The organism is Flavobacterium beibuense (assembly GCF_004151245.1).
Classification (GTDB): domain Bacteria; phylum Bacteroidota; class Bacteroidia; order Flavobacteriales; family Flavobacteriaceae; genus Flavobacterium; species Flavobacterium beibuense_A.
This window is the reverse complement of sequence record NZ_JUIW01000007.1, coordinates 230685-275940: the sequence shown is the minus strand read 5'-3', so window position 1 is coordinate 275940 and position 45256 is coordinate 230685. Positions and strand designations below refer to the sequence as shown.

Here is a 45256-nt window from a genome sequence, read left to right as displayed (position 1 = left end):
ACAAATGTACAGAGGAAGAGCACGCTAAAAACAGACGCTCGGAATTTGTAATCGTGAAGAAATAGAGGACTTAACAAACCACCAATAGAAAGCAGCCCAATGGGCTGCTTTTTTCATTTTATTTATTTGTAAATTAGTAGGATAAAAAATCATATTATGCTATCAGGAAAACAATTAAGGAAAGTAGCAATAGTAGGCTATAACAGAATTCCTTTTGCAAGACAAAACACAACTTATGCTAATGCCGGAAATAAGGACATGATGACAGCGGCATTAGGCGGGTTAATTGACAAATACAACCTTGCAGGAAAGCAGTTAGGTGAAGTTGCCGGAGGTGCTGTTATAAAACATAGTTGGGAAATAAACCTAATGCGTGAATGTGTATTGGCCTCATCTCTTGATCCAAAAACTCCTGCGTGTGATATAGAACAGGCTTGTAATACCGGTATAGAATCGGCAGTGTATATAGCTAATAAAATAGCCTTAGGCCAATTGGATTGTGGTATCGCAGGAGGTGTAGACTCTACAAGTAATGTCCCTTTAGTACTTAATGAGCATATTCGTTCTATACTGTTATCTGTAAGGCGAAGCAAATCCACAATGGATAAAATAAAGAAACTGTTACAGATAAATTTAAAAGACTTTACCCCTATCGCCCCAATGAATATAGAGCCCGGAACGGGACTATCTATGGGCGGACATACAGAATACACGGCTAAATATTATAAAATATCAAGAGAAGATCAGGATCTGTTTTCTCTGGAAAGCCATCAAAAAATGGCTTCTGCTTTAGACAGGGGCTTTTTTGACGACATGATAACACCATATAAAGGATTGCTATTTGATAATAACATGCGAAGAGATAGTTCTATCGAAAAACTGGCCAAATTAAGACCTGCTTTTGATAAAGAGAATGGAAGCCTTACAGCAGGTAACTCTTCTCCCCTAACCGATGGTGCTTCGTGTATATTACTTGCAAGTGAAGAATGGGCACAGCAAAACAACTTACCGGTACTGGCTTATATTACTCATGCCGAAATAGCCGCTATAGAATACATTCAAAACAAGCATAACCTGTTACTTTCCTCTATTTATGCTGCTCCAAAAATGTTGAAGAAAGCAGGTATGAAGCTTCAGGATTTTGACTTTTATGAAATTCACGAGGCTTTTGCCGCTCAGGTATTGGCAACATTAAAAATTTGGGAAAGCCCTGAACTTACAAAAGAATTTGGCTTAGATGAAAACCTTGGGGCTATAGACCGTTCTAAACTGAACGTTAACGGAAGTAGCCTCGCGGCAGGGCATCCTTTTGCAGCAACAGGAGGCCGAATACTGGCAACTATGGCAAAACTACTTAACGAAAAAGGTTCCGGTAAAGGATTTATATCAGTATGTGCAGCAGGCGGACAGGGAATAACAGTAATACTTGAAAAATAAAAAAGCCGGTATAAACCGGCTCTTTTATTATTTGTTTTCCACATATTCTTGTAGCGCACCCAAAAAGTGAGTCCACCCCCCATTGAAAGAATCTCTTGTAAAATCCTTGTGAGGAGGAAATGTTTCCAATCCTTTATGAGTTAATACCAGTTTAGTTTTATCACCTTCAGGAAAGAGTTCCCAACTAACATATGACATCCCTTCCCTATCTTCATATTTCCAGCTGTAAGTAATCTTTTTACATTCATCCACTTCAGTAACTTCGCAAAGATGTATATAATCATCTTCGCCTTCACATCCTGCAGCAAACTGAAATTTGAAACCTACCCTTGGTTCAAAAGCTTCAAGGTTAAAATACCATTGTCTCATTTTGCTGACATCGGTAATAGCACTCCATACCCTGTCTGCAGTAGCATTGTAAGTGCGTTCTAAAGTTAATGGTTTAGTTGTTGTTTCCATATTTATATTATTTAGCTTGTTCGTTTTCAAGAAAGCTGCCCAAAGCATCCAGTTTTTGATTCCAAAATTCTTTATAACGTTCTGTCCATTCTGCCACCTCTTTAAGTTTTTTCAGCTCGGCACGACAATATCGTTCCCTACCCTGTTGGTTTATAACAACAAGTCCGCATTCGGTAAGTATCTTAATATGCTTGGATATAGCAGGTCGGCTAATAGAAAAATTATCTGCCACGGCATTAAGGTTAAGCTCCTTTTTTGCCAGCATATTAATTATTTCCCTGCGCGTAGGATCGGCAATTGCCTGAAAAACATCTCTTCTCATTTATTACTTTTATTTTTTAAATCTAAAGTCAAAAGCTCCTTTTCTTAAGTGTATTCCATATTCAAGCCACGCTTTTAGGCAGGCAAGAAAATTAGACCAGCCTTCTGTATTTTCTTTTAACCATTTTATACCTGCCTCATTATTTTCCATTCCTTTTTCGGTTATGGTAATTACGGTTGCATTTCCTTCATAAGGCTCGATATTCATCTCAATAAGGGTTTTTATATCGCCTATATCCCATCGGTAAGAAACATACTTATCCTTAACTATCTTTCCTACCTCAACAGGAACATCAATATCCTTTATTTCAGGAAAGTGCCATATAAGGTTAACTCCCTCTTCCATCCTTCCTGTACTGTCGTTAATAAAATAATTAGACATTTGAACAGGATTAATTATCGCTTCATAAACTTCAGAAACAGGCTTTAAAACCTGTATAGCTGCTTTAATTTCAAGATTTTTGATTTCCATATATTTAATTTTGATTGATTTTTAAGTAACCGATTGGTTACAAATATAAGAAACCTTTTGGTTACACAATACAAAAGTTTTAATTTTTTACATTTGTGCAAATCAAAATAGATGCATCATCACTTTTTACTATATAAGCCTTTCGGTTACCTAAGCCAGTTTGTCTACAATTTAAAACGTAACAAAAAACTTTTGGGAGAATTACATGATTTTCCTGAAGGGACAATGGCTATAGGCAGGCTTGATGAGGATTCTGAAGGATTAATTATACTCACTACCGATGGTATGATGAGCGAAATTGTAAGAAGTAAGAAAGTTGAAAAGGAATATTATGCACAGGTTGATGGCGATATAACTGATGAATCGGTTCAACAGTTACAAAACGGAGTGGAAATTGGCTTTAAGGGTAAAAAGTATATTACACTACCCTGTAAAGCATTTAAAATAAATAATGTTCCTGATTTACCCGAAAGAGGAAAGAAAATAAGAGATGAACGCCACGGCCCCACCTCGTGGGTTAGCATTACTGTTACCGAGGGCAAATTCAGGCAGGTACGAAAAATGACATCAGCTGTTGGATTTCCAACATTACGATTAGTGAGAGTACGAATTGGTAATATTCAATTGGGCAATCTGCAACCGGGAGAAGCAATTGAGATTACAGAAATTAACGTGTAATCTATTTCCTGTTTTTAACAACTGTCATTTTTGTAAGTATTTTAGGAAAACTTTAAAATTATACTGTTCAAATTATTCTACTTTTAGGGTAACAAATGAACTCCCGGATAAAGAAATACCTGCGCAAGAGTATAAAGATTATACTTTGGATTATTGGCTCTGTAATAGGGCTATTCCTTCTTATTGTTTTGCTTTTACAAATACCTTATATTCAGAATAAAGTAAAAGATAAAGCCATAACCTATTTGGAAAACAAAATAGGTACTGAAGTTAAACTCGATAAAATTGAAATAGGACTTCCTAAAAAAGTAATTCTTGAAGGTGTTTACTTTGAAAGCCAACAGGGAGACACATTATTGGCGGGAGAAAAAGTAGCAGTAAACATAAGCTTGTTTAAACTGTTAAGCAATGAACTTGAAATAAACTCTGTAGACCTACTGGGTATAGTTGCCAATGTAAAACGGGACAAGGATTCTGTTTTCAATTTTGACTATATCATTAAAGCTTTCTCCAGTGATAAGCCGACAGATACTACTTCGGCTCCCATGAAAATATCGGTAAACAAAATTAACCTTGACCGGATAAGGGTAGTTTATAAAGATGATATCTCTAAAAATGACATCGCGGCAAACCTTACCCATTTTGATACCCGCTTCAGGAAATTTGATCTTGACGACCTCGATTTTGACATCCCGGAAATAAACCTCGACGGACTAAAACTTACTCTTGAACAGGGTATGCTTGATGAAATAGCTAAAAGTTCGCAAAAAGTTACTGAAGAAGCCTCTAAACAACCTGATTTAAAGCTTAACTTAAGAGATATAAATATCGCTAATATTGATATTGGATACGATAATAAAGAAAGTAAGCTTGATACAAAACTTGTTTTAAAGAAGCTAAAAGTTAAGGTTAATGAGGTGAACCTGAAAACCCAACTTATAGATTTAGAAGAGCTTCAGCTTAATGATGTTACAGGTCAACTTGCATTGGGAAAATTTGAAAAACAGGTAAAAGAAAATCTCCCTGAGCAACCTGAAGTTGTAGCTTCAAGCAATTGGAAATTCAGGCTAAATAATACCGATATTAAAAATGTAGCCTTTAAGTTTGACGATAACAACTCTGCACCTGTTAACAAAGGGATTGATTATAAACACCTTGATATAAGTAACTTTAATCTTGAGGCTGAAAATCTGGCTTATGCTACAGACAGTATCTCGGGCAATATAGATGCATTTACAGTAACAGATAAAAGCGGAGTAGACATCCAGAAGCTTACAGTAGACTTTAAATACACAGATAAAGGGGCACAACTTAACAATCTGTATATCAAAACACCTCAAACAGAACTAAGAGATAAAATAATTGTGTCCTACCCTTCCATAGCTTCGTTAAGTGAGGATATAAATAAAATGACAGTAGATGCCAATTTAAAAGGAAGCCGAATAGGTTTTAAAGATATATTGCTGTTTGTGCCTACCCTTGCCGATACCAATCCGTTTAAAAGTGAACCAAACGGTATTATGTACATCAATAGCCGTATAAAGGGCAAGATTGGCAACCTTATTATTCCTAACCTTGAAGTAAGAGGTATAGGTAACACAGTTATTGAGGCAAGTGGAAGGATAACCGGACTTCCTGATATCGAGAAGACTTACTTTGATATGGATATAAGGAAACTATATACCACTTCTGAAGATGTGGCTCTGTTTTTACCGGAAGGTACACTACCCGACAATATACAGTTGCCTGAACAATTAGCCGCAAAAGTAAAATTTAAGGGTACTATAGAAAACTTCAGTACCGATTTTAACCTCAACAGCAGTTATGGAAAAGCTAATGTAAAGGCTGTTTTTGACCGAAGGGTTAAAGACGCAGAGACTTATGATGCAGATGCTACCTTTACCGATTTTGATTTAGGAAGCCTTTTAAAAAATGATTCCATAGGTAAAATAAGCCTTAAAGCTACAGTTAAAGGAAAAGGGCTTAATCCTCAAACAGCCAATGCAAAAGTAAATGCAAATCTAATATCAGCAGAATATAACAGCTACATCTATAAAGACCTCGTTGTAGATGGCACTATTAATAACGGACAGTTTGATGCAACCGCTTCTATGAACGATCCTAACATTGATTTTGATTTGGTAGCCAGTGGCGGATTTAACGGTAAATACCCTAAAGGTACTATTAAGCTGAATGCCGATTTAATAGACCTCAACAAACTAAACCTGCATGCGGGTCCGCTTAAAATGCGTGGTAATATGAATGCTGATATAACCGATTCAAACCCTGCAAACCTAAACGGTTCGGTGGTCATTTATAATTTCATGTTTGCAACGCCAAAAGACGAAATAATACTCGATACCATAAAAGCATTTGCAGTATCAACTCTGGAAAGGGACTCCATTTCCCTACATTCTCAAATAGCAGATGCATCCCTTGTGGGTAAATACAACCTGGCAGAATTAAGTACAGCAATAAAGAAAACCGTATCAAAATACTATGACATTACTTCGGGAGAAGAAAAAGCGGTTACTGAAGAACAGTATTTTGATTTTAATATGAGGATAGATAACGATCCTATTATCTATCAACTTGTGCCGGAGATAACAAGAATTGAGCCTATTGAGCTAAAAGCTTCTTATAACAGCACCAAGGATAGTCTTGTTGTAAAAGGCTCCATACCACGACTTGTATATGGCGCCAATACCGTTTCCGGTGGAAATATTGACATCTCAACACAAAAAGACAGCCTGACTTATAGCTTAGTTATTGACGAAGTTCAAAATGAACAATTTGTATTGCCGCACACCAGCATAACAGGTAACTTAAAGGACAATACCCTGACTTACAGATTACAGGTGTTAGACCGCAAAGATGAAGAGCATTATCTGGTTGCCGGCGAACTGCGCTCTAAAGAAAACAATACCGAAATATCACTTTACCCGGAAGGTTTAAAACTGAACTATGAAACCTGGAATGTCGCCGAAGATAATGTTATCCGTTTAGGTAAAGATGGCATATATGCCAATAACTTTGAATTAACTAACGAAGGAAGCACTATTAAACTACAGTCTCAGGAAGATGTGCCCAACTCTCCTATTAATGTTGAACTTGATGACTTTAAGATTGAGACATTTACTAATATGATTCAAAAAGAAGAGTTGAAACTAAGCGGTACATTAAACGGTGAGGCAGAATTAAGGGACCTTAACACCAATCCTGTTTTTACCTCAAACCTTGATATAACAAACTTTGCGGTTAGTAAGGATACCATTGGTGATATTAAAATTAAAGTAGACAATACCGTTGCCAATACTTATACTGCCGATGTAAACATTACAGGAAACGGGAATGATGTAAACCTGGACGGTACTTATACCGCTACAACAAAAAGTTTTGACCTTAATCTGGACATGCAAAAGCTTAATATGAGTAGTGTACAGGCCTTTACTTTTGGACAACTTAAAGATGGGAAAGGATATCTTTCGGGCAACTTTACGGTTACAGGAACTACAGATGCTCCAAAAGTAAACGGAAACCTTGATTTTAATGATATAGGCTTTAGGGTAACGCAACTTAACTCCTACTTCAGTTCCATGAATGATAATATCCGTTTTAGCGACAATGGTATCAGCCTTAATAACTTCAGTATTGAGGATGAGGATAAAAACCTGATGATATTAAACGGGGATATAAATACAACCAACTATAGGGAATATGCCTTTGATATGACAGTAGATGCCGAAAACTTTAAGGCAGTAAGCTCTACTGAAAAAGATAACGATGTATACTATGGTACTTTATATTTTGATACACATTTAAACCTTACCGGAACTTTGGAGAATCCTGTTGTAGATGGTAGTCTTAATATTGATGAAGATACTGATTTTACAGTGGTATTACCTCAGCCTGATCCGGGTATAGCCGACAGGGAGGGTATTGTTGAATTTGTTGATGAGGATAATGTAGAATTGCAGCAACGCATTAAAATAGAAGAAACCGTAAATCAAAGTGATGTAACAGGTATTGATGTTGCTGTTGCCATACAGGTAAACAAAGAGGCGGAACTTAACCTTATAATAGACAAAGGTAATGGCGACTACCTTGAACTTAAAGGTGAGGCAAAACTAAACGGAGGTATAGACCCCTCTGGTAAAACTACACTTACCGGGCGTTATGAGTTTAACGATGGGGCATACAGGATGTCTTTCAACTTCCTGAAAAGGAAATTTGATATCCAGAAAAACAGCTACATTTTATGGACAGGCTCCCCTACTGATGCTACTATAGATATTACAGCTATTTATCAGGTAAAGGCTGCTCCTATCGACTTATTGGGTAATGAGCTTTCCACAGCATCACCTTCAATAAGGAATACCTATAAACAAAAGATTCCGTTCAATACCATACTAAAAATGAAAGGTGAGCTTTTAAGTCCGGAACTTTCATTTGATATTGTACTTCCCGAAGGAAATTATGGGGTATCAACAAACATCATAAACAATACCCAAACAAAACTGGCTCAGTTAAGGCAACAACCTTCTGATATGAATAAGCAGGTATTTGCCCTGTTACTATTAAATCACTTTATAAACGAGAATCCGTTCTCCAGTGAAGCCGGCACAAGTACCGAGGCTATTGCAAGGCAAAGTGTAAGTCAATTGCTTTCACAACAGCTAAATAACCTTACCAGCGACCTTATAAATGGCTTTGAACTTAATTTTGACCTGGAGTCAACCGAAGACTATACAACAGGACAACGTGAAAACCGTACAGATCTTAACGTTGGGGTTTCTAAACAACTTTTAAATGACAGGTTAAAAGTAACTGTAGGAAGTTCGTTTGGTATAGAGGGTCCGCAACAGGCAAATGAGGAAACCACAAACATAGCCGGAGATGTATCTCTTGACTACCAGTTAACCAAAGACGGCCGTTATATGCTAAGGGCTTACAGAAAAGATGAATATCAGGTTGCCATACAGGGACAGGTTATAGAAACAGGAGTTTCTTTTATAATCACTATGGATTATAATAAGTTTAAAGAGCTTTTCCACACTACTGAAGAAGAGAAAGAAATAAAACGCAGGGAAAAGGAACTTAGAGAACGCCAAAAAGAAGAAGAAAAACAGGAAGAGGAACGCGAAGCCCGTGAAGAAAGAGAAAGAAAAGCTGCTAAAAAAGAGAATAATGAAGATTAACCCTACATATTATTTTTTAATCCTACTGCTGCTGATAATATACGGCTGTAGCAATACCCGTTATTTAAACGACGGGGAAATGCTTTATACAGGTGCCGAGGTAAAAGTGGAAGACACTGTAATGACAAGGCGAGAAAGAAAGGATATGGAGGCCAATATGAAAGAACTGGCAAGGCCTAAACCTAACAGAAAGCTATTAGGGCTTAGAGTTAAGCTATATATATATAACATTGCAGGCAAACCACAAAAAGACAGCGGATTTAGGTACTGGCTGCGAAATAAAGTGGGAGAACCTCCTGTTCTTTTCAGTCAGGTAGATTTAGATTATAACGCAGATGTGTTGCAAAACCATGCAGAAAATAATGGTTATTTTAAAGCACGTGTCTCGGCAGATTCTACTTCAGCGGGAAATAAAAAAGCAGCGGCTGTTTATACCATTACTCCTAAACAGCAATATAAAATAAGGAATGTCATATTCCCTAGTGATTCTTCCCTAACACGATTAGACAGTGCAGTTGCTAAAACCAAGAGAAGGACAAGGTTAAGAAAAGGACGTCCTTATGACCTGGATGCTGTTAAGGATGAACGCGACAGGATAGATGAACGCCTTAAACAAAAAGGGTACTATTACTTTAACCCTGATTATATACTTGTAAAGGTAGACAGTACTGTTGGAGACCATCAGGTTGATATGAGGGTAATAGTTAAGGACGAAGCTCCCGAAAAAGCGAAAAGGCAATACACCATCAATAATATTTATATATTCCCTAATTACTCGCTTAACGATACGAGAGATACCATTAATGTAAAAAACATAGTAAAGGACTCTGTACAGCAATACAAGGATTTTACTATAATAGATCATCAAAATACATTTAAACCTATAATTTACGACAGGACATTATATTTCCACAAGGGAGATTTATACAACAGGACAGACCATAACCTATCTTTAAGCAGGCTTATTAGTTTAGGTACATTCAGGTTTGTAAAGAATGAGTTTAGGGTAAGCGATAGCCTTGAAAATGCCCTTGATGCTTATTACTACCTTACCCCTATGCCCAAAAAGTCAATTCGTACTGAGCTGTCGGCCAAAACCAATTCTGCTAACTACAATGGTTCCGATCTAACAGTTAACTGGAGTAACCGTAATACCTTTAGAGCTGCAGAGCTTCTTTCTCTTTCTGTTTACGGCGGATTTGAAGTACAAATGGCTGGACAAAACAAAGGTTATAATGTTTATCGTTTAGGTAGCGAAGTTAGCCTGGTATGGCCTCGTTTTATTACACCTTTTAGAGTAGAGGCTCCCAGTGCCTTTGTACCCAAAACCAGGGCTCTGGTTAATTATGAATATCAAAAAAGGATTCATCTTTATGCTTTAAACTCTTTCAAGACCCAATTCAGTTATTTATGGAAAGAATCTACAACTAAAGAACACCTTCTTAATGTATTTGATGTTAACTACGTAAGCCCTAATAGTGTTACTGATGAATATCAGCAGCAGGCGGACTCTATACCTTCACTACAAAGAGTTATTGACAAGCAGTTTATTTTTGGCCCGTCTTACTCCTATACGTTTACAAATACCATGCGTAAATATAAAAGACATACGGTTTATTATAAAGGTTCTATAGAACTTGCAGGAACTATATTTGGCTTAGTAAATGGTGCTAATGCCAAAGAAGGCAAAACAGTTGAGTTTCTTAATGTACCATTTAGCCAGTATGCAAAAACGGAACATGAATTTAGGTATTTTATGCGTTTAGGACGAGATTCTAAACTGGCTACCCGTGCTATTGTGGGTATTGGTGTACCTTATGGTAATTCTACAGAGCTGCCTTATGTTAAACAGTTCTTCTCTGGTGGTACAAACAGTTTACGTGCCTTTAGGGCAAGGTCTGTTGGTCCTGGTAGTTATTATCCCGACGATATTGACCCTGATTCCTTTTTACCGGATGAATCAGGTGACATTAAACTGGAATTAAATGCTGAATACAGGGCAAAGTTATACAGTGTAATTCACGGTGCTGTTTTTGTAGACGCCGGTAACGTATGGCTCTGGAACAGTAATGAAGAGAATCCAGGAGGTAAATTCACTTCCGATTTTATGAGTCAGCTGGCTGTAGGTACTGGAGTGGGATTACGACTCGATCTTGACTTTTTGGTATTACGTTTAGACGGTGCTTTTCCTATACGCAAACCGTGGCTTCCCGCAGGTAATCGTTGGGTTATAGATGATGTGGATTTTGGCAGCAAAACATGGCGTAAAGACAACTTAGTCTTTAATCTTGCTATTGGTTATCCTTTCTAATTTTTTATATTTGGAAAGTAAACCAATGCCTAATCATGAAAAAGCTCCTTACAGTCTTAGTCTGCTTAATTTCATTTATTTCTTTCTCTCAGGAAGCTGAACACTTTAAAACTTCCGATTTTGATGTAGCTATCTTTCCTGCCGAATATAAGGACTGGTTACCGGAAAACAGGTTTACTCCCACTCAGGAACAGGTTACAATAGCCGAAGGTGTATTAAAATCTAAATTGGAAAAATTAAACTACCTGCTTACCAATCAGTCTTCTTCACCTGTTGTTCATAAAAACCTGAATAAATACCTTAGGCAATATTTTGGTTATATAAATGAAAAAGGTGAACATATACTGCTTATTAACTGCTTTTGGAAAAATGCAGACCAGTCTGCAAAAAAATACTGGCTTAAAGAAAGAATAAACATTCTTGACGGCGGAAGCTTTTACTGGAATGTAAAATATAACCTTGATAGAAGAGAGTTGTTTGATCTTCAGGTTAACGGATATTCTTAAATAGGTAAAAAGATAATTGTTGCTCAAAACTCTTTATTTATAAGGGAATGACAGCTACATGACATCTAAATGTCGGGTTAAAAACAAGGCGGATAGGATACATTTGCTTCATAATAAAAACCAAAAATCATGAAGAATCAATCAATTGCCGAAAGACTAAAGTACCAGAGAAAAATTAAAGGATTATCTCAGGAAGAATTATCCCTAAGAACAAATGTTACAGTACGTACCATACAACGTATAGAGAGCGCAGAGGTAAATCCGCATCTTAATACTATTAAATTGCTTGCCGCTGCCCTTGATGTTGAAGTAAATGATTTATTGCCTTTAGATGATCCTAAAGAGGAAACCGTAAAAAAGAAATGGTTATTACTGATGCATGCCACTCCACTTTTGGGACTTTTTGTTCCGTTATGTAATGTATTAATCCCCCTTTTTCTTTGGATACATAAAAGAGAGGACAATTCTATTTATGACGAACATGGCATAAAAATCATCAATTTCCAGATTTCAGTATTAATATATGCTCTGTTATCATTTGTAGCTTTAATTACTGTAGAAGGTTTTGGGTTCTTTATATTTATACTTACCACACCTTTATGTATTGCAATAGTTATATTCAACGTAATCTACGTACTAAAAAAGGATAAATGCTATTACCCGCTATCTATTCCGTTTTTAAAATTCAAAAAAAACACAGCCTCTAAGGTAATTGCCCTTATTGTGCTTACAGCATTTGTTACCGGCTGCAACACTAAAAGTACCGATATCATTGAGAGTTTAGACGGAAGTACCATTTCAAAAGATTCAATTACCTACAAAATTGACCATCTTACAAAAGAGGCTCATGTAACAGGAATGGCTGTATCTATATTTAATAACAATCAACCGGTGTATGAGCATGTAACCGGATATAAGGACGCATCTAAAAAATTAATATTAACCGATTCGACCAATATTTATGGGGCATCGCTTAGTAAAGCAGTATTTGCTGTATTAACCCTAAAAATGGTTGAAGAAGGGGTTATTGACCTTGATACTCCGCTGGAATCCTACCTGCCTAAAAAGATTTATGAATACGAACCGCAAACCAAATGGCATGATAATTACAATGATTTAAGATCAGACAGCCTTTATCATAAAATAACAGCCCGTATGTGCCTGGCACATACTACCGGTTTTGCTAACTGGAGATTTTATGAACCTGATATGAAACTAAAAATACACAACATTCCTGGTGAAAAGTACTCTTATAGTGGTGAAGGCCTTGTTTACCTACAAGTAGTACTTGAAAAGATTACCGGTAAAAACCTGGAAAAGCTCGTTCAGAAATATATTTTTAAACCATTAGGGATGAATAATTCTGCTTTTGAATGGAAGCCGGAGTTTGAAAAAGATTTTGCTTACGGACATAACAAAGACGAAGGCCTTTATGAGAAAGACAAGGACAATGAGCCAAGAGGAGCCAGTACTATGGAGACCACTTTTAGCGATTACATAAAGTTTTTAACCGCAGTATTCAACAATAAAATAATAACTAAGGAATCTACTAATGAAATGTTTCACCCACAGGTAAAAATAAATTCTGTTACCCAGTTTGGTGAAGGAGCCAAACTTACATCCAATAAGTATGATGATATAAAACTAAGCTACGGGCTTGGATGAGGTTATCTGGAAACCCTTTATGGAATTGGTGTTTTTAAAGGAGGCCATGGTGATGGATTCCAACACTTCTCTATTATTTTTCCACAATCCGGAAAAGGTATGTTGATTATGAGTAATTCTGATAATGCCGAGAGCATTTTTAAAGAACTACTGGAATACGGCATTGCCGATAAATATATACCTTGGGAATGGTTTAAGTATATACCTTACAACTAATAAAAAAGGGAATAGTTAAGATATTCCCTTTTTATTTGTATAGTTAATTAATTGCTCCCTTCTTTTTATTGGGTCTTATAATCATTCGCAACGACTGATCCTGGGAGAAGTAAGCAATCATCCAGTTCCATGCAGTAGCAATCCTGTTACGGTAGCCTATAAGCGACATTAAGTGAATAAACAACCACATTAACCAGGCAATAAATCCTTTAAAGTGTAATTTAGGTTTTGGAATATCAACCACGGCTTTGTTTTTACCAATAATAGCCATAGAACCTTTATCGTTATAACTAAACGGTTTTAAGGCCTCTCCCTTAATCATTCTCTTAAAGTTTTTGGCTAACTGTTCCCCCTGTTGTATGGCTGTTTGTGCCAACTGCGGGTGGCCTTCCGGGAAATTAGGGTCGGTATGCATAATACAAGTGTCACCTATGGCATAAATATTATCCATTCCCTGTAATTTATTGTGCTCATCAACAATCATACGTCTGCCACGACCATAGCTCTCCTGTGGTATACCTTCAAATACCCTTGCGTATACTCCGGCTGCCCAAATAAGGTTTTTGGTAGTAATGGTCTCCCCATTTGCAAAATGAACTACATCATCTACATAATCGGTAACGCGGGTGTTAAGTTTTACAATAACCCCAAGTTTGGTTAAGGCATCATACGTGTCCTTTTGAGATTTTTCACTCATTGGCCCTAACAAGCTTGGCCCACCATCCACAAGATATATATTACTTACTGTTGTAGAAAGCTCCGGATACTCTTTACGTAAAATACCATTACGCATTTCGGCAAACATACCAGATACCTCTACCCCTGTAGGCCCTCCTCCTGCTACCACAATGGTAAGATATTTTCGACGTTCTTTACTGTTTTTGCATATTGCTGCCTTTTCCATGCGCTGTAAAAGCTTATTACGCATTTCTATAGCATCATTAAGCGTTTTCATCGGGATGGCGTTATTCTTTACGTTTTCCATCCCAAAATAGTTAGTTTCTGCTCCTGTGGCAAAAATAAGCTTATCGTACTCCAGCTCACCGTTGTGAAGTATCACTTTATTTTCGGAAGGACTTACGGAAAGGAATTCTCCCATACGAAATTGTATGTTCCCCTTTTTCCTGAATAACTTTCTGAAAGGATAACTGATACTGGACGGTTCAAGGTAAGCAGTGGCTACCTGATATATTAGCGGAGGAAAAAAGTTATAATTGTTTTTATCTACCAGTGTTACTTTAAAGTTGTTGTCTTTGGCTAGATTATTAGCAAGATTAATTCCTGCAAAACCACCACCTATTATTACAATCCTCATAGATGAATTTTTTAGTAAATATTTGATAATAAAGGGCTTTATAATAAGCTTAATTACACTATAAAGTTACTTTATAATTAGTTAGCAGCAATACTTAATATCCTCTATTTGTAAGATTTATGAAAACTTTGGGTTTTTAAATTGTAAGCTTTAATTTACACTTAAAAAGTAAAAATATTGAACGAATATCCTTATAGTAATGTTAATATTATAGTATTTAATACTGGTGGTTTTTAATTTTAATATTCTAATCCCATCCCTATGATAGCATATTCGAAAAGACAACTGATTAAATCGTCCGGTAAAGTACTCAAAGATACCTTTACAGGTTTTATGAATGACAAAGGTTTAAAGCTTAGCGCATCCTTATCTTATTATACTGTCTTTTCTTTGGCACCCCTGTTATTACTGATTATTTCGCTTACGGGAATCTTCTTTGGAAGGGAAGCCGTTGAAGGAAGGGTTTTTACCGAAATAAATGGTTTAATAGGTTCTAATGCTGCTTTACAAATACAGGAAATAATTCAGAACCTTGAACTGTCGGGAAAGACAAATATTTCAATGATTATAGGGGCTGTTACCCTTGTAATAGGTGCAACTACGGTTTTTGGGGAAATACAGGATTCCATAAACATTATATGGAACCTTAAAGCTAAACCAAAGAGAGGCTGGTTAAAATTCTTAAAAACAAGATTACTTTCAGGATCAATAATTATAGGGTTAGGGTTTTTACTTATTGTTTCATTATTAATTAACGGGGCTTTAGTGGCTCTAAACGAAATACTTAAAGGTTATTTCCCACAGGTAGCGGTTATATTCATTAATATTGCCGATATAGCTATAAACTTTGGTGTTATAACTGTTTTGTTTGGCACCATCTTTAAAGTACTGCCTGATGCTAAAATAACATGGAAAGATGTTAGAGCCGGAGCATTTTTTACAGCCTGCTTATTTATGCTTGGACGATACCTTATAGGCTTGTATATAGAAACTACAGCGGCAGGGTCTCCTTACGGAGCTGCGGGATCTATTATAGTAATACTTTTGTGGGTATATTTCTCGGCAGCTATTCTTTATATTGGTGCAGAATTTACCAAAGCTTATGCAGAACATGTAGGTGCAAAAATAAGGCCGGCAGAATATGCTGTATATGTTGAGGAAAAAGAGACCGAGAAGAATGTTAAGGTCTTACCGCTAGATTCATATAGAAGCGGTAATCTATATATATAAATAAAGGCTTCTCCTTGTTAAGAAAAGCCTTTACTAAATAACCAATTATTAAGTGTATTTATACGTTTAACCTGCCTTCACGGCTACCATCGTCTATAGAGTTTCCTACAATTGCCCCGGCAGCCCATCTAAGCATTGTGATCATCTTTCCTTCTTTAGTGTCCCAGTAATATGCTTCTTTTGGCTCAACTTTAATTATTGTTACATCCGGATCATTTTTACCTTCTTCAAACCAGGTCTTGGCAATAGGAGTCCAAACCTCGTCAATATGAGCTTTATCCTTGTATATTACCGCTTTCCCGAATAAAGAAAGAAAATGTGCATCAGCATTTTTGGCAAACATAAGCTGAACTTCATCATCGTGTTTTATCTCAAAATTCTTATTGCTTTTAGCCGAACTTATAAACCACAGATTTCCATTATCATCTACTTCCTGCAGGCTCATCGGCCTTGTTGGTATTGGCCTTACCGAAAGTTCCGTACAAAACATACAAATCTTAATGTCTTCAGCCAGTTCTTTAATTTTGGCTATTGCCTCTTGTTGTGAAAGGTTTTCAAAATTTCCCATAATATTTCTCTTTTAAGCTGTTTTTTCAGATACCCAGTCAACTGCTTTTTGATACTCAGGTTTATGAAAACCTCTGTACTCACCCGGCATTACTTTACTAAAAGTATCAGTAAACTTAATTACCGTTTCAGAATCAGAAACTATGGCAGCCCTGTTCCATTTGGTAATATTGTTAATACCTAAAAGGGCATCCTGAAGCCAGGCACCCGCCGTAAAATCTTTTGGAGAATTATCAAGAAATAATAAGTAGTTTAATTTACCTGTTTTCTCTACAAGTTCAGCTACTTTTTGTTTTACGATATCAAAATCATCTTTTGTTACCTCTCCCGATGAGTGAAAACCAACCATATTAGATGGCAGGTTTGGAATTTGAGTAATCATAGCGTTGTTTTTTTGTTTTACTCAAATTTACCTCTAATAATACTGTAGCTATGTTATTGATATCATAAACATTACAGAAAGTTATTATAAAACTATAAAGTCTTCACCATTACAAAGTCTTCCATTAAATAACCATTTCCTATATCTATATCTTCCTGTCCGGTATTTACAAAACCTATGTTTTCATAAAAACCTACAGCTTTATTAAAACGGTTCACATTAAGGGAAACCCGTATATTACCTTTTTGCTTAGCAATCGCAGCTATTTCATCAATCATGGCACGGCCTACTCCTTTTCCCTGAGTTTCTGGAAGTACATATATTTTATGAATCTTAGTAACGGGCGTATTATTATAATTAGGTTCATAAGAGGCAAAACCTAAATAACCACTTTCATCCTTTATAAGTATAAAATGATGACCTTTTTTTTCAATCTGCTCATTATAAGCTTTTTGACTATACATCATTTCAAACATATATTCTATTTGCTGCGGAGTAAGAATATTTTTATAAGTTTGCGGCCATACATTTTCGGCCAGAGAGTGTATTAAGTTAAAGTCGTTTAGGCCGGCTTTTATTATTTCCATATATGCTGTTAGTTATTTAAACCCCTTATAAATAAAGGGTTTTCAGTATAGTGATAAAGGTATAAAAAATTATTGGCACAGTAATTGGTTATTACTAATCAAACAACAAGAAATTAATTTTTTGGGCAAATAAATACTTTGAGACTATGAAAACGAGATTATTACATATAGCCCTTTTTGTTTTACTTTGTGTAAACAACATTTTTGCTCAGGACGTTACAACTGTACGTGCAAACAATACAGATATAAGCGACAACTTAGACTTAAGGGCGGTTGCCACCATATTTGGTGAATCGAGCGATTTGGAAGATTTTGAAAGAAGGTTAAATGATCCCGATCTTCAAATATCTAACCTAGACCTTAACGGAGATAACTACGTAGACTATATTAGAGTGATAGAAGCGACACAAAGCAATACTCACTTAATTATATTACAATCGGTTTTAGGACCCGATACTTATCAGGATATTGCAACTGTTGAAGTTGAAAGAAGCGGTAATGATGTTCAGGTTCAGGTAGTAGGAGACGTTTATATGTACGGTGCTAACTATATATATGAACCGGTATATGTTACAAGACCAGTTATATTTGATGTATTTTGGGCAATATCATACCGCCCTTACTACTCACCTTGGTATTGGGGTTACTACCCTACTTACTATAGTTACTGGGCTCCTTATCCTGTATACAGATACAGAAACCATGTACATGTATATGTAAACGTAAACAATACATGTAACTATGTAACTACCCGAAGAAGTTCACGTGCAGTTGCAATGCACAGTACAAGAAGATCTAACGGATATGAAAGAATGCACCCTGACCGTTCGTTTGCAAGCCGTACCAATTCAACAAACAGGTATGCTTTAGAACAAACAAGGGAAAATGTAAGAGTAGAAAGATCTTCAACAGCTTCGAGAAACTCTTATAACAGTTCTTCACGATCTACAGCAGATTACAGCAGAGGCAGAAGCATTAACTCTTCCAGAACGGATAATAATGGTAGTGTTAGAACAACAACTCCTTCAAGAAGCAGTGCTATCAGCAGTTCTTCAAGAGATAATAATCAGGGAACTGTAAGATCAAGAGGTAACAGTAATGTAGTAAGGTCTAATCCTTCTACCAGCAACAGCAGGTCTTATGATGCTATACCTTCAAGAAGCAGCTCTCCAAATGTAAGAACTGAACCTTCTAGAAATAGCAGTCCTTCAGTGAGAAGTACATCGCCTTCAAGAAGTAGTTCTCCATCTGTTAGAAGTTCATCCCCTTCAAGAAGCAGTAGCCCATCTGTAAGGAGTACACCTTCAAGTTCGAGAAGCAGCTCACCAAGCATGAGATCTTCTTCACCTTCAAGAAGCAGTTCACCTGCCCCTTCAAGGTCATCAAACGGTAGAAATTCAAGAGGTTAATTAATTATATTCTATTTTATAAAAAAACACTGCTTAGGCAGTGTTTTTTTATTGTACTCTTTTTGTATTTATAGCTTCTACCCATTCGTTCCTACCACAAACAGAACAGTTTGCATGTGTTGGTTCCAGTTCCTGTGTATTGGCACAAAACGTACAGGCATAAATTCCTGATTTTGGAATGTTAGTACTTTTAAGGTTAAATAACTGAGGTCGTATAGGTAATCCGTACTTTATATCTACATCCTCATAAAAATATACGCTTATAGCACCATTAGTTTCTATATAGGCATTTTTAACCTGTCCTAAATGCTCTATGGATTTTAACCTTAATTCAGCAAAAAACTCGTCTTTTGCTAAATCTTCCTTTTCAAAATTATGTATGGAAAATTGTCCGTCTTCTACAAAGCATTGTACTTTACCCTCCATAAATATTTCAAACTTTTTACTTTTACCCAAAAGTACCGTTACTATCCTGTACATTAATAATATGCAAGCAAAAACGGTTATAGCCGGAATAATACCTACATCCTCATAAAACATAGGGTCACCGGCTGCCGACCCCAACGATATAATAATTACTACCTCAAAAACAGAAAGTTGCTTTACTCCCCTCTTCCCCGTTAGTTTTAAGGTTATTAAAACCATAATAAACATTACAACTGTCCTAAATATAACCTCCAGTAAAAAAGAAACAGGAAGGTCATTAAAAAGCAACCTTTTCCATTCAAAAATTTCCTTCATAAGTATAGCATTTATGTAAACCATCTTAAAAGTACTACTAATATTTTCCCAGTTAACAAACATTAGCACAACTTTAGTACACCATTAAAACACCTCCTGTTTTGTATAGGCTAACTTTATGGTATTAAATAAATTACTAACCATAAAAAAATAAAAATCATGAGTAAGAGAGTAGCCATACTGGCAACTAACGGATTTGAGGAGAGCGAACTACAATCGCCTAAAGAATATTTAGAGCAACAGGGATGGACAGCAGAAATTGTTAGTCCGGAAAGCGGTACAATTAAGTCATGGACCAATGGTAACTGGGGAAAAGAGTTTAATGTAGATAAAACTGTAGATGAAGTATCGTCGTCAGATTATCATGCATTAGTTCTTCCGGGAGGTGTAATTAACCCTGATCTTTTAAGGAGAAATGAAAAAGCAGTAGCTTTTGTAAAGGATTTCTTTGAAGAGAAAAAACCGGTAGCCGCTATTTGCCACGGACCACAAACGCTTATTGAAGCCGGAGTTGTAGACGGAAGAAAACTAACTTCGTTCTCTTCTGTAAAAACCGACCTTATTAATGCAGGAGCCAACTGGGTAGATGAAGAGGTTGTTGTAGATAACGGACTTGTAACAAGCCGTACTCCTAAAGACCTGCCTGCCTTTAATAAAAAGATGGTAGAAGAAATTAAAGAAGGTAAACACGAACTTCAAAGAGCTTAAAGAAACCTGATTAAGGTTAATACTTTAATTCGCGGAAAGCTTTTAGATATTGCATCTGAAAGCTTTCTTTTTTTTATTTTTACTCAAAAGATAACAACCATGAAAACCATTTACTTATTCATAGCCCTTTGTATGACGACATTTACCAATGCCCAGTTAAAACCTGTAGTGTATAATGACGGTAACCAAAAACTTAACGGCTTTGCTGCAGTACCTGCAAAACCAAATAAAAATAAACCCGGTATACTTATATTACCTGCCTGGAAAGGAATAAGCAATCACTCTAAAGAAGTTGCCCAAGAGCTGGCCGATTTGGGATATTATGCATTTATAGCTGATATTTACGGAGAAGGCAACTACCCTGCCAATACTCAGGAAGCAGGTAAACAGGCGGGGTACTATAAAAATAATTATGAAGCTTACCAAAAAAGGATTTCACTGGCTCTGGAGCAACTTATTAAATCCGGTGCAGAAGCTGATAACATTGTTATGATTGGTTATTGCTTTGGCGGTACCGGAGTATTAGAAGCAGCCAGATCGGGAATGCCTGTAAGAGGTGTGGTATCTTTTCACGGCGGATTAGGAAAGGATGCCTCAAGGCCTGATAATATAATAAATACAAAAGTTTTGGTATTACATGGCGCTGATGATCCTCATGTCTCTGAAAAGGAAATAGAAGCTTTTCAAAAAGAAATGGACAACAGCAAAGCCGACTGGCAAATGATATATTACAGTGGTGCTGTACATGCCTTTACTGAGAAAGAAGCCGGAAACGATAATTCTAAAGGAGCCGCTTATAACGAAAAGGCTGATAAAAGGAGCTGGCAACATTTCATGCTGTTTTTAAAGGAAGTGCTTAAATAGAATTCTACTTTTTTAATAATTAAAGAAATTATTAAAAATTCAATAAAAATAACTGTAAAGCCAAACTTTTGTGTTTGGCTTTTTATTTGATTTAACATTTTTTCATAGTTTTAACATCCAAACAAACTATACCTAATTATTAACACTATGTCAGGTACACTTCGTCACGATAATGAATGCGAAAATTGCGGCTACACTGTAGATATAGCTTTTTGCTCCAAATGTGGACAGAAAAATGTTGAAACCCGCCAGACCTTCCCTAAACTCGTTGGGCACTTTGCAGAAGATTTAACCCATTATGATACTGCTTTTTGGCGTACACTAAGAGACTTGCTTTTTAGACCGGGAAGAGTTACTAAAACATACCTAGAAGGTAAAAGACAAAAGTATGTACCACCTGTTAAGTTATACATTTTTATAAGCTTTGTAACCTTCTTTTTACCTAACCTTTATCCGGAATTTGAGGATCTAGAAGCAATCCATCATGCAGATCCTGAATTACTTGTAGAAAAAAATGTTTCGATTGAAGAAAAAATAAATACCGAGCAAAATGTTTTTTTAGGTAATATAACATTTAGTGGGGACGAATTTCTTATAAAAAGCCCTATGACTTATAAGTCTTTAAAAGAAATGGATTCAATTGAAGCAATAAAACCTGAGCATCTTAAATTAAGTCCTTTTGAATATAAACTCGGTAAAAAAGTTTTAAAGTTATATGAACATAACAACCCTGTTCAGGTAGGAGAAAAGTTTATTGAATCAATTAACCATAACATTCCAAAAGCAATATTCGTATATATGCCAATTTTTGCATTTATATTATGGGTTTTTCATGGGAAAAAAAGATGGTACTTTTTTGATCACGGCATTTTTACTCTCAATTATTTTTCCTTCTTATTGTTATCAACTTTAATATTGGTTACTGTCGGGCATTTCCTTACTGAAATTGACTCTAACTTCTTCAGTATATTGGTAGGTATATTTGTATTACTTACCCTAGTATGGACAGTATATTATTTTTATAGAGCACATAGAAAAATGTATCATGAAAAATTTATAGTAAACTTTATAAAATGTACAGCAATGCTTTTAATAAACTTTATTGCTATTATGTTTTTGACAGGCTTATTTATATTATTTACATTCTACAATCTTCATTAATATTCCTATCTTTAAGTCTTAAATCAATTAAAATACTATATGAATAAGCTTTTTATGCTCTCTTTAAGCTGCCTCGTACTATCATGTGGCAGTACAAACAAAAAAAATAAGGACTATATTCCTGAGTATATGAATACTATAACGGCTGCTAATTTAAAGAAGGATCTTTATGTAGTGGCGTCAGACGAAATGGAAGGCCGTAATACAGGGGAAGAAGGGCAAAAAAAAGCTGGTAAATACCTAATTAGCCAATATGAGGAAAATGGTATTTCATATCCTAAAGGTGCTGATGGATGGTACCAGCCGGTGCCTTCAGAATTTATGCAGCGTGCTTTTAGCCCTAAACTAAACGATTCAGAAAATATATGGGCTTATATTGAAGGTACAGAAAAACCCGATGAAGTTCTTGTAATATCTGCTCACTACGATCATGTGGGTATGAAAAACGGCGAGGTTTATAATGGTGCTGATGATGATGGCTCCGGAACCGTAGCTTTACTGCAAATTGCAAAAGCATTTATGGAAGCCAAAAAAGCAGGACACGGACCAAAACGTTCCATTCTTTTCCTTCATGTTACGGGAGAGGAACACGGACTTCACGGTTCACGTTATTATTCAGAGCATCCTCTCTTCCCTATCGCAAATACAATTGCCGATCTAAACGTAGATATGATAGGGCGAAGAGATGTTGAGCATAAAGACAATGGCAATTATGTGTATGTTATAGGATCAGACAGATTAAGCACTGATCTTCATAACATAAACGAAGAAGCCAATAACAAATACACACACCTTAGCCTTGATTACAAATACAACGACAGGAAAGACCCTAACCAGTTTTATTTCAGGTCAGACCATTACAACTTTGCAAAAAAAGGTATTCCTATTATATTTTATTTTAACGGTGTACATGCTGATTATCACATGCCAACCGATACTCCTGATAAAATAGAGTATGACCTTTTAGCAAAAAGAGCTCAGCTTGTGTTTGCCACAGCCTGGGAACTTGCAAACAGAGATGAAAGGCCGGTAGTAGACAAAGACGGTAAATAGATAAAATAAAAAACTCCGCTTAATGCGGAGTTTTTTATTTCTTATGTTTTTTAGAAAAGCTATTACTTACAAACAGTATAACCTTACTTTTATCTTTCTTTTTAAATATCTCCCAATTAATAATGACCCCTACAACACAAATAGCCATAAGTGTAACCAGAAGGGAAATATAAATTACATCATCCAGGCTATTTACATAGCCAATCTTAATACTAAAAAAGTATAATGATATAGTAAAAACAATAATTGACAGCAGTAGTGAGAACAGCTTCATTTTCTTTTCTTTAGCAATAAATAATTAAATAAGAGTGTAAAGCTGGTGGGAAAATGCATGCTTTTTCTTTACCTGCAAACTTTAGCTTGCTCTTACTCCATTACATACATATATCGGGCAAAATTAGAAATTATTATCTACTATTAACTTTTTTTTCTGATAAATTTTCTGACTTTAACATACGTTAAAACACCTTACAATTCGGTTACTTTTGATTTAAAAAAGTTTACATAAAAAAAACTTTCCGGGTTTATCCCCTGCTCCACTATAATGTTATGAATATCAGCTACTTTATCAGCATCATTAGATTTATGCAACTGGAGAAATTCCAAAAATTCCGAAAAATTTTCAAATTTGAAACTAAGCCTTGTTTTTAAGGAATATTCGGTAATACTAAACTGAACTGTTCCCATTTCTATACCGGCTTCCTCAAAAGCGGTTAGTATAACCTTAAAATTCTCTTTCATACTGTTTAATTTATAACCTGTTATTGCTTATTAAGTAAAGTATCAATAGTAATTTTCATGGCCTCTATAGTTTGCCATTGGGCTTCTATGGTTTTTTGTAACGCCCTGTTCTCTGCCTTGTATAAATCTGCTGCATCAATAGTACCGTTTGTTCCCGAGGCAGATATATGTGTAGTTTGTTTAGTACTAATATCTTCTTTTATAAATTCATCCAGAGTAAGATTATACTTATCGCATATATTTTGAATAATTTCAATTTTAGGATGTGAAATCCCTCTTATATATGTCCCCACTACACTTTTTTTAAGTCCGAATTCGGCCCCAAAATCGTCCTGAGACATATTAAATTTATCACACAAATATTTAATGTTTGAACCTATATAATCCACGCTATCAGTAATTTAATTTTTAAAAATACGATGGGAGAAAATCTGTAATATAAAGATAATCAATTTTTTAAAGGAAATAAAAAAAGCTTCGGGCACTACTACGAAGCTTTTTTCTGTAATAAAATGGAGATTGTAACCTCTACATTTTGTCATCTTCAACAATCTGTACTTTTCCAATAGGTACATCCCCGTTTCTATCCTTAACAATAAGTACGCCAAAAATATTTAGCGGAATATCAACAGGTTCTCCTGATTTCTTTATTTCTTCTAAAACGTGTTCATAATCTGCAATATTCAATATGAGAGAATCACCCTTGTCAATTTTCTTTGCAAACAGATAATCCCTTATTGCAGAAACACTTACTCTTTTTCCTAAACTTACATATTCTGACATAATCATGCAATTAATGCTATATATCACAAATGTAAGTACACCTGAAACAAAAGTATGCTAAAATTTTATTAATTGTTTAAAATTTTAAGATTAAAGAAAATCAAAAATCCGAAAATTAATAAACTTTAGTTAAATATAAATTAGATTTCTATTAAAACAAATTATCAAGATGTTTTTTTGTGTAATTTTAGAAAAAAAGTTTTAGAAATATGAAAAAACACTTAATAGCTGCTCTTTTAATGATAACCTGCATAGTATCAGTAATATCATGTAAAAAGAAAACCGAAGAAGAAAAAGAAATGGATGAAATTGCACGTGCAGATGTGCATGATCATGATAATGTAATACCTATAGATACTACAAATTTTGACTCCTTTTTTGCTAAGTACCCCAAGTTTAAAGACTTTGAAGGAGAAGTAAGAAAACTTTACCAAAAGCACGACCATTATATTTGGCACGACAAAAAAGGACTTATAGAGTTTGCCGATGTATTGCATCATCTTTCTTCAAATCTTGAAGAAGAAGGTGTAAAGAAAAATATGCCTTATAAAGATACGCTGGACCAGTTATTTTACAGAGGAAATAATGAGCCAGATGTAGAATCGGAACTATTAGTAAGTTCTATGTATTTTTACTACGCAAAAAATGTACTTCAGGGGCTTGATCCTGAACAAAGTAAAGAAACAGGATGGTATCTGCCTCGTGACAGGGTAGACTATGTAAGCTATTTGGATACACTCATGAAAAAACCTGAACTTATTAAAAAGGACAAGGAAGAAGTGTTTACACAATATTATAATCTTCGTAAAGGCCTTGAAAAGTACAGGATTATTCAGAAAAAAGGTGGTTGGGGTAAAATTACCCTTGATGAAGGTACAAAATCAATCAAGCTGGGAGATTCTGCTCAGGCAGTAGCTCAGGTTAGAAACAGGCTGTTTATAGAAGGATACATAAGTAACGACTCTAAAAGCACTGTTTTTGATAACGAATTACTTAAGGCTATCAATACTTATGAAAGTGTTCATCACAGGGATCCTGACAGTACAATTACCAAATCTATAGTAAACGAACTTAATATTCCTGTTGAAGACCGCATTAAAACCATAACAGTAAATATGGAGCGTTGCCGTTGGGTTCCGTCTTCTATTAATAATGAAAAAGAATATATTGCCGTAAATATACCATCTTACAGATTATATTATTTCAGGGATAAGGATACTGTACTAATATCAAGGGTTGTGGTAGGTAAAGAACTACACAAAACTGTTATTTTTAGCGGAGAAATGAGTTATATAGTATTTAGCCCTTACTGGAATGTGCCGCAAAGTATCCTTAAAAATGAGATTGAACCTGCTATTGCCAAAAACCCTAACTACCTTGCACAACATAATATGGAGTGGAACGGTAAGAGCGTAAGGCAAAAACCGGGGAAAAATAATTCTCTTGGGCTTGTAAAATTCATGTTTCCTAACTCAAACAACATATACCTGCATGACACACCTGCAAAAAGCCTTTTCAATAAAGAGGACAGAGCCTTTAGTCATGGCTGTGTAAGGGTACAAAAAGCTCGTGAGCTTGCTATTGCCATAACAGGAAAAGATGGTGGCTGGACAGAAAAACAGGTTGATGCGGCCATGCACAAAAGTACAGAAAACAGTTATTCGCTAAAACAGAAAATCCCCGTATTTCTAACCTATTTTACTGCCTGGGCAGATAAAAACGGTAATGTAGTATTCTTTGATGATGTATACGACCGAGATGATCGACTGGCAGATATGCTATATATGTAAAAGCTAAAAGCCCCTCTACAGAGGGGCTTTTTTTATACTATTTAGTAAATACTTGCTGCAGGTGATTATTATATTCCTTCATATCCTTTTGCACATTGGCATTCTTTTCAATATCATGAAAGTGAATACTTTTTAATGGCTGCATACCTGTAAAAGCATTCATCCTGTGAAAACCAAACAATGGTCCTTCATCCACACTTTTCTCCATAAAGAACTCTCCTGGTAAGGTAAAAGCTTCCTTGGGAGCGTTCCATGATGTGGTAAGCATATATTTCCTCCCGTGAAGCATTCCTCCTGTCCCATAATTAACAGCAGGATTATCAGAACTGCGTCCGTCACTTTTATAAATACCTTTTGCATGGCCTGCAGTAAACACCTCATCTATATACTTTTTAAAATCATGAGGCAACTGAAACCACCATATAGGCGTATGATAAATTATCACATCGGCCCATGTAAATTTATTTACTTCTTCATCTGCATCATACCCCTCTCCTATATTAGTAAGCTTCACTTCAAATTCAGGATAGCTATTAAAAAAGTTAACCGTTTCATTGGTAACTGTTTCATTGAATTTCCCTCCCGAGTGTCCAAACTTTTGCCCACCGTTTATTACAAATATTTTCTTCATGTTCTTTACTTTATAAAATTTCATACTGCAAAGTTATGACAGGGATAAGTATTATAAAAATAACATAATTCATACATTTGCATTATAATTATAATAGATAAATCATGGTAAACTTAGAATGGTATCGCACTTTTAAAACTATATATAAAACAGGTACATTAACGGGCGCAGCCGAAGAACTATTTATCTCTCAACCCGGAGTAAGTCTGCATTTAAGTTCATTGGAGAATTATACGGGTTATAAACTTTTTGAAAGACGGGGCCGCCGAATGATACCTACCGAAAGAGGGAAAACATTATATAATTTTATTACAGAGGCTATAGGCAAACTTGAAGAAGCAGAGAAAAGCTTTCAGCGAAGTACAGAAAAACATACTCCAACTATAAGTATAGGTATGTGTTTTGAAACTTTTCAAACCACACTCGAACCTTATATTGCTACCCTGCCTTTTAATATTATTATCAGGTTTGGAGAATATCCTGAAATGGTAGACAGTCTTGAAAAAGGTATACTGGATTTAATTATCACCCCACAAGCGGTAACAAGTAAGGATATAGAATATGACCCTTTTTCGTCTGAAACCATAATTCTTGTAGGCGGAAACCACACCAATGATAAGGCATTCCAGAAACTTTTAAAAGAAAACAATATAACTGAAATGGAAACATGGCTTAAAAGCGAAAAATGGTATGGTACAACCGGGGACATGGAACACTTAAGGCGATTTTGGCAGTTGAACTTTAACAAACATCCTGATTTTAGGCCCAATTATATAGTACCCAACCTTAACTCTATAGTAAGATGTCTAAGTAGTGGCGTAGGACTGGCAGTTATACCCGACTTTTTATGTAAAAAGGAGATTGAAAACGGACAAATAAAAAAGTTATGGGAAGGCAACAGTAAAGTAGTAAATACTTTAAATTTTGGGACCCGTAAAAAAACGATCTATGCCGATGAGATAGAAAGCATCAAAAAAATCTTCAGGGAGGTTATGGGCTAATCACATCAATACATTTGAAAAACCTTTTGGAATAATGGTCAGAATTAAGTTCACTAATGGTAACGGCATATTCTGATCCTGAAGACGCATGTATAAATTTAGAATCCATACCGTTTGCTTCATATATTATACCTAAATGACCAATGGAGTTACTGTCCTGATATCCATAAAACACTAATATATCTCCTTTCCTGAACTCTTCGGGTTCAAGAGGTGTACCCAAATCCTTAAAATCAGAGGAACTACGGGGTAAATCTATCCTGAAATTAGCAAATACAAAGTTTACAAATCCCGAACAGTCAAACCCTTTTTCGGGAGTATTACCTGCATAACAATAAGGCGTACCCATATACTGTTTTGCAAAGTCAATAATTGAATCTCTCTTTGATGATTTATTTTCAACAACCTGAACCTCGACCCTGTTTTCTGATACAGCATCACTTTTTGCAGACGCCTCTTTTTTATCGCCACAAGACATTATAATAAACAATGCGAATAGCCCTACATTTTTAATACATATATTCATTTGCTCTCGTTTTCTGTAAGTTATAAAATATAAGTCCTAATTATCCTAAAATTATTATAACATTCATTTACCCATTCAGTGAGGATTCCGTTTCTTAAAATTTTCTTAAGAATATGTTTCCCACATATTTACAAGCTCAATCTCTCCGTTAATTTGTATAAATTTATTCTTATGAAAACAGCACTGTTATCACTACTACTATTTATAAGTGCAACCTGCTTTGCCCAGGATTGGAAATATAATGTAGATGAGGCAAAAGCCCTTGCGGCAAGAGAAAACAAAAACATAGTTTTGGTATTCTCAGGATCAGACTGGTGTGCACCATGTATTAAACTTGACAGGAATATATGGCAATCGGAAGAATTTAAAAATGAATCATCCAGAAAATGGGTGCTTCTTAAAGCAGATTTTCCTAAAAAGAAACAAAATGCATTGCTGCAGGCACAGCAGGAACATAACGACAAGCTGGCAGAAAAATACAATCAGGAAGGGAATTTCCCTCTGGTAGTTGTAATAGACAAGACGGGAAAAGTATTGGGCAAAACCGGATTTAAGAACATTAGCCCTAAAGAATATATTGCATTATTGCATTCGTTTGAAAAATAACATGAAAAACAAATTATTGCTTCTGTTTACGCTGTGTTTTATCAGCAGTTACGGTCAGATAGCCCATAAAAGACAACTGTCTATGCTTGGCAGTCCTTTTGAGGTTACCGTAGTTGCAAGAGACACCCTACAGGCAAATAAATATATAGACCTTGCCGTAGCAGAAGTAAAACGTATTGAAAATATTATATCAGACTGGATCCCCTCCACGCAGATTTCGGTAATTAATGATAACGCCGGAATAAAGCCCGTAAAGGTTAGCGATGAGCTAATGGCACTTGTAGAAAGAGCTATCAGGATTTCTAAGCTAACCGATGGGGCTTTTGACATTTCTTATGCCTCTATGGACAGAATATGGAAGTTTGACGGTAGCATGAAAGAGATGCCTTCTCCCGAAGCTATCAAAAAATCAGTAGAGAGAATTGGGTATCAAAAAATAATTCTGGATAAAGAGAACAACACTATTTATCTGAAGGAAAAAGGAATGAAGCTTGGGCTTGGCGGTATTGGCCAGGGCTACATAGCCGATAAGATAAAGGAACTGCTTTATGCTAACGGATGTACCTCCGGGCTTGTAAATGTATCGGGCGATATAAACGCCTGGGGCAGACAGCCTGACGGAAGCCAGTGGACAGTGGGTATAATAAACCCTATGAACAAAAGCAAGGTATTTGCTATGTTCCCTTTGGAAGACAGTGCTGTAGAGACATCTGGCAGTTATGAAAAATATGTGATGTTTAACGGTAAGCGTTATTCACATATAATAGACCCGCGCACGGGTTATCCGGCAACGGGAATTGTAAGTGTTTCGGTATTTGCCAAAACAACTGAGGTTGCCGATGCTCTTGCCACTTCGGTTTTTGTTATGGGTGTAGAAACGGGACTCAACCTTATAAACCAGCTTAAGGGCATAGAATGTATTATAGTAGACGATCAGGGGAATATACATGCCTCTGATAATATAGATATAGAGAAATACAAACCATGAAAAAAATAGTATTATTTGGATTTGCAATAGTTGCATTGCAGTCCTGCAATTCGGTAAAGGAATACCAAAAGCAGTACATCAACGACCCGGAGATGAAACTTACTGCACGCTCTACCGAACGTTTTGAAACAAACTATCAAGTATATAGAGAAGCAGCTGCCGGCGCTAACGGAGGTAAAACAGGAGGAGGCTGCGGCTGTAATTAACCCATGAAGACACTATACCTTACAGTACTTTTAATTTTTTTTTCACTGCTGGCAGTAGCTCAGGAGCAGGATAGTACCGCTACGTACAAAAAGCGCGTACTTGAAAGCACGGAAGTTGACTTCCTTATGAGCTACTACAAGCAGGATGGTGTTCACTCTGCCGTTGCGGGAGGTAACGGGATGGAAGAACTTACCGATGTTACCCCTACCATAGTAGTAGCAATGCCCTTAAATGATGATGATGTATTAACTGTAGATGCTGGGCTTTCGGCCTATTCATCGGCATCTTCAGGAAACATTAACCCTTTCGACAGTAATACACCAAGCCCGTGGCAGGCAAGTTCGGGAGCATCGGCCTCAGATATGCTAACCACACTGGTACTGGGCTATGCTCACAGCTCTGATGACAGAAACACTATTTGGAATGCCCACGTATCAGGCTCAACCGAGTATGATTACTCTTCAATTGGTTTTGGAGGTGGGTACACTAAACTTTTTAATAATAAAAATACCGAAGTTACCATATCGGGTAATGCCTACCTTGATAAATGGAGGCCCATTTATCCTAAAGAACTTCAGGATTATTATGATAACGGTTACGACCTTAACGGCGGTATCTTTAACCGCTTTGGCATAACAGGAAATCAGGATTATAGTCCGGACAGGTTTGTTCCTCACAGCAAAAAGAACAGGAACTCCTATTCCCTATCGTTTAGTTTCTCTCAGGTAGCGACAAAAAAAATGCAATTCTCCCTTTTTGCCGATATCCTTTATCAGCAGGGATTACTGTCTACTCCATATCAAAGGGTCTATTTTGCTGATGTTGCCGACTCCTTTATTAATGAGTTCCACTTAGCGGATGATATAGAAAGGCTTCCGGACAATCGATTTAAGATACCTGTTGGTGCCCGACTAAACTATTATGTAAACCAATGGCTGGTGGTTCGCACCTACTACCGTTATTATACAGATGATTGGGGATTATCATCCCACACGGCTAACATAGAGCTTCCGGTTAAACTTAACGACAGGTTTACCGTATACCCTATGTACAGGTATTATACACAACAGGGGTCTAAGTATTTTGCCCCTTACAATACACATTTATCAACGGAAGTATACTATACCAGCGATTATGACCTTTCTACATTCAACGCACAGCAATATGGCTTTGGCGTAAGCTATACCGATATATTTGCCGCAGCAAGAATATGGGGTTATGGTATTAAAAACATCGACCTGCGTTATAACCATTACACACGCAGCGATGGTTTAGACGCAAATATTGTATCTTTCGGTATCAAATTCGTACAGCAGTAAAACATGAAAATTCTTATAGCAGAAGATGAAAAAGGCATTACCGGATTCCTTAAGCAGGGACTTGAGGAAGAAGGCTATGATATAATAACAGCTGCAAACGGTAAGGAAGCCTATGATATGGCTTCTAAACAAAAACCCGACCTTATATTGTTAGACTGGATGATGCCAGGTTACACCGGTATAGAAGTATGTCGTGCCATAAGGGCTACCGATACCAGAACTCCTATTATATTCCTTACGGCAAAAGACACCGTACAGGAAACCATTGAAGGACTAAAGGCTGGCGCTAACGATTATATCAAAAAGCCCTTCAGTTTCCAGGAACTGGTAGAACGTATAAAAATACACTTTCGTTACAACGAAGGCAATAACGAACTAAGCATACGCAATATTCGTATTATACAGAACAAACATCAGGTTTGGCATAATGACGAAGAAGTTGCACTTACCCAAAGGGAGTACGATCTTCTGGCCTATCTTATCAAAAACAAAGGTAATGTATGCAGCCGACAGGATATTATTCAGGATGTTTGGGACATCCATTTTGAATATGATACAGGTGTTATAGATGTTTTTATAAATGCCATTCGTAAAAAACTAAACCTTAAAAAAGAGGACGACTTTATAAAAACGGTACGCGGAATAGGCTATATTGCAGAAGATTAACCGCTAAATCACGGAACGGTGAAAAACATTTCCTTTTCTTTTCGTAACAGGATTGCCATTTACTATATAGTAAGTACGGCTCTGCTTGTTTTTGCCGTATTTGTGGTTATTTACTTTACCGTGCGCAAAAGCGTTTATAACGATGTGGAAAGGGATCTTAGCATTGAGGTTTCAGATCTTATGACCGAAATTGACATTTCTGCCGACGGTTTTGCCATACACGATGTACACGAGTGGAAAGAAAAGGAACACAACACACTCGACATTAACCCTATTTTTATTGAGTTTGTAGATACCGAAGGTAACTCTACAGACAAGTCGCCCAACCTAAAGGAATCTCACCTTGAAGCAAAGCACCTTTGTAAAAAGACTATACATTATGATACCTGGCTGGAACATAAATCGGTAAGGCAGTTTGAGGTACCTATTACCTATCAAAAAGAAATTGTAGGGTATCTGTTGGTTGCTGCTCCGCTGGAAGATGCTGCCATGGTACTTAACAACCTTAGCAGGATACTTTGGTTTGCCTATCCCCTTGTACTTATAGTACTGTTTTTAATAGCACGTTTTATTGCTGGACGAAGCATTAAGCCGGTAGCCTCTATAATGAGTACCTCAAAAGATATTACAAAAGATAACCTTACCTCTCGTATTCCGTTACCACCTAACAGGGACGAACTTTATGATCTTTCTCAAACCATAAACGACCTGCTGGACCGCATACAAAATGCCATAGAAAGGGAAAAGCAATTTACGAGCGATGCTTCACACGAACTGCGTACTCCCCTTGCCGTTATTAAGGGAACACTGGAAGTTCTTATACGCAAGCCGCGTGACCGTGAGGAATATGAGGAAAAAATAAACTTTTGCATAAGTGAGGTAAACCGACTAAACCACCTGGTAGATCAGTTACTCTTACTGGCGCGTTTTGAAAACCAAAAACAGTCCATAAAGGTAGAGAACGTGTACTTAAACCCGGTACTGCTGGATACGCTTACACGCTACTCCCTAACCATTAAAGAGAAGAACATACAGGTAGTAACCCAGTTTGACAGGGACTATTATTTTGAAACCGACGAATACCTGCTGTCTATAGTGGTAAACAACCTTATCTCTAACGCCATAAAGTATTCCCCCGATAACGGAAAGATAACTGTAGCCCTTAGTGAAAATGAAGGAACGGTTATTACCATTACCGATACCGGTATGGGTATACCGGCACAGGACCTGCAAAAGATCTTCAACCAGTTTTACCGCTCTAAAGCTACCGAACACAGTAACATAAAGGGTACAGGGCTGGGGCTTTCTATAGTAAAACGCCTTTGCCTGCTGTTAGGCATTGCCATAGATATTTACAGCAAAGAGGAAAAAGGTACTACGGTTAGGTTGTTTTTGAGATAGCTAGCTTATTTTTTTTACATTTGGTTGTATACAGCCACACTAAATGAAGAACGCTTTTTTACTACTTCTTTTTTTCCTTTCATTCAGCCTTAATGCTAATATGGCAGAGCCATATATAGAGGGGTCGTTATCAGGAACACCATTTATAAGTAAATATGCTGCAATCAATCATGAAAAAATAAGCATAACTACTGATGCTGATTTTCAAACAGCCTTTTTTGATATAGAATATCATATTACCTGTTATAAAGACGGGGAACAAATACCTTTGCTCTTTTACGCAATAGATTTTAAAAAAGAGTTTAGCGTATGGGTAGATGATATCCCAATATACTTACTACCTCTACCCTTTGATTATAAAAAAGCTAAAAATAATGCGTTTTCTGATTTTACCTACTTATATGAAAGCGGTAATGAATTAGTGTTGTCTGAAACTGATAATTCATCATTTGGCATTCGTACTGAAGATTTAAAATTCTTTAAAACCGATTTATCAAAAGGGAATCATATAATCAAAGTACAATACACGGCTGATGTATGGAGTGATTATAGTAATTGGGTACAAAAAGAGAGCTTTAAATATGCGCTTTCTCCTGCCAAATACTGGAAATCATACGGTACCCTCGAAATATGGCTTAACAACACTAAAAACGAAAAACCTATAAAAACCAATTTTGGCAAATCTACTTCAGCGGAGAATCAACAGCTATATTGGAAATTTACCAAAATACCCGTTAACATGATGGAAATATATTTTGAGCCAGAAATACCTAACACCGCTCAAATATTAATTGATATAGATCCATTCAGGTTAATGCTCGTTTTTGGAGCAATAATTATAATATTACACATACTCGCCATAAGATACTACCGTAAAAAACACTTTAAGCCTCGATTCTCATGGGTAGTAATAACAGGTAGTATCATATTTCCTTTTATTACTTTATTTAGTTATATGATATTCTATTGGATAATCGACTGGATTATTGGAGAAAGTGCCTCACAAAGACATGGATACACATTTTTAATTATGGTTTTTTATCCTGTAGTATTGATAATTTATTGGATACTTATGTGGCTGGTTGATTATACCACCAAAAAACAAATGAAGAAGTCAAACATATACTAGATTAGTCTTACTTGAAATATTTTTATATTTACCCAAAAAAATATTAATTCACCTTACATGAGAATTGAATATAATTTTAATGAAAATTTCTTCTTCAAGAAGCAAAATAAACTCTTTAGGTTAACCTATAAAAAGTATATTGAAAGTATAATTGTCCGGGGCTTACTACTTTTATTTTTAATAATTCTCTCTATAAATGATTATGAGAGTCCCGGTAAAAATTTAGCCATTCTTTTTCCTTTTATTTTTTATTTCGTCTTAGATATTGTATTAAAAATCACTGCTATATACAAAGCAAAAAAATCTTTTTTTGAGAGTGTGAATAGATTAAAAAACTACCAGCTTAAACTTGATACTCCTATGCTAATCAATATTGATGATGATAATTTTTCTATCAATGGATATGGCATGCAAACAACTATAAATTTAGACTTAATTACTAATTACAAGTTAGAAAAAGACTATATGCTAATTTATATTTTGGGCACTTCACAACCTTCTTTTATCTTTAGTATTGAAGAGGTTGGTCGTGATAATTTTTATAATATTCACAAACTAATTCAATACAGTAAGTACCGAAATAGAACGATATAATAATACTTTATAAAAGTATCTTATCATAAAGAACATTCATAAATGAAATTTGAAATCCCTTTTAACCCTGCACTTTACAAGGAAAAAACTATAAACGTATTTAACCACATTTGGTATACCAGAATAAGAAACACCCACCTGTTAATGGTGCAGGCTATATTAATTACTATTATAGGGATATGGTTTTTGGCTTCGGGACTTACGGTAGCTATGTCTGGATATCTTTTTATAGCGGTGGGCATACACTTGTTTATTAACTGTTCCAGCCATTATATAAACATAAGCCGAAACAGGAAAAAACAACATCGTCTTATTGAGTCGGCAATCCAAAAAAACAAAAATACCACTGCCATAGTGGAATTCAATAAAGAAGCCTTTCATTATGAGTCAGCCGGAATTTCGGTAACCCTTAATTGGGACAACTGTACAGGATTTAAGGTTATTAAAAAAAATTACGTCCTTCTTTATTTTAATACGTCGTTTACTCCTGCTTACCTAATCTCTAAAGAAGAAATAACACCACAGGGTTTTAAGGATATAATTTCTTTCCTGGAAAACAAAAACTGGTATCCGGCTGCCATACCTACGCTGTAACCTGTAAAATTTCCCTATTTTTACGGCATAAAACTGCTTTGTAAAAGCTGTAATTAGTAACCATGAGCAAAACACCACATTTGCGTACTGTAAACGTAATGCGTTATGTAACCCCATTGCGTGAGGGCGGTTCGCTTCCTGCCATTGCAGAAGCCGACGACGATTTTAAATATGTACTTAAGTTTCGCGGTGCCGGACACGGTACCAAAGCCCTTATTGCCGAACTTATAGGTGGCGAAATGGCGCGTTTGCTGGGCTTACCTGTACCCGAACTGGTTTTTGCCAACCTGGATGAAGCCTTTGGCCGTACCGAGGCCGACGAGGAAATTCAGGACCTGTTACAATTCAGCCAGGGGCTTAACCTTGCCTTGCATTTTCTTTCGGGAGCCATAAACTTCGACCCTGTTGTTACTACGGTAGATGAAAAAATGGCTTCACAAATTGTGTGGCTGGATGCTTATATTACCAATGTAGACCGTACTTTCCGTAATACAAACATGCTTATATGGCATAAAGAGCTATGGTTAATAGACCTCGGTGCATCATTATATTTCCACCATTCGTTTAACGATCCTCAGGCTGCGGCGGTTACTCCATTTGCGCTTATTAAAGACCATGTATTGCTGCCACAAGCCACAAAACTGGACGAAGTGAATGCCGAGTACAAAGCCCTGCTTAACGAAGAGAAAATACGTTCCATTACAGCACTTATCCCAGCCGAATGGATGGACTGGCAGGATAACGACCTTGAACCGGAACAGGTGCGCGAAGTGTATACGCAATTCCTTTTAACGAGATTAGAAAACAGTGATATTTTTGTAAATCAGGCCAAAAATGCAAGATAAACACCTATATGAATATGCCGTAATTCGCGTTGTTCCCAGAGTGGAACGCGAAGAGTTCATCAATGCGGGGGTGATTGTGTTTTGCAAAAGGCAAAAATTTGTAAAAATGCTCTTCACTGTAGCCGAACAAAAAATACTTATGCTTTCTCCCGAAGCAGACATAGAACAAATTAAACAAAATCTTGAATCGTTTGAAAAAATTGCCCGCGGCGCTAAAGACGGTGGCCCTATTGCCCTAATGGAACCCGATGAGCGTTTCAGGTGGCTAACAGCTGTGCGCAGTTCGGTTATACAAACATCAAGGCCACACCCCGGCTTTTGTTCTGATATGGAAAAACTAACCCAGCGCCTTTTTGAGGATCTTGTAGTATAGATAGTAGTATTGAGATTTGAGATATTAGATAGCAGATGCTAAACATAGAGATATAAGAATTCTCTCAATTCTCAATTCTCAATTCTCAATTCTCAATTCTCAATTCTCAATTCTCAATTCTCAATTCCGAATCGTCCTGATTTCCCCCTTAGGTTGTCGTGTTTACACACCTTTGGTTTAAGTATTCGTTTATAAATTTGTGATATACAAATCAAAAAACGAATAGTTATGACTAAAGTGAACCAAATTTTCGTGAATCTTCCGGTAAAGGACCTGAACAAGTCCATTGAATTCTTTACCAAAATAGGCTTTACCTTTAACGCTCAGTTTACTGACGAAAATGCAACCTGTATGATAATTGGCGAAAATATTTTTGCTATGCTGCTTACAGAAAAGTATTTTAGTACCTTTATAACCAAAGAGATAGCCGACGCCAAAAAAACAACTGAGCTTATTACTGCGCTTTCGGTAAACAGCCGTGATGAGGTTGATGCCCTATTAGAAAAAGCTTTTGCAGCGGGCGGAAGGCAATACAAAGAACCTATTGATTACGGATGGATGTATAACCGCAACTTTGAAGATCTTGACGGACACCAATGGGAAATATTCTATATGGATATGAGCGCCATGCCAACCGAATAACACATCTTATCTTTATTTACCATGCCCGTTTTAGCCCCTTAAAACGGGTTTTTTTATACAATAGCCATTTGCCTGTTATTGATAAGATATATGTACTGAAACATGCAGTAGGCAGCCACCGCGCCAAACAAGTGCCATAAAAAGTGGGTACCAAAACTCACCCAGCCCCAGCCGTCGGCAATACGAAAAGTAAGCGCAAGTATAAAAGCTACAAGGGCCAAGCCTACCCATAGTCCGTTTTCAAATCTTGTCTTTATAAGGTATCCCAGTACCGGAAACAACACCAGCGATGCCATTACCGCGTAGTTTATATTTATAAACAGGTGGACATCACTTTGCGTCATTATGCTCCTCAAATAAAATTGAAAAACAACATACAGTAACACCATACCTACGGCATAATACCATTTTGTAAGTCGGGCCAAAAAGTAAACGCCCGCTGCTATACAAAGCAGCATAATAGGTAGCCAGTCCATCATAATAAAAAAGCTCCACTGGCGCATGCCATGGTAAACCGTCCCGCCTATGCCACCAATATAAAGCAGTATAACAGCCGTAAATAAAAAAGTATGCTGTTTTGCCCTCCCCCATAATTTAACCGTCCAAAAAAGAGCCAACATCAAAAAAAGCAGCGAAGTTGCCGCATTTAAGGGCTCGGGAAACAAATTTTGCATGTTTGTTTCGGTATAAATAATTCCTCCGTCAGGCGGTATAGTTTTAAAATAAAACATATTTTTTATTATATTGCAGTAGGGTGATTATTGTACTTCAATTCAAACCTACAGCCATTTGTTAAGTTTTCTGTTACATTAAATTTAAACAAAAACTTTTAATTTGTTGATTTTTAATTTTTTATCAAACCTATATTAATTTGAATAGTCTATAGGGTAAGTATGAATATAAGAAAGCTTAAACGGATGTTAAGAAAATTTACTACTTTTACTTCGCTAAATAAGGGATATTAATGGAGCTTTACATAAAATATAACATAGACCAGATGTGTAAAGTTCTGCTACAGGAGCAGTTAGATAAATTTGACATTGACTGCACAGTGACTGAGCCGGGATATGTCAAGTTTAAGGAAAACATACCTATGGACAAATACAATCAACTGATTGAATCTCTAAAGCAGTATGGTATAGAAATAGTAGATAACCAAAAGAGCATACTGGTACAAAAAATTAAGAATGCAATTATAGAAATGCTGTATTCTGATAAAGGTATGCAATCATTAAAAATATCATCTTATCTTTCTGAAAAACTGGACGAAAGTTACCGTACACTTTCGCAGGTCTTTTCAGAAGTCACATTTATTTCAATTGAGAACTTTATTATCCTTCATAAAATAGAAAGGGTAAAACAGTTGCTCATGACCGAAAGTCTTTCCCTTACCGAAATCTCTTTTATGATGAATTACAGCAGTGTTGCTTATTTATCACAACAATTTAAAAACATTACAGGAGTGACCCCCACCACATTCCAGAAAATAATGAGACAAAAAAGAATAGCCGAAAAATAATTTTTTTAAGCCCTATATGCACCTTAGCCATTTACATATAATGCTGGCAGACGATGACGAGGATGATCGCCTGTTTTTTACAGAAGCCTTTGAGGAGGTTAAAATTAAATACTCTATAACTACCTTGAAGGATGGTGTAGAACTCATGAATCATCTGGTAAAAAAGGAAAATCCGCTTCCGGATATTATTTTCCTTGACCTTAACATGCCTCGTAAATCGGGGTTGGAATGTTTAAAGGAAATACGTGACAACGAAAGGCTTAAAAATATATCGGTAGCAATTTATTCTACCTCTTCTTCGGAGCAGGATGTAGAACAGACATTTGTTCTTGGTGCTAACGTATACATTAAAAAACCTACAGACTTTACCGATTTGAAAAAAATACTCACTGATGTGGTTCACATCAACTGGCAATATATTACAGACGGTCTAAACAAGGATAGTTTTATAATGAATTTGTAGCTTTTTGCCTGTTATAAAATTACACATACTTTGTTATAACATTTTACAAGACTCTTTGTTTTCCTAATATTAACAGCTTATAAACAGTTATTAGGAAACAAATTAGCTATATTTGTTATTCAACCCAATATTAAAACTATCAAGACCCATGAATAACGAATTAACAGTGTTTTACACCGATGATGACCAGGAAGATATAGATTTCTTCAGGGAAATTATTGATATTATAGACAGTAACGTTAAGGTGGTAACACAGCGTAATGGTGAAGAATTACTAAAAGCGCTTAATAACCCGCCCCCAACCCCCTACCTTGTATTTTTAGACATAAACATGCCGGGTATGAACGGATTGGAAACGCTTAAGAGAGTACGCGAGTCAGATCAGCATAAAAACCTTCCTGTGGTTATGTTCTCTACAACCAGCGATGATATTACCATTCAGCAAAGTAAAGAACTTGGCGCTTCATTTTATGTGCCTAAATCGGGAGCGTTTGATAAGCTTAAAAAATCTATAGAGCATACGCTTAAAATGAACTGGGAGAATTACAACTCCGATAGTAATGAATTTGTTTACTACTGCTAAGTACTGTTTTTTAATATGAATAATGAGCTTACGGCAACCGAGACTTTTTTAGAAAGGCTAAGAGCCAAAACATCGGTAGCCCATACTAATCTGGAACAGCTTCCTGTTTCAGTTTCGATTGTAAATCCTAATGTAACTAATGATCAGTATGTGCATTACCTAAACTTAATGCACGATGTGGTTAAGCAGGCCGAAGAAGAAATTTTTCCGGCCCTTACTACTTTTGTTCCGGATATAAATAACCGAAACAAAACATCTCTTTTAGAAAACGACCTTAAAACATTAGGCTTTTCCAAAACACAATTTCAAAAACCTTTTGAAAATACTGCTTCAATGAGCCCCGCATTTGCTATGGGAGTATTGTATGTAATAGAAGGCTCTTCCCTGGGCGGAAGGGTAATCCTTAAAAACATACATACCTCACTAGGCCATACAGAAGAAAAAGGTGCTTCTTATTTTGCAGGATACGGTAATCAAACCGGCAGCAAATGGAAGTCTTTTCTTAATGCCCTTACAGCTTATGAAGCAAAAAATAATAATCAACAAGAAATAATTGCAGGAGCAGAATATGCCTTTACCACTATAGGCAGGCATTTCTCATAAAATAACATAACAAAGCCCCGTTATGAACATAAAGGATATTGTAAATCGTGACATAGTTAATCTTACAAACTGCGAACAGGAACCTATACACATACCCGGAAGTATACAGCCACATGGTTTTTTACTTGCCGTAAATACTACCGACTTTAAAATTGAGTTTTGCAGTGGCAACAGCTATGAGTATATTGGTATAAAGCACCAGGATATTCTAGGAAAAACCATCGACTCGGTTTTTGTTAATAACACCATTAACAACCTGAAAGATTATATAAGCAAAGACCTGATGCTTTCTGCCAGTCTCTTAAAACTGGAACTTAACGGTAAGAATTTCCTATGCACAGTACATAAACGTGATAATCTTTATATTATAGAGGCAGAACCTGCAAGCGTTAACGAAAAGGACATCAGTTTTGAATATAACCAGACAGCTCAGCTTTTGGGCTATATGCACGACACCCATACCTTAAAAGAACTTTGCCAGCTCGTTGCAGAAGGTACAAGAGATATAACAGGGTATGACAGGGTAATGATTTATCGTTTTGATAAGAATTACAATGGTGAAGTATATGCCGAAAGCGTAAGGGAAGATTTAGAGCCTTTTCTAGGATTACACTACCCACATACCGATATACCTAAACAGGCACGCGAACTTTATATGCAAAACCTCTTGCGTATAATAACCGATGTAGATTATACTCCGGTGCCTATTTATACCATTGATAACAGCACAGAAAAGAATCTTGACCTAAGCCTTTCCATTTTAAGAAGTACCTCCCCAATACATGTACAATATTTACACAATATGGGAGTTGGCGCAACATTAACCATTTCTTTAATACACCAAAAAAAGTTATGGGGACTTATTGCCTGCCATCATTATTCTCCTAAAAACCTGGCGCCCGATTTAAGACTGGCTGCTCAGTTACAGGGTCATTTTATAACTTCACAAATAGATATAAGACAAAAAAACGAAGAGTACGAGTTATCGCTTAAAACATCTTCTGCATTAGATAAAGTAAAGGATATAACTCTTACTAATGCGGCTTCATTTAAAGCACTCGTTAACTCAAAACAGCTTTTAGAACTTTGTAATGCTTCGGGAGTGTCTGTATTATTCAATAATTCTGTGTACAAAAGCGGTATTACACCCGATGATGAAGAAATAAAAAAGATTTCAAGCTGGTTATCTACTTATACCCAGAACGGAAGTTTGCACACAGATAAACTTATTGATCTTTTGCCGGAATACAAAAACGTATGTGAAAACACATCTGGTATAATATATCATTCCCTTGATATAGAAAACGACAACAGTATTATTTGGTACAGGCCGGAAACAGTAAAGGAAATAAACTGGGCAGGAGATCCTAACAAATCTATTGAAAAAGATGAAAAAGGGCTTTCACCCAGAAAATCATTTGACCTTTGGAAAGAGGTCGTTAAGTGCCAGAGCTCTCCTTGGGAGAAACCTGAAATAGATACTGCTGCTAATTATGCATACAGGCTGCAACGACAGATAAACCTACTTGTAGTTACCAATGAGGAGCAAAAATACCGAAAGCTAAGCGAATTGCTTAAAGAAACAAATTCTGAACTTGAAAATATTAACTGGATAAGTACACATGACCTTCAGGAACCTTTACGTAAAATACAGCTTGTATCTTCACGTATATTAAGTACAGAAAAGAACATACCTGAAAAGGTGGAAGATGCCATTAAACGAATGAACAGTTCTGCTAACAGGATGCAGACACTGCTTGTTGATATTTTAAAATACACCCGCTTAAAACACGAAGACAGTAATTTTGAAACTGTAGACCTTACAGAACTGATTAAAGAAGTTGTTGACGAACTTCACGAAACTATTGAGGAAAAAGAGGCAACCGTAAACATAGATGTGTTACCTCAGGTACAGGGTGTTCCGTTTCTGCTCAAGCAACTGTTCTCTAACCTTATATCCAATTCCATTAAATATTCCTCTCCCGACAGAAAGCCAGTAGTGCAGCTTTCCGCCGAAAAAGTTCCGGTTGCGTTTAATAGCACAAACCGAATGCTTTACAAACTGGTTTATGTTGCCGATAACGGAATTGGTTTTGAACAGGAGTATGCCGAATCGATATTCAATATATTTACAAGGCTGCATTCACCGCTTGACTATAAAGGCTCTGGCGTAGGACTGGCTTTATGTAAAAAGATTGTACAAAACCACAACGGATATATAACCGCATCGGGTAAGTTAGGAGAAGGCGCTGTAATCAGTATTTATTTCCCTGCAAATAACGAAGAAACATAAGAGTGTCTCTTATCCTTTCTGGATTGGGTTACACTTGCCAGACTTTTTTCCTGCTCCCTGCCAAACAGTAAATGTTTAGAGCTTCCTACTATTTGTGAGGAATAAATACCTGTATGCCCTGAAAACAAATAGGCTACCACACAGGCTATAGCAATAAACACTGCACTTTCAGCACCAAAAAGTTCTATCCCCATAAGCGTACAGGCAATTGGTGTATTCGTAGCTCCGGAAAACACGGCCACAAAGCCCATACCTGCCAATAATGCCAAGGGCAATGGCACAAAAAAGGCTAAAGCATTACCTAACGTCGCTCCGATAAAAAATAATGGAGTTACTTCTCCCCCTTTAAATCCGGCACCAAGCGTAAAGGATGTAAACAGTATTTTAAGCAGGAAATCATAAGAGGTTAAATCATGATTAAAAGCATCTACTATTACAGGAACCCCAAGTCCTATATATTTGGTAGTACCCATTAAGTAAACCGCCAGTGCGATAACTATACCTCCGGCAAAAGGCCTTAAAGGTGAGTAACTGATTTTGAATTTAAAGAATTCACCCCAAAAATGGGTCATCTTAGAGAATAGAGTCGCGGTAAGTCCGAATGCTATACCAACCGCAACAGCAAACAACAGGTTAAGCGGAGTCATTTCCGGCACAAAAGGAATGTGATATTGCGTGTGCCCTACTCCCCATATATGGCAGGTATGGTTAGCAACCACAGCCGTTAGGAAGCTTGGCAATATCGCTTCATAGCGCATCCTTCCCAAAACCAGTACCTCTAAAGCAAATACTGCCCCTGCAAGGGGCGTACCGAATACTGATGCAAAACCTCCGCTAATACCTATTATAATAAGTATTTTACGGTCACGCGGACGCATCTTAAAGATTTTGGTAAACTGATCGGCAATAGCACCTCCCATTTGTACAGCTGTACCCTCACGCCCGGCAGATCCTCCAAAAAAGTGTGTGGCTATAGTGCCAAATAACACTAGGGGTGCCATACGAAAAGGAATAACCTGTTTAGGAGTATGCAGTTCCTCCAGCAGCATATTGTTGCCTTTTACAACACTACTGCCAAAATAATGATATAATAATCCGATTATGAGTCCGCCAAGAGGTAGAAGGGCAATTATCCAGAGATGGCTTTCACGCCAGTTTGTAGCCCATTCAAGCGAGACTAAAAAGAATGCAGAAGCAGAACCGCACAGTATCCCGACTATCGCCGAAATAAGCAGCCACTTTAGCAGATAAAAAAACTGTGGAATTTGTTCGATTGAAGCAATAAGACCTTTTAAAAACTGTCTGTTCATGTTTACCTTGATTATATAATACATCTACCCGGCAATAGCCGTTATTAGTAGAAGTCATCAGCCCGATTAGAGGCGGTTCAAGGCAGACATCATTGCCTGTATACCAAAAAAGCTACCCAAGGCAGCTTTTATTTAGTTTTTTCTGTTATTTCTTTTTTCTTTGATTAACTCAACAGTAGCACCGCCTACCCAGTAAAACACAAAGCTTACAAGGAACATCATTAACCAAAAACCTATTGTAATGATACAAAGGAAAAGTAAGAAACCTAAATATTGTGAAAATTCGAACATGATTGCGTGTTATGTTTATTCTAATTCAGGCCAAAGATAATCTTAAAATTTATTTTGAGCAACACATAAAACCAAAAA

The 45256-nt window shown here is 36.4% G+C and carries 47 protein-coding genes and 1 riboswitch; of the genes, 31 read left to right on the top strand and 16 right to left on the bottom strand.

What is annotated here, in order from left to right:
• Positions 1–156 precede the first annotated feature (156 nt).
• On the top strand, positions 157–1437 hold the full coding sequence (locus tag NU09_RS11680; protein WP_129751470.1) for an acetyl-CoA C-acetyltransferase: 1281 nt from the start codon (positions 157–159) through the stop codon (positions 1435–1437).
• A 27-nt stretch (positions 1438–1464) separates the two neighbouring features.
• Here the strand turns inward: NU09_RS11680 and NU09_RS11675 are convergent, their stop codons facing one another.
• From NU09_RS11675 to NU09_RS11665, 3 genes are read right to left on the bottom strand one after another with little or no spacing between them, the layout of a single operon-like run.
• Entirely contained in the window at positions 1465–1896 is a 432-nt protein-coding gene (locus NU09_RS11675) for an SRPBCC family protein (RefSeq protein ID WP_129751469.1), read from the bottom strand.
• 7 nt (positions 1897–1903) lie between these two features.
• A complete protein-coding gene (locus NU09_RS11670; protein ID WP_129751468.1) occupies positions 1904–2218 on the bottom strand; it encodes an ArsR/SmtB family transcription factor in 315 nt (104 codons plus the stop codon).
• Between the two features lie 9 nt (positions 2219–2227).
• Complete coding sequence (locus NU09_RS11665) at positions 2228–2689, bottom strand: SRPBCC domain-containing protein (RefSeq protein ID WP_129751467.1); 462 nt, start codon at positions 2687–2689, stop codon at positions 2228–2230.
• A 111-nt stretch (positions 2690–2800) separates the two neighbouring features.
• Between NU09_RS11665 and NU09_RS11660 the strand changes: the two genes are divergently transcribed.
• The 5 genes from NU09_RS11660 (at position 2801) to NU09_RS11640 (ending at position 13047) form a co-directional block, all read left to right on the top strand.
• A complete protein-coding gene (locus NU09_RS11660; RefSeq protein ID WP_129751466.1) occupies positions 2801–3367 on the top strand; it encodes a pseudouridine synthase in 567 nt (188 codons plus the stop codon).
• Between the two features lie 95 nt (positions 3368–3462).
• A complete protein-coding gene (locus NU09_RS11655; RefSeq protein WP_129751465.1) occupies positions 3463–8565 on the top strand; it encodes a translocation/assembly module TamB domain-containing protein in 5103 nt (1700 codons plus the stop codon).
• Positions 8555–10876 carry a BamA/TamA family outer membrane protein gene (locus NU09_RS11650; protein ID WP_129751464.1) on the top strand — a complete coding sequence of 774 codons (2322 nt, stop codon included), beginning with the start codon at positions 8555–8557 and terminating at the stop codon, positions 10874–10876. The genes NU09_RS11655 and NU09_RS11650 overlap by 11 nt, the downstream gene beginning before the upstream one ends.
• Positions 10877–10911: 35 nt before the next feature.
• Positions 10912–11382: a hypothetical protein gene (locus NU09_RS11645; protein WP_129751463.1), complete on the top strand. Its 471-nt coding sequence runs from the start codon at positions 10912–10914 to the stop codon at positions 11380–11382.
• 129 nt (positions 11383–11511) lie between these two features.
• Positions 11512–13047, top strand: coding sequence for a serine hydrolase (locus tag NU09_RS11640; RefSeq protein ID WP_242501868.1), 1536 nt, complete (start codon positions 11512–11514; stop codon positions 13045–13047).
• A 259-nt stretch (positions 13048–13306) separates the two neighbouring features.
• On the opposite strand, the gene NU09_RS11635 is transcribed toward NU09_RS11640, so the two are convergent.
• The gene (locus NU09_RS11635) at positions 13307–14578 is read right to left on the bottom strand and encodes an NAD(P)/FAD-dependent oxidoreductase (RefSeq protein WP_129751462.1); all 1272 of its coding nucleotides are present in this window, start codon (positions 14576–14578) and stop codon (positions 13307–13309) included.
• Between the two features lie 261 nt (positions 14579–14839).
• Between NU09_RS11635 and NU09_RS11630 the strand changes: the two genes are divergently transcribed.
• On the top strand, positions 14840–15808 hold the full coding sequence (locus NU09_RS11630; RefSeq protein ID WP_129751461.1) for a YihY/virulence factor BrkB family protein: 969 nt from the start codon (positions 14840–14842) through the stop codon (positions 15806–15808).
• Positions 15809–15866: 58 nt separating this feature from the next.
• On the opposite strand, the gene NU09_RS11625 is transcribed toward NU09_RS11630, so the two are convergent.
• The 3 genes from NU09_RS11625 to NU09_RS11615 form a co-directional block, all read right to left on the bottom strand.
• On the bottom strand, positions 15867–16376 hold the full coding sequence (locus NU09_RS11625) for a pyridoxamine 5'-phosphate oxidase family protein (RefSeq protein WP_129751460.1): 510 nt from the start codon (positions 16374–16376) through the stop codon (positions 15867–15869).
• Positions 16377–16388: 12 nt separating this feature from the next.
• Entirely contained in the window at positions 16389–16757 is a 369-nt protein-coding gene (locus NU09_RS11620) for an STAS/SEC14 domain-containing protein (protein ID WP_129751459.1), read from the bottom strand.
• Between the two features lie 92 nt (positions 16758–16849).
• Positions 16850–17344: a GNAT family N-acetyltransferase gene (locus tag NU09_RS11615; RefSeq protein ID WP_129751458.1), complete on the bottom strand. Its 495-nt coding sequence runs from the start codon at positions 17342–17344 to the stop codon at positions 16850–16852.
• Between the two features lie 146 nt (positions 17345–17490).
• Here NU09_RS11615 and NU09_RS11610 point away from each other — a divergent pair, with 146 nt between their 5' ends.
• A complete protein-coding gene (locus NU09_RS11610) occupies positions 17491–18753 on the top strand; it encodes a hypothetical protein (protein ID WP_129751457.1) in 1263 nt (420 codons plus the stop codon).
• 48 nt (positions 18754–18801) lie between these two features.
• Here the strand turns inward: NU09_RS11610 and NU09_RS11605 are convergent, their stop codons facing one another.
• Positions 18802–19494: a DUF421 domain-containing protein gene (locus NU09_RS11605; RefSeq protein ID WP_129751456.1), complete on the bottom strand. Its 693-nt coding sequence runs from the start codon at positions 19492–19494 to the stop codon at positions 18802–18804.
• Between the two features lie 159 nt (positions 19495–19653).
• Here NU09_RS11605 and NU09_RS11600 point away from each other — a divergent pair, with 159 nt between their 5' ends.
• The 4 genes from NU09_RS11600 to NU09_RS11585 all read left to right on the top strand — a co-directional run bounded on the left by NU09_RS11600 (position 19654) and on the right by NU09_RS11585 (position 23280).
• A complete protein-coding gene (locus NU09_RS11600) occupies positions 19654–20202 on the top strand; it encodes a type 1 glutamine amidotransferase domain-containing protein (protein WP_129751455.1) in 549 nt (182 codons plus the stop codon).
• A 99-nt stretch (positions 20203–20301) separates the two neighbouring features.
• Positions 20302–21066 carry a dienelactone hydrolase family protein gene (locus NU09_RS11595; protein ID WP_129751454.1) on the top strand — a complete coding sequence of 255 codons (765 nt, stop codon included), beginning with the start codon at positions 20302–20304 and terminating at the stop codon, positions 21064–21066.
• Between the two features lie 147 nt (positions 21067–21213).
• Positions 21214–22227 (top strand): DUF3667 domain-containing protein, encoded by a 1014-nt coding sequence (locus tag NU09_RS11590; protein WP_129751453.1) that lies wholly within the window; start codon positions 21214–21216, stop codon positions 22225–22227.
• A gap of 39 nt (positions 22228–22266) precedes the next feature.
• On the top strand, positions 22267–23280 hold the full coding sequence (locus NU09_RS11585) for a M28 family metallopeptidase (RefSeq protein WP_129751452.1): 1014 nt from the start codon (positions 22267–22269) through the stop codon (positions 23278–23280).
• 468 nt (positions 23281–23748) lie between these two features.
• On the opposite strand, the gene NU09_RS11580 is transcribed toward NU09_RS11585, so the two are convergent.
• The 3 genes from NU09_RS11580 to NU09_RS11570 all read right to left on the bottom strand — a co-directional run bounded on the left by NU09_RS11580 (position 23749) and on the right by NU09_RS11570 (position 24804).
• Positions 23749–24021 (bottom strand): hypothetical protein, encoded by a 273-nt coding sequence (locus NU09_RS11580; protein ID WP_129751451.1) that lies wholly within the window; start codon positions 24019–24021, stop codon positions 23749–23751.
• A gap of 20 nt (positions 24022–24041) precedes the next feature.
• The gene (locus NU09_RS11575) at positions 24042–24380 is read right to left on the bottom strand and encodes a helix-turn-helix domain-containing protein (RefSeq protein WP_129751450.1); all 339 of its coding nucleotides are present in this window, start codon (positions 24378–24380) and stop codon (positions 24042–24044) included.
• A gap of 169 nt (positions 24381–24549) precedes the next feature.
• Positions 24550–24804, bottom strand: coding sequence for a hypothetical protein (locus NU09_RS11570; protein WP_129751449.1), 255 nt, complete (start codon positions 24802–24804; stop codon positions 24550–24552).
• 209 nt (positions 24805–25013) lie between these two features.
• Between NU09_RS11570 and NU09_RS11565 the strand changes: the two genes are divergently transcribed.
• The gene (locus tag NU09_RS11565; RefSeq protein WP_129751448.1) at positions 25014–26594 is read left to right on the top strand and encodes a murein L,D-transpeptidase; all 1581 of its coding nucleotides are present in this window, start codon (positions 25014–25016) and stop codon (positions 26592–26594) included.
• A 37-nt stretch (positions 26595–26631) separates the two neighbouring features.
• On the opposite strand, the gene NU09_RS11560 is transcribed toward NU09_RS11565, so the two are convergent.
• Complete coding sequence (locus NU09_RS11560; protein WP_129751480.1) at positions 26632–27225, bottom strand: NAD(P)H-dependent oxidoreductase; 594 nt, start codon at positions 27223–27225, stop codon at positions 26632–26634.
• Positions 27226–27329: 104 nt separating this feature from the next.
• Here NU09_RS11560 and NU09_RS11555 point away from each other — a divergent pair, with 104 nt between their 5' ends.
• Positions 27330–28226, top strand: a complete 897-nt coding sequence (locus NU09_RS11555; RefSeq protein ID WP_129751447.1) for a LysR family transcriptional regulator — start codon at positions 27330–27332, stop codon at positions 28224–28226.
• Here NU09_RS11555 and NU09_RS11550 read toward each other — a convergent pair.
• Positions 28216–28752 carry a C40 family peptidase gene (locus NU09_RS11550; RefSeq protein ID WP_242501867.1) on the bottom strand — a complete coding sequence of 179 codons (537 nt, stop codon included), beginning with the start codon at positions 28750–28752 and terminating at the stop codon, positions 28216–28218. The two genes, NU09_RS11555 and NU09_RS11550, sit on opposite strands and share 11 nt — an antisense overlap.
• Positions 28753–28923: 171 nt before the next feature.
• Here NU09_RS11550 and NU09_RS11545 point away from each other — a divergent pair, with 171 nt between their 5' ends.
• The 12 genes from NU09_RS11545 (at position 28924) to NU09_RS11490 (ending at position 38116) form a co-directional block, all read left to right on the top strand.
• Positions 28924–29358, top strand: coding sequence for a thioredoxin family protein (locus NU09_RS11545; protein ID WP_129751446.1), 435 nt, complete (start codon positions 28924–28926; stop codon positions 29356–29358).
• 1 nt (position 29359) lies between these two features.
• On the top strand, positions 29360–30346 hold the full coding sequence (locus NU09_RS11540; protein ID WP_129751445.1) for an FAD:protein FMN transferase: 987 nt from the start codon (positions 29360–29362) through the stop codon (positions 30344–30346).
• The gene (locus tag NU09_RS11535; protein ID WP_129751444.1) at positions 30343–30552 is read left to right on the top strand and encodes a DUF4266 domain-containing protein; all 210 of its coding nucleotides are present in this window, start codon (positions 30343–30345) and stop codon (positions 30550–30552) included. The genes NU09_RS11540 and NU09_RS11535 overlap by 4 nt, the downstream gene beginning before the upstream one ends.
• 3 nt (positions 30553–30555) lie before the next feature.
• Positions 30556–31872, top strand: a complete 1317-nt coding sequence (locus NU09_RS11530) for a DUF3570 domain-containing protein (RefSeq protein ID WP_129751443.1) — start codon at positions 30556–30558, stop codon at positions 31870–31872.
• Between the two features lie 3 nt (positions 31873–31875).
• Positions 31876–32538, top strand: coding sequence for a response regulator transcription factor (locus tag NU09_RS11525; protein WP_129751442.1), 663 nt, complete (start codon positions 31876–31878; stop codon positions 32536–32538).
• Between the two features lie 18 nt (positions 32539–32556).
• A complete protein-coding gene (locus NU09_RS11520; RefSeq protein WP_129751441.1) occupies positions 32557–33939 on the top strand; it encodes a sensor histidine kinase in 1383 nt (460 codons plus the stop codon).
• A gap of 43 nt (positions 33940–33982) precedes the next feature.
• Positions 33983–35068 carry a hypothetical protein gene (locus NU09_RS11515; protein ID WP_129751440.1) on the top strand — a complete coding sequence of 362 codons (1086 nt, stop codon included), beginning with the start codon at positions 33983–33985 and terminating at the stop codon, positions 35066–35068.
• 57 nt (positions 35069–35125) lie between these two features.
• Positions 35126–35662: a hypothetical protein gene (locus NU09_RS11510; protein WP_129751439.1), complete on the top strand. Its 537-nt coding sequence runs from the start codon at positions 35126–35128 to the stop codon at positions 35660–35662.
• Between the two features lie 42 nt (positions 35663–35704).
• Positions 35705–36256 carry a hypothetical protein gene (locus tag NU09_RS11505; RefSeq protein WP_129751438.1) on the top strand — a complete coding sequence of 184 codons (552 nt, stop codon included), beginning with the start codon at positions 35705–35707 and terminating at the stop codon, positions 36254–36256.
• A gap of 62 nt (positions 36257–36318) precedes the next feature.
• On the top strand, positions 36319–37101 hold the full coding sequence (locus tag NU09_RS11500; RefSeq protein ID WP_129751437.1) for a HipA family kinase: 783 nt from the start codon (positions 36319–36321) through the stop codon (positions 37099–37101).
• A complete protein-coding gene (locus tag NU09_RS11495) occupies positions 37091–37474 on the top strand; it encodes a DUF3037 domain-containing protein (protein ID WP_129751436.1) in 384 nt (127 codons plus the stop codon). Before NU09_RS11500 ends, NU09_RS11495 begins: the two co-directional genes overlap by 11 nt.
• Before the next feature lie 228 nt (positions 37475–37702).
• Positions 37703–38116 (top strand): VOC family protein, encoded by a 414-nt coding sequence (locus tag NU09_RS11490; RefSeq protein WP_129751435.1) that lies wholly within the window; start codon positions 37703–37705, stop codon positions 38114–38116.
• Between the two features lie 53 nt (positions 38117–38169).
• Here NU09_RS11490 and NU09_RS11485 read toward each other — a convergent pair whose 3' ends face one another.
• Positions 38170–38847 (bottom strand): hypothetical protein, encoded by a 678-nt coding sequence (locus tag NU09_RS11485; RefSeq protein ID WP_129751434.1) that lies wholly within the window; start codon positions 38845–38847, stop codon positions 38170–38172.
• Positions 38848–39080: 233 nt separating this feature from the next.
• On the opposite strand from NU09_RS11485, the gene NU09_RS11480 reads away from it, so the two are divergent.
• The 5 genes from NU09_RS11480 to NU09_RS11460 all read left to right on the top strand — a co-directional run bounded on the left by NU09_RS11480 (position 39081) and on the right by NU09_RS11460 (position 43577).
• Complete coding sequence (locus NU09_RS11480; protein WP_129751433.1) at positions 39081–39635, top strand: helix-turn-helix domain-containing protein; 555 nt, start codon at positions 39081–39083, stop codon at positions 39633–39635.
• Between the two features lie 16 nt (positions 39636–39651).
• On the top strand, positions 39652–40098 hold the full coding sequence (locus NU09_RS11475; RefSeq protein ID WP_129751432.1) for a response regulator: 447 nt from the start codon (positions 39652–39654) through the stop codon (positions 40096–40098).
• 148 nt (positions 40099–40246) lie between these two features.
• The gene (locus NU09_RS11470) at positions 40247–40681 is read left to right on the top strand and encodes a response regulator (protein ID WP_129751431.1); all 435 of its coding nucleotides are present in this window, start codon (positions 40247–40249) and stop codon (positions 40679–40681) included.
• 15 nt (positions 40682–40696) lie between these two features.
• Positions 40697–41284, top strand: coding sequence for a biliverdin-producing heme oxygenase (locus NU09_RS11465; protein WP_129751430.1), 588 nt, complete (start codon positions 40697–40699; stop codon positions 41282–41284).
• A gap of 22 nt (positions 41285–41306) precedes the next feature.
• The gene (locus NU09_RS11460) at positions 41307–43577 is read left to right on the top strand and encodes an ATP-binding protein (RefSeq protein ID WP_129751429.1); all 2271 of its coding nucleotides are present in this window, start codon (positions 41307–41309) and stop codon (positions 43575–43577) included.
• On the opposite strand, the gene NU09_RS11455 is transcribed toward NU09_RS11460, so the two are convergent.
• Together NU09_RS11455 and NU09_RS17085 are read right to left on the bottom strand one after the other, a co-directional pair.
• Complete coding sequence (locus tag NU09_RS11455) at positions 43547–44887, bottom strand: voltage-gated chloride channel family protein (protein WP_207209773.1); 1341 nt, start codon at positions 44885–44887, stop codon at positions 43547–43549. The genes NU09_RS11460 and NU09_RS11455 overlap by 31 nt on opposite strands.
• Positions 44888–44928: 41 nt before the next feature.
• A riboswitch (Fluoride riboswitch) is annotated at positions 44929–44993 on the bottom strand.
• Positions 44994–45019: 26 nt separating this feature from the next.
• On the bottom strand, positions 45020–45178 hold the full coding sequence (locus NU09_RS17085; protein WP_165357688.1) for a hypothetical protein: 159 nt from the start codon (positions 45176–45178) through the stop codon (positions 45020–45022).
• Positions 45179–45256: the final 78 nt, after the last annotated feature.

Coding starts and splice junctions, on each gene's coding strand:
- NU09_RS11680 (WP_129751470.1), top strand. CDS start 157: ATGCTATCAGGAAAACAATTAAGGAAAGTAGCAATAGTAGGCTATAAC.
- NU09_RS11675 (WP_129751469.1), bottom strand. CDS start 1,896: ATGGAAACAACAACTAAACCATTAACTTTAGAACGCACTTACAATGCT.
- NU09_RS11670 (WP_129751468.1), bottom strand. CDS start 2,218: ATGAGAAGAGATGTTTTTCAGGCAATTGCCGATCCTACGCGCAGGGAA.
- NU09_RS11665 (WP_129751467.1), bottom strand. CDS start 2,689: ATGGAAATCAAAAATCTTGAAATTAAAGCAGCTATACAGGTTTTAAAG.
- NU09_RS11660 (WP_129751466.1), top strand. CDS start 2,801: ATGCATCATCACTTTTTACTATATAAGCCTTTCGGTTACCTAAGCCAG.
- NU09_RS11655 (WP_129751465.1), top strand. CDS start 3,463: ATGAACTCCCGGATAAAGAAATACCTGCGCAAGAGTATAAAGATTATA.
- NU09_RS11650 (WP_129751464.1), top strand. CDS start 8,555: ATGAAGATTAACCCTACATATTATTTTTTAATCCTACTGCTGCTGATA.
- NU09_RS11645 (WP_129751463.1), top strand. CDS start 10,912: ATGAAAAAGCTCCTTACAGTCTTAGTCTGCTTAATTTCATTTATTTCT.
- NU09_RS11640 (WP_242501868.1), top strand. CDS start 11,512: ATGAAGAATCAATCAATTGCCGAAAGACTAAAGTACCAGAGAAAAATT.
- NU09_RS11635 (WP_129751462.1), bottom strand. CDS start 14,578: ATGAGGATTGTAATAATAGGTGGTGGTTTTGCAGGAATTAATCTTGCT.
- NU09_RS11630 (WP_129751461.1), top strand. CDS start 14,840: ATGATAGCATATTCGAAAAGACAACTGATTAAATCGTCCGGTAAAGTA.
- NU09_RS11625 (WP_129751460.1), bottom strand. CDS start 16,376: ATGGGAAATTTTGAAAACCTTTCACAACAAGAGGCAATAGCCAAAATT.
- NU09_RS11620 (WP_129751459.1), bottom strand. CDS start 16,757: ATGATTACTCAAATTCCAAACCTGCCATCTAATATGGTTGGTTTTCAC.
- NU09_RS11615 (WP_129751458.1), bottom strand. CDS start 17,344: ATGGAAATAATAAAAGCCGGCCTAAACGACTTTAACTTAATACACTCT.
- NU09_RS11610 (WP_129751457.1), top strand. CDS start 17,491: ATGAAAACGAGATTATTACATATAGCCCTTTTTGTTTTACTTTGTGTA.
- NU09_RS11605 (WP_129751456.1), bottom strand. CDS start 19,494: ATGAAGGAAATTTTTGAATGGAAAAGGTTGCTTTTTAATGACCTTCCT.
- NU09_RS11600 (WP_129751455.1), top strand. CDS start 19,654: ATGAGTAAGAGAGTAGCCATACTGGCAACTAACGGATTTGAGGAGAGC.
- NU09_RS11595 (WP_129751454.1), top strand. CDS start 20,302: ATGAAAACCATTTACTTATTCATAGCCCTTTGTATGACGACATTTACC.
- NU09_RS11590 (WP_129751453.1), top strand. CDS start 21,214: ATGTCAGGTACACTTCGTCACGATAATGAATGCGAAAATTGCGGCTAC.
- NU09_RS11585 (WP_129751452.1), top strand. CDS start 22,267: ATGAATAAGCTTTTTATGCTCTCTTTAAGCTGCCTCGTACTATCATGT.
- NU09_RS11580 (WP_129751451.1), bottom strand. CDS start 24,021: ATGAAAGAGAATTTTAAGGTTATACTAACCGCTTTTGAGGAAGCCGGT.
- NU09_RS11570 (WP_129751449.1), bottom strand. CDS start 24,804: ATGTCAGAATATGTAAGTTTAGGAAAAAGAGTAAGTGTTTCTGCAATA.
- NU09_RS11565 (WP_129751448.1), top strand. CDS start 25,014: ATGAAAAAACACTTAATAGCTGCTCTTTTAATGATAACCTGCATAGTA.
- NU09_RS11560 (WP_129751480.1), bottom strand. CDS start 27,225: ATGAAGAAAATATTTGTAATAAACGGTGGGCAAAAGTTTGGACACTCG.
- NU09_RS11555 (WP_129751447.1), top strand. CDS start 27,330: ATGGTAAACTTAGAATGGTATCGCACTTTTAAAACTATATATAAAACA.
- NU09_RS11550 (WP_242501867.1), bottom strand. CDS start 28,752: ATGAATATATGTATTAAAAATGTAGGGCTATTCGCATTGTTTATTATA.
- NU09_RS11545 (WP_129751446.1), top strand. CDS start 28,924: ATGAAAACAGCACTGTTATCACTACTACTATTTATAAGTGCAACCTGC.
- NU09_RS11540 (WP_129751445.1), top strand. CDS start 29,360: ATGAAAAACAAATTATTGCTTCTGTTTACGCTGTGTTTTATCAGCAGT.
- NU09_RS11535 (WP_129751444.1), top strand. CDS start 30,343: ATGAAAAAAATAGTATTATTTGGATTTGCAATAGTTGCATTGCAGTCC.
- NU09_RS11530 (WP_129751443.1), top strand. CDS start 30,556: ATGAAGACACTATACCTTACAGTACTTTTAATTTTTTTTTCACTGCTG.
- NU09_RS11525 (WP_129751442.1), top strand. CDS start 31,876: ATGAAAATTCTTATAGCAGAAGATGAAAAAGGCATTACCGGATTCCTT.
- NU09_RS11515 (WP_129751440.1), top strand. CDS start 33,983: ATGAAGAACGCTTTTTTACTACTTCTTTTTTTCCTTTCATTCAGCCTT.
- NU09_RS11510 (WP_129751439.1), top strand. CDS start 35,126: ATGAGAATTGAATATAATTTTAATGAAAATTTCTTCTTCAAGAAGCAA.
- NU09_RS11505 (WP_129751438.1), top strand. CDS start 35,705: ATGAAATTTGAAATCCCTTTTAACCCTGCACTTTACAAGGAAAAAACT.
- NU09_RS11500 (WP_129751437.1), top strand. CDS start 36,319: ATGAGCAAAACACCACATTTGCGTACTGTAAACGTAATGCGTTATGTA.
- NU09_RS11495 (WP_129751436.1), top strand. CDS start 37,091: ATGCAAGATAAACACCTATATGAATATGCCGTAATTCGCGTTGTTCCC.
- NU09_RS11490 (WP_129751435.1), top strand. CDS start 37,703: ATGACTAAAGTGAACCAAATTTTCGTGAATCTTCCGGTAAAGGACCTG.
- NU09_RS11485 (WP_129751434.1), bottom strand. CDS start 38,847: ATGTTTTATTTTAAAACTATACCGCCTGACGGAGGAATTATTTATACC.
- NU09_RS11480 (WP_129751433.1), top strand. CDS start 39,081: ATGGAGCTTTACATAAAATATAACATAGACCAGATGTGTAAAGTTCTG.
- NU09_RS11475 (WP_129751432.1), top strand. CDS start 39,652: ATGCACCTTAGCCATTTACATATAATGCTGGCAGACGATGACGAGGAT.
- NU09_RS11470 (WP_129751431.1), top strand. CDS start 40,247: ATGAATAACGAATTAACAGTGTTTTACACCGATGATGACCAGGAAGAT.
- NU09_RS11465 (WP_129751430.1), top strand. CDS start 40,697: ATGAATAATGAGCTTACGGCAACCGAGACTTTTTTAGAAAGGCTAAGA.
- NU09_RS11460 (WP_129751429.1), top strand. CDS start 41,307: ATGAACATAAAGGATATTGTAAATCGTGACATAGTTAATCTTACAAAC.
- NU09_RS11455 (WP_207209773.1), bottom strand. CDS start 44,887: ATGAACAGACAGTTTTTAAAAGGTCTTATTGCTTCAATCGAACAAATT.
- NU09_RS17085 (WP_165357688.1), bottom strand. CDS start 45,178: ATGTTCGAATTTTCACAATATTTAGGTTTCTTACTTTTCCTTTGTATC.